49 protein-coding genes and 1 tRNA gene (1 of these 50 running past the window's edge) are annotated in these 57,671 nt (G+C 45.7%); 21 read left to right on the top strand and 29 right to left on the bottom strand.

Annotated elements, in window-relative coordinates; all coding sequences use genetic code 11:
* Positions 1-733: 733 nt before the first annotated feature.
* Genes ACEW9O_RS04340 through ACEW9O_RS04350 form a run of 3 tightly spaced genes read right to left on the bottom strand, consistent with a single transcriptional unit; the run spans position 734 to position 2,613 of the window.
* Positions 734-1,621 (bottom strand): toprim domain-containing protein, encoded by an 888-nt coding sequence (locus tag ACEW9O_RS04340; RefSeq protein ID WP_373548905.1) that lies wholly within the window; start codon positions 1,619-1,621, stop codon positions 734-736.
* 49 nt (positions 1,622-1,670) lie between these two features.
* On the bottom strand, positions 1,671-1,946 hold the full coding sequence (locus tag ACEW9O_RS04345; protein WP_373548906.1) for a hypothetical protein: 276 nt from the start codon (positions 1,944-1,946) through the stop codon (positions 1,671-1,673).
* Position 1,947: 1 nt separating this feature from the next.
* Positions 1,948-2,613, bottom strand: coding sequence for an AAA family ATPase (locus ACEW9O_RS04350; RefSeq protein WP_373548907.1), 666 nt, complete (start codon positions 2,611-2,613; stop codon positions 1,948-1,950).
* Positions 2,614-3,184: 571 nt separating this feature from the next.
* Here ACEW9O_RS04350 and ACEW9O_RS04355 point away from each other — a divergent pair.
* Positions 3,185-4,267, top strand: a complete 1,083-nt coding sequence (locus ACEW9O_RS04355; protein WP_373548908.1) for a replication initiation protein — start codon at positions 3,185-3,187, stop codon at positions 4,265-4,267.
* 1 nt (position 4,268) lies between these two features.
* Here the strand turns inward: ACEW9O_RS04355 and ACEW9O_RS04360 are convergent, their stop codons facing one another.
* The 6 genes from ACEW9O_RS04360 to gmd form a co-directional block, all read right to left on the bottom strand.
* Positions 4,269-4,532, bottom strand: a complete 264-nt coding sequence (locus ACEW9O_RS04360) for a hypothetical protein (RefSeq protein WP_320028819.1) — start codon at positions 4,530-4,532, stop codon at positions 4,269-4,271.
* Entirely contained in the window at positions 4,532-4,822 is a 291-nt protein-coding gene (locus tag ACEW9O_RS04365) for a helix-turn-helix domain-containing protein (RefSeq protein WP_320028818.1), read from the bottom strand. Before ACEW9O_RS04365 ends, ACEW9O_RS04360 begins: the two co-directional genes overlap by 1 nt.
* 234 nt (positions 4,823-5,056) lie before the next feature.
* Positions 5,057-5,131 (bottom strand) — tRNA-Val (locus ACEW9O_RS04370).
* Between the two features lie 169 nt (positions 5,132-5,300).
* A complete protein-coding gene (locus ACEW9O_RS04375; protein ID WP_373548909.1) occupies positions 5,301-5,888 on the bottom strand; it encodes a plasmid pRiA4b ORF-3 family protein in 588 nt (195 codons plus the stop codon).
* Between the two features lie 194 nt (positions 5,889-6,082).
* Positions 6,083-7,015 (bottom strand): GDP-L-fucose synthase family protein, encoded by a 933-nt coding sequence (locus ACEW9O_RS04380; RefSeq protein WP_373548910.1) that lies wholly within the window; start codon positions 7,013-7,015, stop codon positions 6,083-6,085.
* A gap of 124 nt (positions 7,016-7,139) precedes the next feature.
* Positions 7,140-8,255, bottom strand: coding sequence for a GDP-mannose 4,6-dehydratase (gmd, locus tag ACEW9O_RS04385; protein WP_373548911.1), 1,116 nt, complete (start codon positions 8,253-8,255; stop codon positions 7,140-7,142).
* A gap of 652 nt (positions 8,256-8,907) precedes the next feature.
* On the opposite strand from gmd, the gene ACEW9O_RS04390 reads away from it, so the two are divergent.
* From ACEW9O_RS04390 to ACEW9O_RS04400, 3 genes are all read left to right on the top strand, one after another.
* The gene (locus ACEW9O_RS04390; RefSeq protein ID WP_373548912.1) at positions 8,908-10,146 is read left to right on the top strand and encodes a hypothetical protein; all 1,239 of its coding nucleotides are present in this window, start codon (positions 8,908-8,910) and stop codon (positions 10,144-10,146) included.
* A gap of 635 nt (positions 10,147-10,781) precedes the next feature.
* On the top strand, positions 10,782-12,020 hold the full coding sequence (locus ACEW9O_RS04395) for a hypothetical protein (RefSeq protein ID WP_373548913.1): 1,239 nt from the start codon (positions 10,782-10,784) through the stop codon (positions 12,018-12,020).
* Positions 12,021-12,708: 688 nt separating this feature from the next.
* Entirely contained in the window at positions 12,709-13,947 is a 1,239-nt protein-coding gene (locus ACEW9O_RS04400) for a hypothetical protein (RefSeq protein WP_373548914.1), read from the top strand.
* A gap of 91 nt (positions 13,948-14,038) precedes the next feature.
* On the opposite strand, the gene ACEW9O_RS04405 is transcribed toward ACEW9O_RS04400, so the two are convergent.
* The 6 genes from ACEW9O_RS04405 to ACEW9O_RS04430 all read right to left on the bottom strand — a co-directional run bounded on the left by ACEW9O_RS04405 (position 14,039) and on the right by ACEW9O_RS04430 (position 20,536).
* Entirely contained in the window at positions 14,039-14,842 is an 804-nt protein-coding gene (locus ACEW9O_RS04405; RefSeq protein WP_373548915.1) for a glycosyltransferase family 2 protein, read from the bottom strand.
* Between the two features lie 132 nt (positions 14,843-14,974).
* Positions 14,975-15,820 carry a glycosyltransferase family 2 protein gene (locus ACEW9O_RS04410; protein ID WP_373548916.1) on the bottom strand — a complete coding sequence of 282 codons (846 nt, stop codon included), beginning with the start codon at positions 15,818-15,820 and terminating at the stop codon, positions 14,975-14,977.
* Between the two features lie 252 nt (positions 15,821-16,072).
* Positions 16,073-17,386, bottom strand: a complete 1,314-nt coding sequence (locus tag ACEW9O_RS04415; protein WP_373548917.1) for a hypothetical protein — start codon at positions 17,384-17,386, stop codon at positions 16,073-16,075.
* A 27-nt stretch (positions 17,387-17,413) separates the two neighbouring features.
* A complete protein-coding gene (porQ, locus tag ACEW9O_RS04420; RefSeq protein ID WP_373548918.1) occupies positions 17,414-18,472 on the bottom strand; it encodes a type IX secretion system protein PorQ in 1,059 nt (352 codons plus the stop codon).
* 14 nt (positions 18,473-18,486) lie between these two features.
* Complete coding sequence (locus ACEW9O_RS04425) at positions 18,487-19,209, bottom strand: toxin-antitoxin system YwqK family antitoxin (protein WP_373548919.1); 723 nt, start codon at positions 19,207-19,209, stop codon at positions 18,487-18,489.
* A gap of 1 nt (position 19,210) precedes the next feature.
* Positions 19,211-20,536, bottom strand: coding sequence for a UDP-glucose/GDP-mannose dehydrogenase family protein (locus ACEW9O_RS04430; RefSeq protein WP_373548920.1), 1,326 nt, complete (start codon positions 20,534-20,536; stop codon positions 19,211-19,213).
* 225 nt (positions 20,537-20,761) lie between these two features.
* Here ACEW9O_RS04430 and ACEW9O_RS04435 point away from each other — a divergent pair, with 225 nt between their 5' ends.
* The gene (locus tag ACEW9O_RS04435; RefSeq protein WP_373548921.1) at positions 20,762-21,388 is read left to right on the top strand and encodes a thioredoxin family protein; all 627 of its coding nucleotides are present in this window, start codon (positions 20,762-20,764) and stop codon (positions 21,386-21,388) included.
* Between the two features lie 35 nt (positions 21,389-21,423).
* On the opposite strand, the gene ACEW9O_RS04440 is transcribed toward ACEW9O_RS04435, so the two are convergent.
* The 3 genes from ACEW9O_RS04440 to ACEW9O_RS04450 form a co-directional block, all read right to left on the bottom strand.
* Entirely contained in the window at positions 21,424-23,784 is a 2,361-nt protein-coding gene (locus tag ACEW9O_RS04440) for a hypothetical protein (RefSeq protein ID WP_373548922.1), read from the bottom strand.
* A gap of 123 nt (positions 23,785-23,907) precedes the next feature.
* On the bottom strand, positions 23,908-24,519 hold the full coding sequence (gene nadD, locus ACEW9O_RS04445; protein ID WP_373548923.1) for a nicotinate (nicotinamide) nucleotide adenylyltransferase: 612 nt from the start codon (positions 24,517-24,519) through the stop codon (positions 23,908-23,910).
* 51 nt (positions 24,520-24,570) lie between these two features.
* Positions 24,571-25,311, bottom strand: a complete 741-nt coding sequence (locus ACEW9O_RS04450; RefSeq protein WP_373548924.1) for an isoprenyl transferase — start codon at positions 25,309-25,311, stop codon at positions 24,571-24,573.
* 166 nt (positions 25,312-25,477) lie between these two features.
* Here ACEW9O_RS04450 and ACEW9O_RS04455 point away from each other — a divergent pair, with 166 nt between their 5' ends.
* The 5 genes from ACEW9O_RS04455 (at position 25,478) to ACEW9O_RS04475 (ending at position 29,932) form a co-directional block, all read left to right on the top strand.
* Positions 25,478-27,202: a M3 family oligoendopeptidase gene (locus ACEW9O_RS04455; protein ID WP_373548925.1), complete on the top strand. Its 1,725-nt coding sequence runs from the start codon at positions 25,478-25,480 to the stop codon at positions 27,200-27,202.
* A gap of 58 nt (positions 27,203-27,260) precedes the next feature.
* Positions 27,261-28,340: a glycosyltransferase family 4 protein gene (locus ACEW9O_RS04460; protein ID WP_373548926.1), complete on the top strand. Its 1,080-nt coding sequence runs from the start codon at positions 27,261-27,263 to the stop codon at positions 28,338-28,340.
* Complete coding sequence (gene crcB / locus ACEW9O_RS04465; RefSeq protein ID WP_373548927.1) at positions 28,337-28,705, top strand: fluoride efflux transporter CrcB; 369 nt, start codon at positions 28,337-28,339, stop codon at positions 28,703-28,705. The genes ACEW9O_RS04460 and crcB overlap by 4 nt, the downstream gene beginning before the upstream one ends.
* A 13-nt stretch (positions 28,706-28,718) precedes the next feature.
* Positions 28,719-29,654 carry a tryptophan 2,3-dioxygenase family protein gene (locus ACEW9O_RS04470; protein WP_373548928.1) on the top strand — a complete coding sequence of 312 codons (936 nt, stop codon included), beginning with the start codon at positions 28,719-28,721 and terminating at the stop codon, positions 29,652-29,654.
* 104 nt (positions 29,655-29,758) lie between these two features.
* A complete protein-coding gene (locus tag ACEW9O_RS04475) occupies positions 29,759-29,932 on the top strand; it encodes a hypothetical protein (RefSeq protein WP_373548929.1) in 174 nt (57 codons plus the stop codon).
* Positions 29,933-30,061: 129 nt separating this feature from the next.
* Here the strand turns inward: ACEW9O_RS04475 and ACEW9O_RS04480 are convergent, their stop codons facing one another.
* On the bottom strand, positions 30,062-32,038 hold the full coding sequence (locus ACEW9O_RS04480; protein ID WP_373548930.1) for a glycoside hydrolase family 127 protein: 1,977 nt from the start codon (positions 32,036-32,038) through the stop codon (positions 30,062-30,064).
* 140 nt (positions 32,039-32,178) lie between these two features.
* Between ACEW9O_RS04480 and coaD the strand changes: the two genes are divergently transcribed.
* The 3 genes from coaD to ACEW9O_RS04495 all read left to right on the top strand — a co-directional run bounded on the left by coaD (position 32,179) and on the right by ACEW9O_RS04495 (position 34,971).
* The gene (gene coaD / locus ACEW9O_RS04485; protein WP_373548931.1) at positions 32,179-32,637 is read left to right on the top strand and encodes a pantetheine-phosphate adenylyltransferase; all 459 of its coding nucleotides are present in this window, start codon (positions 32,179-32,181) and stop codon (positions 32,635-32,637) included.
* Between the two features lie 19 nt (positions 32,638-32,656).
* The gene (gene pruA / locus ACEW9O_RS04490; protein ID WP_373548932.1) at positions 32,657-34,288 is read left to right on the top strand and encodes an L-glutamate gamma-semialdehyde dehydrogenase; all 1,632 of its coding nucleotides are present in this window, start codon (positions 32,657-32,659) and stop codon (positions 34,286-34,288) included.
* Positions 34,289-34,413: 125 nt separating this feature from the next.
* A complete protein-coding gene (locus ACEW9O_RS04495) occupies positions 34,414-34,971 on the top strand; it encodes a GNAT family N-acetyltransferase (protein WP_373548933.1) in 558 nt (185 codons plus the stop codon).
* 3 nt (positions 34,972-34,974) lie between these two features.
* Here ACEW9O_RS04495 and ACEW9O_RS04500 read toward each other — a convergent pair whose 3' ends face one another.
* Entirely contained in the window at positions 34,975-35,208 is a 234-nt protein-coding gene (locus tag ACEW9O_RS04500) for a hypothetical protein (RefSeq protein WP_373548934.1), read from the bottom strand.
* 67 nt (positions 35,209-35,275) lie between these two features.
* Entirely contained in the window at positions 35,276-38,113 is a 2,838-nt protein-coding gene (gene uvrA, locus ACEW9O_RS04505) for an excinuclease ABC subunit UvrA (protein ID WP_373548935.1), read from the bottom strand.
* 212 nt (positions 38,114-38,325) lie between these two features.
* Here uvrA and ACEW9O_RS04510 point away from each other — a divergent pair, with 212 nt between their 5' ends.
* Positions 38,326-38,961 carry an OmpA family protein gene (locus ACEW9O_RS04510; protein ID WP_373548936.1) on the top strand — a complete coding sequence of 212 codons (636 nt, stop codon included), beginning with the start codon at positions 38,326-38,328 and terminating at the stop codon, positions 38,959-38,961.
* Positions 38,962-38,967: 6 nt separating this feature from the next.
* Here ACEW9O_RS04510 and ACEW9O_RS04515 read toward each other — a convergent pair whose 3' ends face one another.
* The 3 genes from ACEW9O_RS04515 to ACEW9O_RS04525 all read right to left on the bottom strand — a co-directional run bounded on the left by ACEW9O_RS04515 (position 38,968) and on the right by ACEW9O_RS04525 (position 43,564).
* A complete protein-coding gene (locus tag ACEW9O_RS04515) occupies positions 38,968-40,731 on the bottom strand; it encodes a hypothetical protein (RefSeq protein ID WP_373548937.1) in 1,764 nt (587 codons plus the stop codon).
* Between the two features lie 38 nt (positions 40,732-40,769).
* Positions 40,770-42,938, bottom strand: coding sequence for a hypothetical protein (locus ACEW9O_RS04520; protein WP_373548938.1), 2,169 nt, complete (start codon positions 42,936-42,938; stop codon positions 40,770-40,772).
* Between the two features lie 122 nt (positions 42,939-43,060).
* Positions 43,061-43,564: a TlpA family protein disulfide reductase gene (locus ACEW9O_RS04525; RefSeq protein WP_373548939.1), complete on the bottom strand. Its 504-nt coding sequence runs from the start codon at positions 43,562-43,564 to the stop codon at positions 43,061-43,063.
* A gap of 99 nt (positions 43,565-43,663) precedes the next feature.
* Here ACEW9O_RS04525 and ACEW9O_RS04530 point away from each other — a divergent pair, with 99 nt between their 5' ends.
* A complete protein-coding gene (locus ACEW9O_RS04530; RefSeq protein ID WP_373548940.1) occupies positions 43,664-45,361 on the top strand; it encodes a DUF6029 family protein in 1,698 nt (565 codons plus the stop codon).
* A gap of 114 nt (positions 45,362-45,475) precedes the next feature.
* Here the strand turns inward: ACEW9O_RS04530 and ACEW9O_RS04535 are convergent, their stop codons facing one another.
* The 3 genes from ACEW9O_RS04535 to ACEW9O_RS04545 all read right to left on the bottom strand — a co-directional run bounded on the left by ACEW9O_RS04535 (position 45,476) and on the right by ACEW9O_RS04545 (position 47,956).
* On the bottom strand, positions 45,476-45,721 hold the full coding sequence (locus ACEW9O_RS04535) for a twin-arginine translocase TatA/TatE family subunit (RefSeq protein ID WP_373548941.1): 246 nt from the start codon (positions 45,719-45,721) through the stop codon (positions 45,476-45,478).
* 178 nt (positions 45,722-45,899) lie between these two features.
* On the bottom strand, positions 45,900-46,850 hold the full coding sequence (locus ACEW9O_RS04540) for an isopenicillin N synthase family dioxygenase (protein ID WP_373548942.1): 951 nt from the start codon (positions 46,848-46,850) through the stop codon (positions 45,900-45,902).
* A gap of 59 nt (positions 46,851-46,909) precedes the next feature.
* Positions 46,910-47,956, bottom strand: a complete 1,047-nt coding sequence (locus ACEW9O_RS04545) for a hypothetical protein (RefSeq protein WP_373548943.1) — start codon at positions 47,954-47,956, stop codon at positions 46,910-46,912.
* A gap of 152 nt (positions 47,957-48,108) precedes the next feature.
* On the opposite strand from ACEW9O_RS04545, the gene ACEW9O_RS04550 reads away from it, so the two are divergent.
* On the top strand, positions 48,109-48,834 hold the full coding sequence (locus ACEW9O_RS04550) for a porin family protein (protein WP_373548944.1): 726 nt from the start codon (positions 48,109-48,111) through the stop codon (positions 48,832-48,834).
* A 160-nt stretch (positions 48,835-48,994) separates the two neighbouring features.
* Here the strand turns inward: ACEW9O_RS04550 and groL are convergent, their stop codons facing one another.
* The gene (gene groL / locus ACEW9O_RS04555) at positions 48,995-50,632 is read right to left on the bottom strand and encodes a chaperonin GroEL (protein WP_373548945.1); all 1,638 of its coding nucleotides are present in this window, start codon (positions 50,630-50,632) and stop codon (positions 48,995-48,997) included.
* Positions 50,633-50,855: 223 nt separating this feature from the next.
* Here groL and ACEW9O_RS04560 point away from each other — a divergent pair, with 223 nt between their 5' ends.
* Entirely contained in the window at positions 50,856-52,649 is a 1,794-nt protein-coding gene (locus ACEW9O_RS04560) for an ABC transporter ATP-binding protein (protein WP_373548946.1), read from the top strand.
* A 157-nt stretch (positions 52,650-52,806) separates the two neighbouring features.
* Here ACEW9O_RS04560 and ACEW9O_RS04565 read toward each other — a convergent pair whose 3' ends face one another.
* Entirely contained in the window at positions 52,807-53,601 is a 795-nt protein-coding gene (locus ACEW9O_RS04565; protein ID WP_373548947.1) for a TIGR00266 family protein, read from the bottom strand.
* Positions 53,602-53,803: 202 nt separating this feature from the next.
* On the opposite strand from ACEW9O_RS04565, the gene ACEW9O_RS04570 reads away from it, so the two are divergent.
* From ACEW9O_RS04570 to ACEW9O_RS04585, 4 genes are all read left to right on the top strand, one after another.
* The gene (locus ACEW9O_RS04570; protein ID WP_373548948.1) at positions 53,804-54,409 is read left to right on the top strand and encodes an RNA polymerase sigma factor; all 606 of its coding nucleotides are present in this window, start codon (positions 53,804-53,806) and stop codon (positions 54,407-54,409) included.
* An 83-nt stretch (positions 54,410-54,492) separates the two neighbouring features.
* Complete coding sequence (locus ACEW9O_RS04575; protein WP_373548949.1) at positions 54,493-55,047, top strand: hypothetical protein; 555 nt, start codon at positions 54,493-54,495, stop codon at positions 55,045-55,047.
* A gap of 19 nt (positions 55,048-55,066) precedes the next feature.
* Positions 55,067-56,155, top strand: a complete 1,089-nt coding sequence (locus ACEW9O_RS04580) for a hypothetical protein (protein WP_373548950.1) — start codon at positions 55,067-55,069, stop codon at positions 56,153-56,155.
* Between the two features lie 416 nt (positions 56,156-56,571).
* Positions 56,572-57,671 carry the 5' portion of an MBL fold metallo-hydrolase gene (locus ACEW9O_RS04585; protein ID WP_373548951.1) on the top strand. It continues 310 nt past the right edge of the window, so the window shows 1,100 of its 1,410 coding nt (coding positions 1-1,100); its start codon is at positions 56,572-56,574; the stop codon falls past the right edge of the window.

Below are 57,671 nucleotides of genomic sequence, written 5' to 3' on the forward strand. Positions count from 1 at the left end.
AAAGAACTTATAACTTCCCATTGGGAATCAGTGATGTTGGTTGGGTACATATTTGCAAATTTTCTCCAACCAAATTACCGCTGATTCCTTTTTTCTCATTCCTCACATCTGTAAAATCTTAAATTTTTACAGGCTCTTAGTGATTTCGTTTTTATTAGACGTCATTGCACAGTAATTTATGGTTTGAATAAATAATTTGACCTTATTTGTGTGTGCCTGCCAAACCGACCGTTATAAGCCAAAAGCAACGCACTTTCCCATTCACCAAGCAAAGGCCATCTTTACGTGGCCAAGCAGTTGCACTTTCCTTTCCGACTGCCCTGCGAGCGTCACCGATGCCAAACAGGAGCCGAGATTCACCAAAAGCAGCGCCCCATCAAATATTTCTCCTCTTGTTCTTGCACCGAACATTTGCACTACCGCACTTCATCTTTTACTTAGTCACCTCAAGGTGCGTGTATTATTGCTTAAACTGAACCCTAGCTTTACAACAATTTGAGTTGCTTTTTTAGCTTGATACATGGTGAAAATCAGGCTGTAATATAAACACAAACCTTTAATTGTCCAAGTACGTGATGAATTAAATTTGACAAGAATCATTTGGGCTTTTAGTTTCAGGCTTTTTTGGTAGAAGGATTTAAATATTTCAGCAAAAGAGGCTTTCAGGCTTTACGGCTTACTTGATCTAATGTTTACAAGTGTTACTGGTCTTATGATTAACTTTACTACTGATTTACGATTTAATTTTATCATTATAGTCTCTAAAATTTTGATACCGATAATTTTGGGGATTTACCTTTTCGGCAAATTGCTTTTTGAAATTCTCCGTAGCCTTATTCCCGGTTTCGTCATTATCAAAAAAAGTTAGCACTTCCTCATACTGCTCATTTTCAATAAAATCCCTCGCCCGCTGTTGAAAAGAAAGAGAATTCAAAACCAAAATATCCTCCCTCGCCTTCACAACACCCTCCTCCGTCAAATAAGTCAAAAAATCCATAAACCCTTCAAAAACCGAAATGACCTTTGTCCCCTCTTCCCCTCTGATAAGTGTCATATCCTTTTTCCCAATCGACGATTTAAAAAACGGATTACGAATCTCAAACCCTTCTGAAAGGTTTTTGATACCTGCCGCAAAATAGGTTTTGCCAGTATTGCGGTTGATGAATTCAACGTCATTCAAGTATGCTTTGGCAACGGCTTCATTGATGCCCCTGCCCTGCACATACGGCCATGATTTATGTAGTGGTGAAACGTTTTTAAGTTCCAAAACGGGTTTTTCATCCCTTGGCGATTTGCCAAAAATGCTGTTTTGATTGGGATTGACGTGGATAGGTTTGGCTCTCCCCTGGTAGATTTCGTCCAAAAACTGTAGTGCATCATTAACCCGGTAAAACCCTTTGTACCGCAGCACAAAATCTATCACCGTGCCACCTATGTCGCCAAAGTCTTTCCAAATCCATTTGCCACCCAAAAACGAGGTATGAAAGCTGGCGGTCTTTTCGCTCCGGAAAGGCGAAGTATACCAATACTCATTTCCGGCTTTACTGATTTCAGTAGGTTGAAAACCAAGCTTGGCCAATAGATCGGGCAAATTGATGTTTTTGGCCTGGGCGCTGTTCATTTCAGTATCTCCGTAAAGACTGATTTCAGTTTTTCAGTATCTCCGTATTTCATCCAATTACCTTGTTTCCAATTTTATCCAATTTTTCTGTCACGGCTTGTAGGAAAAAGGTTTTGAGGTTTACCGACTCATCAATGATCAATTTTTTCAAAGCCTTGTGCAGACTTTCAGGAGTATCAATCGTCACCCGAACGGTTTTTTCCTGTTTTTTAAGCTGGGGCAAACTGGCCAATAAATGTACTTTTTCAACTGCCGCTTCCACTTGATCATTTTCAGGAGTGGATTGGTTCATCAGGTCTACAATGCTGCGTTTTTCTCTTTTCATATTAGGCTACCTTCATTTTTTTGATCAATTTTTGTTCAATCTCCGCGCAAAATGTTTCTACTTCTTCCCTGGCTTTGGCATCCTCCCACTCCAGGGCAGTAAGTCCGTATTTACTGCTGCGTTTATGGGCTACCCGTTCGCTGATTACGTTTTCCAAAGGGCTTATGCCAAACTCCTCAAACATGGCAATAGCCAGCTTTACTTCTTCCCCCTCACTGGTGCGGCAATAGCGATTGAGCACCAAAAAAGCCGGAATTTCAGGCTTGACCATTTTGGCATCCTCGTAACGTTTCAAAAACCTTTCAAAACTCTTGAGGTCATCAATAGAAGGGGTGATGGGGATGATCAGGAAGTTAGCCAAGAGGATAAGTTTGGTCGTCACTTTCTCCAGTTGCGGAACACCATCAATGATGATGACCCGGTAGCCATTATTCCGGTGGGTTTTAATGTCATTGACCAGACCATCGGTACTCGACATGGGGAAAACATCAACCTTGATTTTTGCATCTGCTTCGCGACGGGTTCGCCAGTCGCAAGTTGTTCTTTGTTCAATGTCAGTATCGATGATGCAGGTTTTTTCACCCTGCATGGCAAAGTAAACGGCGAGGTTGCGGGAAAGGGTAGATTTTCCGACGCCACCTTTCAGATTGGTTACAGCAATGATCATAAAAAAAGGGTTTAGTTACAGCATCAGTATATACTGAAATGCTGATTTACGCGAAGCCTTGTTTCAGTTTTTCAGCAAAGCCTGAAAAGGTTTTTAGAGAAGGTGGCAATCTGGCAACATCTAAAACCTTTACCTCTTTTATTCTTTTCAAAAGCAAAAAAACAAATAGCTGATGAGCGCAGCGAATGCAGTTTAAGGCAATGCCGATCTAGGCATTGGGCGAAGCGAACGATAGTTCGCGGAGGGTAGGGCTTTTATCACAGCAATACTGCTTCTGTGTTCTTTCCTTTGTTCACTTGTTCTGTGTTCGTAAGCGGGAAAGGCTTGGAAATGCTGGATTTTTTGAGCTTTAAATCACCTCTTTGGGATGAACAATCACTTCCTTGGGCGTAACGATCACCTCTTTGGGCTATCAAAATCACTTCTTTGGGAGCAACTATCACTTTATTGGGCTGAACTAAGCTTTCAGTTTAGTGCTAAAAATCACTTTTTGGGGATAGGGTGATAGTTCAGAAAGGATACAATCACAAAATCACTTTACAAGGGGTGATTTTGTGAGATTATAAAAGTCATGAATGAATTCAACTCAAAAATTGCTTTCCCAACGGTGCCGGACGACTTATCTTCGATCGTCAAACCGGAAGAGCTGATTGACATTATTGAGATGACTCCGCTCACCCTGCAAGACAGGCGGATTTACAATCTCCTGATTGGGAATGCCTGGAATGAAATCACCCACAAAAAACGACACGCCATCACCCGGCAGGAACTCACCAAATACATCGATAGCAACAACCAGGACATTAAGGCTTCGTTTAGAAGATTGATGTCGGCCATTGTGGTGATCAAGATTCGGAACAACCAAAATGGCAATCCGGCCACGCGGCAAATCCAACTATTAGGAGCCAATGAGACGGAAGACTATGGTGGGTTCATTGAATACTCCTTCCCGGATGATTTGGTCAAAATCATCAAGGATACCCAGATTTTTGCCCGGCTTCATACCAAAGTGATGTTTGAACTTTCGAGCAAGTATAGTTTGGCTTTATACGAGTTTTTGCAGAAAAGGAAAAATCTGCAATACATCAACCACGAAACCTTGACGGTGGAAGAAACGAGGGGGCTGATAGGAGTGGGTAAGCACAAGCTCAAGTCTTTTGGCCACCTCAATGACAAGGCACTGAAACCCGCGATCAAGGAAGTGTCTTTTCTGACTGAGTTTGAGATCAAGGCCGAACCGATCCGAACGGGCAGGGCAATCACCCACATCAAGTTTTCCTGGCAAAAGAAAACGGACATCGGAGCACAGATTGCCGCAGTGGAGGAATTACAAAGAACCAAAACCGGGCGACAAGAACGAATGGAGGGTAAGGTTGAAAATGTGCTCACGATCACTTCAGCCCAAAAAAGTGATAGTTCACTCGGCACAAGCCACATTGGCAATTTTCTGCCGAACCTGAACCTAGAGCAGCCAAAATTATTGGTTTCTCCTTCTAGCATTGAAGCGGCCAAAAAGGCCATTGCGGATGCTGGGAAACGTTTGGATGTTTACCAGTTGGAGCAGGAGTTCAAGACACATGCTGAAAAGACGGGTTTTAAGCCGGGGAATGTGGATGGGGCTTTTGTGAATTTTGTGAGGAAGAGACTAACCTAATTTACCTATCCATATCCGGTTCATCCTTCTCCGGTTCTTCGATGCTTTTACCCGGCGTTTGAAATCCCGGATTTTTGAACAGAGAAACAATCATATCCTTATGGTTCTTTTCCTCCGTGTATTGCTGGCTACCAGCCAGAAAACCTTCAGAAAAAGTAGTCGTTGAATTTTTGAGACTTTTGGCCAGCAGTTGCGACAAGGCGGGAACATACTTCTCCAGCATGTACCCGGCATTAAAGGCCTTTTGAAAAGTTTTGTCTTCCATCAGAAAGTATCTTTTGAATTTTGCTCCAGGAATTCCATAATTGACTCTCTATCGTACAGTATAATCTTCCTGCTGGGCTGGGTGAATCTGATCATTCCCTCGTCTCGGTATTTCTGCATGGTGGTTTTGGAGCTAACCCGGAGGAGCCTCATGGCCTCTTCATCATCAATCCATTTATCCAGTGGGGCATTGTGCTTGTCTTTGAGTCGTGCAACGACTTCGTCTACCAGGGCATAGAATGCATCGGACTCAAGACAAATGACTTCTAAGCGGGAACCAAATTCAGCCATCAGAATAGGTTTAAACGATAGCCAATATCGCAAAAAATGGAGAATACCTGCGAAAAGAGAGGAGAAAAATGGTAGAAAAAGAGACCTTCAGAAGTTTTTCGACGAACGGAAAGAATTTTTTTGCCTTCAAATAAGACCATTTGATTCCAGATAGAACCTTCGAATGTTTGCAAATTGCTTGCAAATGAAAAGGGGTTACGAAACAATCATTTCGTAACCCCTTGATAATCAGTGTGGGTAATGACGGGTTCGAACCGCCGACCCTCTGCTTGTAAGGCAGATGCTCTAAACCAGCTGAGCTAATCACCCTTGTATTTGATTTTTTGAACCTTTTGCTCAAAAGCGTGCGCAAATATACGTGCTCGTTTCAGTTTGCGCAAGCCTTGGGCGCACTTTTTTTTGAAAAAAATAAAAAAGCCGATGAAAATAGCATGATCCATCGGCATTATAGTGAACAAAAGTATAAGCTTGGAATGATTTATTCGTCCTCTTCGAGGAATAGATCTTGCCGCCAATCATTAAACTCCTGAAGGATCTCATTGGTTTCCTCCAGATCAAAATCTTCGGGATCAAATTCTTCGATCCAGTCGATGATTTCTTCGTGTTGGGGGTGATTGGGGTTTTTGAGGGCATCCAAAAAGTCGGCGTATCCTGGGGCGCCACCACTATCTTCGGGTGGGCAGTTGCGGGCACCTCCCCGGCAAAGCGGGCAATCGGTTTCGTCGTCAACCAGTACTTTTTCCACCGTTAGCAAATGCTTCCAATGGTCGCCAAAATCATAAATATAGCGGAAAGAGTCTCCTTCCTGTAAATTCATGTCGAGCATCATGATCGCCTCACTGTCTTCCAAACTTGCATCAGTGTCCCACATTTCGTCTTCATCTGGCAACAAACCAATTTTCCGATCTTTGATTTGAAACTCAAATAAATGTGCATTCTCCCAGCCCATGACGATTTGCAAGATCTCATGTAGATCAAAAAAAGTTTCGGTTTGATCTATTTGAAAGGTACGCCAGATGGCCGGATTGATGTCCTCCAACTGGACTTTTAGTTGTAAACTACCCACTGTAACAAATTTTGGTTCAATCTACGAGTTATTTGGCAAAGATAGGAATTTAGGAGAGATGAAACATGAAAGATGAGAGATTAGAGATGAAAGATGAGAGATGAAAGATGAAAGATGAGAGATGCTACCGCAGAGACTTAGACAAGGTCATCGTCAAAAACGCTGTGGTAGCATCTTTCATCTCTCATCTCTCATTAATACCATGCTGCGGTGCTGAGGTCCGCATATACCCGCCGGATTCCTTCTTCCAAACCAATTTTGGCTTGCCAGCCTACTGCTTTAAGTTTGCTTACATCCATTAGTTTGCGGGGTGTACCATCGGGTTTGGACAGGTCTTGGACGATGTTGCCACGGTAGCCAACAATGTTGCTAATCAACAATGCCAGGTCTTTGATGCTCAAATCGTGACCCACTCCGATGTTGACCAAACCAGCTTCATTGTAGTTTTGCATCAGGTAGTGACAAGCATCCGCCAGGTCATCTACGTGCAAAAACTCACGCAAAGGAGTGCCCGAGCCCCACAGGACTACTTCGGGCAATTGTTGGCGTTTGGCTTCATGAAATTTACGGATCAAAGCGGGCAATACATGTGATTTTTCCAGGTCGTAATTGTCGTTCGGGCCATAAAGATTGGTAGGCATGGCCGAAATGAAGTTACAATCATATTGTGCACGGTAGGCATCGCACATTTTGATGCCCGCGATTTTGGCAATGGCATAAGGCTCATTGGTGGGTTCCAATAGCCCGGTGAGCAAGTATTCTTCTTTGAGGGGTTGGGGGGCCAGCTTAGGATAAATGCAGGACGAGCCCAGGAACAGTAATTTTTTCACCCCATATTTCCAAGCACAGTGGATGACGTTGTTTTGAATCATCAGGTTTTCGTACAAAAACTCGGCTCGATAAGTATTGTTGGCCATGATGCCCCCTACTTTGGCGGCAGCCAAAAACACATACTCGGGTTGTTCCTGTCTAAAAAAGGCTTCTACTTCGATCGAATTCCGCAAGTCCAATTCCCGGGAACTCCGCACAATCAAGTGTTGAAACCCCTCCTGGACCAGTTTGCGTTGAATGGCCGAACCCACCATGCCCCGATGCCCAGCAATGAATATTTTGGCGTTAGTCTCCATAAATGATTAGTCTGACGCAAAAAATTACTTCCCGATTTGGGTTTTGAATAGGAAGTTCACTTGAAATGAACCGTTCGACTTCCTATTCAAAACCCAAATCGGGAAGTTAATTTTTCTGCGTTGCTTACTCGAATTCACGTTTTATCTCAAAACCACTATTGAGCAGTACCGCATCCCGCTCGAACAAATGCATGTCGGCCTGCACCATTTCCTGTACCAGGGCGGGCAAGTCATAGGTGGGTGTCCAGCCCAGCTTTTCTTTGGCTTTACTGGGATCCCCCACCAGCAAATCCACCTCTGCTGGGCGGAAATACCTGGGATCCACGGCTACTACTTCCTTGCCCAGAAGCAATTGGTAACGCTCGTCTTCACAGGCTGTGACGATGGCACGCTCGCCTATACCTGCACCCTGAAATTCCAGACGCACTCCAATTTCAGCAAAAGCCAGGTGGACAAAATCGCGTACACTGGTGGTTACTCCCGTAGCGACTACATAATCATCTGGTGTAGTTTGTTGGAGCATAAGCCACATGGCTTCGCAATAATCTTTGGCATGGCCCCAATCGCGTTGAGCATCCAGGTTGCCCAACCAGAGTTTGTCCTGCAAACCCAGCCCGATTTTTGCTACTGCGCGGGTGATTTTACGGGTTACAAAGGTTTCGCCCCGCAGTGGTGATTCGTGGTTGAACAAGATGCCATTGCAAGCATACATATCGTACGATTCGCGGTAGTTGACCGTGATCCAGTACCCATATAATTTAGCTACTGCATAGGGTGAGCGTGGGTAAAATGGCGTGGTTTCGGTTTGCGGAATGGCCTGTACCTTGCCGTACAACTCAGAAGTAGAGGCTTGGTAAAAACGCGTTTTGTCTTTTAATCCCAAGAGCCGAATGGCTTCCAGAATCCGCAGAGGTCCAATGGCATCAGAATTTGCGGTATATTCTGGTGCTTCAAAACTTACCTGGACGTGAGACTGGGCCCCAAGGTTATAAATTTCATCGGGTTGTACTTCTTGCAGTAAGCGAATGATGCTGGTGCTATCTGTAAGGTCGCCATAATGCAGGATAAAACGCTGGTCTTCGTCATGCGGATCCTGATACAAATGGTCGATGCGCGCGGTATTAAATAAGGAAGAACGACGTTTGATACCATGTACTTCATACCCTTTCGCGAGGAGTATTTCGGATAAATAGGCGCCGTCTTGCCCGGTCACTCCTGTCAACAATGCACGTTTTTTCATGGAGGGAAGTTTCTTGTTTGAAAGGCAAAAATAGTCATTTTTGATGGTTACATGCATCCGAAAAAAGTTTTTAACTATGTGCAGTACAAAGTTTGAAACGAATAAAAATATTTTCATCTATGTTAATTTTTCATAGAAAATTAAAATAATATTGCATTTGTTAGGAATACCCTTTAGCTTTGGGGCAGAAGTATTTGCATATCAGCGATATCTGTCGCAAAAGACACTAGAATATTTACTTGGGTTAATTGTTGATTATTTGTAAAAATCAACTTACTGACATTCATTTTTTCTATTAAAAAACACTCTATTCAACAGACACGTCACCAATCTCTTACATCTTGATGTCCAATCAAAATGTGCAGCCAATTTTGTTTTGTTCACATCATTGCTTTTATAGTTTGTTATTTAATTTTTTAGAGTACGTATTGGAATGTTAAATTTTGCTGACAATTGCAAAATGGAGCTTCCAGTAATTACTCGGGTCCCCCCCATCCATTTACACTAATTAGGGTAAGGTGTATGCAAGTTGCATCGCCCTAATGAACAACAAATGACTTGTAGTAGAGTAACCACTACTACGAGAACGATAATTATTTGGATGAAAACAAGGATTTAATTTTTTCCAGCAGTCTAATTTAAATATAAAATCATGAACAAACTATTTACAATTTTGCTCTTCATTGGAGCACTTTTCCTTGTCAACGTCTTGCACGCCCAGGATTTAAAAGTGTACGCGCCTCTATTTAAATCGTTCAATAAAAGCGAACGTATACAATTTCTGGCCACCTTAAGAAACCTGACCAGCAAAGTACAGGTAGCAGACCAACTCCAGGAGGACCTATTTAAAGACCTCCGCAATGGTTTGCCTCTGACTAATCCAACGGCTGGCATTGACTCTCTTTTACAAGCTTGGTCAGCAGGTAGAATGGAATTGTCGGCAATCCTGAGCGGGAACCCAAGTGAATTTGATTCTTTAGAAATCGCAGCTATCCTAGGTGGGTACGATCAGGCCAATGCAGCCTGGCTTCAAAACTTGCAGTCAATCCAAACCGGATTCACCGAGTTTAAAGACAGTATGCAAGTTGATCCCGACATCATTTCGGAGGCAGAGGCAACGTATAAGGATGCCACGATCACGATGGAAACTTCTCTTGACCTACAATATCAAGCCTTTACAAACACGTTCTTGAGCACTTCCAACCATTCCAACGAGCGCTCGTGGGACAAGATTGTAGACAATTTACTCAACGATTTTGGCGCCTTGGAAATAGGTGCCGGGTTCCAGTCTTTGTTCGCCCGCTATTATGAAGAAGCTCCCGATAGTACTACTGCTATGTTGGTCCGATTTGGTTCGGCACCCAATTACACCCAACTTTGGGGTGCTGAATGGAGTGTGTGGGCATCTTTTAAAGGGAACAGTACGAATCAGTCCAATGAAAACCTGACCCAACGTACCAATGGGTTTCAATCTCTACTGGCTGGAGGAAACGTATCCTTTCAATTCCGACCTGAGGTGCCTTTTACCAAAGGAGTTATGCGGCTCATTACGGGAGTCGGGGCAAATGTAGGCACATATATGCCCGCGCGCATCAACCCCAATAAACCCGCCTCTTTTGACAATCAAGGCAAAACCACAGGTTTCGGCCCAGAGGTAAGGTTAGGTTTTGCTGTGGATTTGGGCAAATTAAGTTTTTATGGCTACTCCAATCGTAGCAAAGGGTATGTGCTGCGCTGCCCCGACTTTCCTTTCGACAGCTGGCAAGTGGTGAGTGGCATTCAGTGGGAGGCCTTGCATTTGCGCATGCTCCGTGGGTACACCAGCTGGGCCGAGGGTGAAAATCGTAATGCTTATTACAATGAAATATCGATGAGTGTCCGCATTAAATGATTTTTTCAATTTGCTCATATCAAATGTCCGTGATATTTTAAAAGACCGTCGGCGGTCCCCTAAAATATCACGGGCATTCGATTTCAAGTCATGTTAATTTTTTATAGAAAATTAAAATAATATTGCATTTATAAAAAATAGCTATTAGCTTTGTGTTGAAAATATCAGAACGCTATCCATCATTTTTCTCAAGAGGCTATAAGAAGATTTACTTCAATCAATTATTTAGTATTTGTAAACATTAATTTACTGATGTTTAATTTGAACTTCCTACTAATAGAGCACTCCATTCAACATGCATGCCACCAATCAACAACGTCTTGATGTTCAATCAAAATGAGTATCTTATTTTGTTTTGTTTACATCTTTATGTTATAGATTGTTATTCAGTTCTTTAGCGCATTTACTGGAAATGACAAATTTTGCATTAGTATGCAAAAATAGAGTTTCTAGTAGCTGTTCGATACCTCCCGCGTCCATTTAACTTGCTTAGGGTAAGGTGTATGCAAGTTGCATCGCCCTAATGAAAACCAAATGACTTGTAGTAGAGTAATAGCTACTACGATAAGGGCAATTATTTGGATGAAAACAAGGATTCAATTTTTTCCGGTAGTCTAATTTAAATATACAAAATCATGAACAAACTATTTACGACTATGCTCCTCCTGGGAGGAGTTTTCCTAGTTAACGCTTTGCAGGCCCAGGATTTAAAAGTGTACACACCTTTGTTTGAGTCACTAAACAAAAATGAGCGTGTTCAATTTCTGGCCACCTTAAGAAACCTGACCAGCAAAGTAGAAGTAGCGGACCAACTCCAGGAGGACCTATTTAAAGACCTCCGCAATGGTTTGCCTCTGACTAATCCAACGGCGGGTATTGACTCTCTTTTACAAGCTTGGTCAGCGGGCAGAACGGAATTGTCGGCCATCCTCGGAGGTAATCCAAGTGAATTTGATTCCTTAGAAGTTGCGGCTATCCTAGGTGGGTACGATCTGGCCAATTCAGCCTGGCTTCAAAACTTGCAGTCAATCCAAACCGGATTCACGGAGTTTAAAGACAGCATGCAAGTTGATCCCGCCATCATTTCGGAGGCAGAGGCAAAGTATAAAGACGCCTCGACCACGATGGAAATTTCTCTTGACTTACAGTATCAAATCTTTGCAAGCGCTTTCTTGGGCACTTCCAGCCAATCCAACGAGCGCTCCTGGGACAAGATTGTAGACAATTTACTCAATGATTTTGGAGCCTTGGAAATAGGAGCTGGGTTCCAGTCTTTGTTTGCCAGTTACTACGAGGAAGCTCCTGATAGCACTACCGCCATGTTGGTCCGATTTGGTTCGGCACCCAATTACAATAATCTGTGGGGTGCCGAATGGAACGTTTGGGCATCTTTTAAAGGGAATAGTACGAATCAGTCCAATGAAAGCCTGGTTCAAAATACCAATGGTTTTCAATCTTTATTGGCCGGAGGAAACGTGTCCTTTCAATTCCGACCAGAGGTGCCTTTTACCCATGGAGTGATGCGACTCATTACTGGAGTCGGAGCAAATGTGGGCGCTTATATGCCTACCCGGATCAATCCTAATAAGCCCGCCTCTCTTGATAATCAAGGTAAAACCACAGGCTTCGGCCCAGAGGTAAGGCTGGGCTTTGCAGTCGATTTGGACAAATTAAGCTTTTATGGCTACTCTAATCGTAGCAAAGGGTATGTGCTGCGCTGCCCCGACTTTCCTTACGACAGCTGGCAAGTGGTGAGTGGCATTCAGTGGGAGGCCTTGCATTTGCGCTATGCACATGGCAGTACCAGTTGGGCCAAAGGGGAAAATCGGCACGCATTGTACAATGAAGTATCCATTAGCGTGCGCATCAATTGATTTTTTCAATCAACAAACATGATTTGATTTTTACTTGATAAATCAGGGCTGGTTCCATCGCGACAGCCCTGATTTGTCTTTAAAATAGGGGCAAAGGCCATTTATTTTACAAGTAGATGACAACAATGTTAAATTTCATAGAAAAATAAAATAATATTTGCATTTGATGAAAACACTTAGTAGGTTTGCCTTCGATATATCAGGATATTATCAAACATCTTTCGCAAGAGGCTGTTTAAAAAGGTTTCACTTCATGTAATTAATAATCACTTTCCAAAATTAACTTACTGAATATCAATTTAGCTTCCTATTGAAATGCTTATCCATTCATCTACACATGCTCTGCTTTAACAACATATTCATGAATGTGTCATCAAGAGTTATTCTTGTATGATTTAGTTCATCTTTAGGTTGTAGTGTTTCATTACCCTTTCATCACTCGTTTTTTTAGTATGTAAAATGCAATGGCAATTTCGCACGTCGTGCAAGGTTGCACCTACATTTTTATATACTACCTCCCGCGTCTATTTAGCTTGATTAGTGGTAAGGTGTGCGCAAATTGTATTGTTGCACTGCCTTGCGGAATAATTATTTACTTGAGTGGGCTAATCCCTAACTACAAGAAGGATAATTATTTATGTGAACCCAAATTTTCAATTTTCCGGTAGTCTCATTTAAAAGTAAAATCATGAAAAAACTATTGACGACCTTGCTCTCCTTGGGGGCATTTTTCCTGGTTAATTCTTTGCATGCACAAGACCTAAAGACGCATTTACCTTTGTTTAAATCATTAAATAAAGGCGAGCGGGTACAGTTCCTGGCTAATTTAAAGGATTTGACCAACAAAGTTCACTTAGCAGATCAACTGCAGGAAGATGTATTTAAAGATCTCCGAAACGGTTTGCCAGTTACCAATCCAACCGAAGGGATTGATTCAATTTTACAAGCCTGGTCTGTTGGCAGAACTGAGTTGTCGGCAATACTCCTCAGGAATCAGAGTGAGTTTGATTCTTTAGAAATTGCGGCAATCATGGGCGGATATGATCAAGCTAATTCATCCTGGCTTCAGAATTTAAAGGCAATCCAAGGTGGATTTACAGATTTTAAAGACAGCTTGCAAGTTGATCCCAACACACTTGCCGAGGCGGAGGCAACTTATGAAGCTGCTTCCAATACCATGCAAACAAATCTTGATCAACAGTACCAAGATTTTACAAACATTTTTTTGAGCACGTCTAATCAATCAAACGAGCGACCTTGGGATGTAATTGTCAACAAATTGCTCAACGACTTTGGGGCACTGGAAATAGGAGCAGGATTGCAATCGGTATTTGCAACCTATTATGATGAAGCGCCTGACAGCACGACAGCAATGTTGGTTCGATTTGGTTCTGCTCCTGACTACAACCAACTTTGGGGTGCTGAGTGGAATGCATGGGTATCTTTTAAAGGAAGTAGTACGAGCCAGAACAGCGAAAACCTTTCGCAAAATACCGATGGCTTCCAGTCGTTGTTGGCTGGGGGTAATGTATCTTTCCAGTACCGGCCAGAGATTCCCTTCACAAAAGGAGTGATGCGGCTCATTACGGGAGTAGGTGCAAATGTAGGTGCTTATATGCCTGCACGCATCAACCCCGATAAACCAGCTTCTTTTAACAATCAGGGTAAAACTACAGGGTTTGGGCCAGAGGTAAGACTGGGTTTTGCTGTCAATGCGGGTAAAATAAGTTTTTATGGTTACTCCAACCATAGCAAGGGTTATGTACTCCGTTGCCCGGACTACCCCTTTGATAGCTGGCAAGTGGTGAGTGGTATTCAATGGCAGGCGCTGCATTTAAGAATGCTTCATGGCCATACAAATTGGGCTGTAGGGGACAATCGTAGCGCTAACTACAATGAAGTATCGATGAGTGTTCGTATTAAATGACCCGTTTAATTTGCAAAAACACAATCAACAGGATGATTTAATTTTTACTAAACAAACAGGGTGGATTGATTCAATCCACCCTGCTTCTGTTTTAAACATAATGACTTTTTCTTTTTGGCACCTGAGGCTTACTAATTCTTTCTTGTTTAAGTATGAAATACTGCTTAATCTTGCGGAGCGGCTTAAATAGTGCAGTAAAAAAATAAGGACGAAGACCATTCATTTTCCAGGCTTGACGATCTTCCAAATTGGCCTCAATTCGTTTTTTCCAAGAGCTATTGCTCGCTCCTCCTACACGCATGCGCACCAGTAGTTCGGGTAAATAGTGAGTAGATATTTTATGCTTGTATAAAAAGCGCAACATCAACTCATAATCTGCTGATGTGCGAAGTCGGGTATCAAAACAGCCCAAGGATTTATAAACTGTTCGTCTAATAAAAAATGCCGGATGAGGGGGCATCCATCCATACAAAAAATTTCGACGCTGGTAGATCCCCGACACCCAATAGCGAATCACTTTATCTGTATTATCTTTACCAACATACTGTAAATCACCATAAACGGAGTCGACCTTGGTTTGTTGAAAGTGTGATGCAACCTGAGCTATGACCTCCGAATGCACATAAAAATCATCTGAGTTTAAAATAGCTATAATGTCACCTGAAGCTAAATGGACTCCTTTATTCATGGCGTCGTAGGTTCCATTGTCAGGCTCTGATATCCAGTGACTCACGAAGGAAGAATGAGCTCGAATGACATCTAACGTACCATCCGTTGACCCTCCATCAACAATAATGTACTCGATATCTGGGTAGCTTTGGCTAATGACACTACAGATAGCATCACGAATAGTGCTTGCACTATTAAAGCAAACAGTAATAATGGAGACTTTCATTAGCATAGTTTATTTATAGGGTGTTTAATATTTCAATAAGTGATAATGTTTCGTTCTTAACATACAAAAATCTGAGAATCTGACGACTGTACGCGTTCAGACCGATTAAATTTGATGTTTTTGGCGAGTGATCTAGTGCAGGTTCGAATCTTGCAAATGTGCAGATTCTTTTTTTTCCAAAGTGAAATTTTTGGGATGATTTTGAGAATCCGTAATAAAACGTTGATATGGGTGATAATAGAACTGTTGCAATTTACGCAAAGGTTTTAATATAGTAGTATAAAATCTTGGTTTTATGCCATTAATTTTCCAAGCAACCCGATCCTCTTTGTTGGCGCGCAAGCGACTGCGCCAAGTGGCGTTGCTCAAACCTCCTACACGCATGCGCACAAGTACATCAGATACATAGGTTACACTAACCTGATGCTTGTACAAAAAACGCAGCATCAGCTCGTAATCAGCAGAATTTTTAAGGCTTAAATTGAACAGCCCATGCCGTTGATATACAGCTCTTTTTACAAAAAATGCCGGATGCGGAGGCATCCATCCCGCTAAAAAGCTGCGGCGTTGAAAAATTCCTGATTCCCAGTGGCGAATCACCTTCTGTGGATTGTGTTGGTCTACGTATTGAAGGTCACCGTATACCGAATCAGTACCCGACTCTTGAAAAGCAGTAGCAATTTGTTCCAATACGTGGGAGTGAGTATAAAAATCATCGGAGTTGAGAATGGCGACGATGTCTCCACTTGCGGCCCGAATGCCCTTGTTCATTGCGTCGTAGACACCACGATCAGGTTCGGAGATAAATACATCAACAACATCGGCATAATGGGCGACAATTTTTGCGGTAGCGTCATGTGAGCCTCCATCTACAATGATGTACTCAACATTCGGGTAAGTCTGACGGGCCACACTTTCAATAGTGTGTCGAATGGTTTTTGCGCTATTGAACGCAGGGGTAACGATTGAAATCTTCATTCTTCGGTTTTTCGTTCGTGGGATTAAAAGGGCTAAATCCCTTTATTATGTTTGGGAATAAGTAGACTGTTTGGCCGGACTGAAAGATAACGTTACGGGTTTCTCGAAGATTTTGCAGGCACAAAGTTAATTCACAGGGGCTTATAAATACAGAGTTCAGGGTGTTGATTTTGGATATTTTTTGACAAATCCTTTTTGTTTTGAATATCAATGTTTTAAGTATGTTTTATTTTACTCCAATAAACGAATTGATTACTGATTTGCTGAGGAATGTGTGGACAAATATCTGCTCGTTTTATACAAACACCAGCAAAACACTAAGGTGAAAGCGGTTCCCTTGACGGCATGATTCAACATGGTGACCAGGTCATGTTCTTGATCCATGAGCGGATAAAAGATCAGGGGTATCCACAACCAGAGCAGTGGATAATGCCGAAAAGCCAATTGCCGCAATCCATGATAGAGCCAATACAAGAAACGAACCCAAATCAAAACCAACAAAGGGGCCAACCAAGGACCAAAATTGGCGTAAGCTTCACCCGGTATGCCAATGTTCATCGATACATTGGGGCTAAGTAGATTGCCTGTAAATCGGTACCAGATGCCAACACCACCAGCCTGCGGTTTATCCGGCCAAAAAATGCGTGGTACCAATGAAGCTTTGATGGCTAAGACAACGGTTTCTCCTCGGGCATAAGGCTCTTCCGCGGGTACCCAACGATATACTTGTGCCAAATGGTTTCCTTGATTAAAACGATCCAGGGCTTGTTGCCAGCGTTGATTATTCCAGGGGTTTTTAGCCCAATCTACGACGGTGTTGAAAAAAATACGTTCATGTTGCGCGCGCCCTCCTCGTACAACCCGCTCCCGGTAATCATATTTCCAAACTAGAACAAGTGCCAGGAACAGTACGGCAACTCCACCAATGATCAGCAAGGTTTTTTTCGTCCAGCGATGCTGTGTTTGTAAATAAAGCATCATCCACAATGGCCATACAAATAGATCCCCAAAAAAAGTGCTTTGCAAGGCTTTAACAACCATAAAAATGAACACAAACAGAAGAACTCCCACCTTTATCCGCCAAGACCAGCCCGAAAAAAACAAATGGAGCAGCCCAACCCATAACACCAGGCTACTAAAAACACCTACTTGGCGTAAAGTAGTGGGCAAAAATGGGGTACAAAAATACATTACCCCACCATAAGTCAATAGTAAAAAAGGGAGATAGGGCTGTTGTTGTAGGTAGCGCGCTATTGTATGGATTAACTCCTGATCCGCTGGATGTTTTTTCCTACTCCATCGAATAGTACCCAAACCAATGGCCAACAATACGGGTAGAAGATAGGAAAAATACCAGGCGGCGGGTATGGGCATAGGTTGTAATACTTTTTCGGCAGGCAGGGTAGTTTGTAACAGATAGGCTAAACTTGGTGCCAGGCCCAGTGTTAAAACAGCCAAGGCATTGTACAAAAAAAAGATGGAGAGCCGGCGTGGACTCAAGTGTATTCCAGTGTACACGATTGCCAGCAACAAGGCTAAAAAAAAGAATACCGTAAAAAGTGGCATGCTTATTTGGATTCTTTAAAAAAACACTTACTTTTTAAACTCTTTAAAATTAGTAGCTATTCCCAACTGCGTTTGTCCTCCAGCTAAGTGGTAAACGCCCCGGCCAAAATCAATCCGGAAACGATTTACTTTCAGGCCAACACCAAAAGTGAAGCCCGCCAAACTACTATAACCTTGCACCGTCATTTCACGGTGCATGCGGTAATTGTAACCAAAGCGGATGCGAAAATTTTCCCGCGCACCGATTAAAAGCTCACCATTGAAAACCAGGTGGCGAAAAAAATTGTCCAGCCAAAGGTTGAAATCAGAAGGCTCGCTGGGTTCTTCCCCCAAAAAGATCGTTCCTGTTTCCAGGTTCGGATCGTCGTAGAGCAGATTCCAACGGTTGAGTGAGGTATAAATGATGGAAAACCGAAAGGGTAAATACTTGAGTTGTTTGGAAAAACCGAGTTGCAGGTCAAAAGGCAGTGGTTCTTTTCCAATGTTGGGATCGTAAGTAGACAATTGTTGACCAAGGTTGCGAAACACCAGGGTGACAGCAGTCCGTTTGGCCGTATCCCGATAAGTAGCGGCTAAATCAGTAGCTAAACCTGTGGAACTGTATTGGCCAAACTGGGAGCTGATCACACGCAAATTGGCACCCACGTTGAGCCGATCATACACGGGGTGGGCTACACCGGCTACAATGGCGTATTCCGCGGCGTTAAAAGTACCCAGGGTTTGAAAAAACTCGTCGGTGTGCTCAATTTCGCCATAACGGGCATATTGAACACCCGCATGCAACGTGGTGCCTTTCTGACCCAGTCGATGGCCGAAGTTGAAGGCACCATGCTGCATTTGTTTGCCAATAAAACCATGATTAAAAGCCAATTGCTGGTGCATTAAGGGATTGAGCGCAGCTGGATTGCTCCAGGCCAGACTCACATCATCGTCGATTACCGTAATTAGATGTCCGGCTAAACCGGATACTCTTGCTGAGCTTGGGATGTCCAGAAAGGCGTAGGTGCGCTGCCCCCCAGTAATTTGAGCCTGAATAGAGATCAGGCTACCCATGCCCAGCAAAATCAAGTATAGACGCGTCCTCATGCAGGAATTGTTTTTCAACCTTTTGATTTTTTACTTTTTGCTTTACTACCTTTACTTTTTTCTTGCGACCACACCGTCCGACAGATGCCCATGTTGCATTCCATGGTTTTGTAATGCTGCCCTTGTTCGTCATAAAACTTAAGCGGCCCGTGTTCATTGTCGCCCTCTTTGTAACTGCCCTCCACACTCAACTGGCCATTGGGGTGGTATTCTTTGAATGGCCCGTTTTCGGTATTGCCTTCAAAGAGTACTTCTTCTTTGAGCTGTCCAGATTCATAATATTGAAGCCATTTGCCTTCAATATTGTTGCTTTGATAGGTACAAGCAAGTTTAAGTTGCCCACTCGGGTAAAAGGACTTGTACGGCCCATCAAACAAATCTTCCTGGTATGTTTCCACAATCAAAGTATCCCCATCAGGATAAAACAAAACCCGTTGGCCATCAAGTTTACCATTTTTGTAGATGGCTTCTTCCAGTTTCGCTCCTTTGGTAGTCATTTTACTAAAGACCCCCTCTTTCAATCCATCGCTGTCTCGGCGAGTAAATTGGAGCAAATTTCCATCGGGATCAGTCTCTTCTACGGCTTCGAGAGAAAAAGCAGCATTGGATTCTGAGGATTCGGGATTCGGAGCCAATTTTTTCTGATCAGCATTTTGATCGGAATTGTTGTTGGGGCAGCCCAGTATCAACATACCAAGCACTCCAAGCCACAACCCATATTTAGTTGATTTATCCATACTACGCCGGTTTTTTTCCTACGGATTCTCGACCAATGCTGTGGTAATGAAACCCATGATCAACCATAGCTTCCAGGTCGTACAAATTGCGGCCATCAAAAATGACATCGTGTTTCATAATCTCTTTCATCACCTGAAAACTGGGGGTGCGGAATACACTCCACTCAGTAATGATGGCCAGTGCATCAGCGTTGATGAGCACTTCGTATTGGTCTTTACACAGCTCGATGCGGTCACCAAAGTACCGATGAATGTTTTCCATCGCCTCGGGGTCAAAGGCTTTGATGGTCGCTCCAGCCTCTAACAAGGATTCAATGGTATATAAGGCAGGGGCCTCCCGGATGTCATCCGTATTGGGTTTAAACGCCAGACCCCAAATGCCGATGGTACGGCCGCTAAGGTCCTCACCAAAATAAGCTTTGATTTTGTCCGCTAGGGTGTAGCGTTGTCGGTCGTTTACGCCCATTACGGCACTGAGAATCCTGAAATCGTAGGTAAAATCGGTGGCAGTTTTGGCCAACGCTTGTACATCTTTCGGGAAACAACTGCCTCCATAACCCACACCTGGAAACAAAAAACGTTTGCCAATGCGCGAATCACTTCCCATGCCCATGCGTACCATGTCGACATTCGCTCCGACCTTTTCACACAAATTCGCGATTTCATTCATGAAAGAAATGCGGGTAGCCAGGTAGGAGTTGGCGGCATATTTAGTCATTTCAGCCGAACGCTCATCCATAAAATAAATTGGGTTACCCTGCCGCACAAAAGGCTCGTACAGTTGTTTCATTACTTTACGGGCTCTTTCAGCATTGGTGCCAATGACCACCCGATCGGGCTTCATAAAGTCTTCAACAGCGACGCCTTCCCGTAAAAATTCAGGATTAGAAACTACATCGAACAGGGTTTCGCTGGTGTTTTCGGCGATGAGGGCGTGAACTTTTTCAGCTGTACCAACTGGAACTGTACTTTTATCAATGATGATTTTATAATCTTTGATCAAGTGGGACAATTGCTTTGCAACACCCATGATGTAGGACAAATCGGCTGACCCATCTTCGCCCGGAGGGGTTGGCAGGGCCAAAAAGATGATTTGTGCCGCATCAACCGCCTCTTTTAAATCGGTGGTGAATTTTAGACGCCCCTGTTTGGTATTGCGCTCAAACAAAAGCTCTAACCCGGGTTCAAAAATGGTTATTTCACCTTTGCGTAGTTTTTCAACTTTCTTTACATCAATGTCAACACAGATGACATTATTTCCCGTTTCCGCAAAACAGGTGCCCGTAACCAAACCAACATAACCAGTACCAATTACAGCTAAATTCATTTTTTTTAGTTTTATATGCAAAAATACAGCTTATACCGCATCCTTTTTTTCACTAAACTCAAAAAGTCAAAAACGATTGCCTCATATCTGACAAAAACTTTGTTAACAAAATTATCATTGGTTAGGAAAGCTAACCACTCGAAATATTGCGTTACTTTGCGGTAGAACCTGCCCCATCTTGGAATAAAACGAACACCTATTCACCAAATGTAAGCAGAAACACCTATGCAACACGTCGATCACGCTATACTGAAAAAGTCAATTGGCTACCAGGAATACCATGCTTTGATTGAACAACTATTGTCACAAAGTCATTATTTGTCACTCAAAAGTATTGAAAACGATACACATGACACTCGTTTAAACCTCATCAGGATGGAGCGGCTGGACAAAACTGCCCGCATGACCGCCCAAACTCGTTTGCAAATAGCCGTTATCCACACTCCCCAGATTTGGCTTACCTTGACGGAAGTTTGGTGCTGCGATGCAGCTCAAATTGTGCCTACCATTCAAAAAATGGCGGCTTTAAACGACAAAATTGAGCACCGTTTGGTATTTAGAGACCAACATCCCGAGTTGATGGATGCTTTTCTCACGCACGGAACCCGCTCTATCCCACTCACCATTATTCTCGAAAAAAAATCCTTAAAAGTGCTGGGTCATTGGGGGCCACGACCACAAGAATTGCAGGCGTTTGTGCTGGACAACTTGCAAGACTTGAATAAAATCAAAGATGAACAGGAGCATAAAACGCGTACTGCCGAGTTTTTGACCAAAGTTCAACGTTGGTATGCCAAGGACAAAACCTACAGCACACAAAAGGAGTTTCTGGAGGTTTTGAAAAAAGCTTAGCTCTTGTTTTAGAGCATCTCTGAAACAAGCACTGATTAGTTGTCGTGTAAAACAACGATTTTGCCCGTAGCCGTACTTGGTTTTCCAAATCCCGCCTCCCGAGGATTACTGGAGCTAAATACCAGGTAGATGCCCGATTGCACCCTGCGCCCTCGGTAGTCGCGGCCATCCCAGATGGCCTGTCCACCGAGGGCACGGGTTTCGTATACCAAATTTCCGGCTACATCAGTAATCTTCACCGCTGCATCTCGGGCCAAACCCCGAATGGCAATGGGGCCACTGTAGTCAGGTCGTACTGGATTGGGGTATACTTTTAGCTCAACGTTGTGGACTTTTCCACCTTCTACCGCATCGCTTTGAAGCACGATGATGCCACTTTCAGTGCCAATAAACGCTTCACCCGTTTTGGGGTTGATCACTATGTCTAAAATGGCATTGTTCAGCAATGGAGAATTTAGGGTGGTGAAATGGGACAATTGATCGCGCCCGCTGGGGGAAAGTACAAAAACACCATTGCGCGTACCTACCCACTTGCGGTTGGCACCATCTACAGCGATGGTGGTTACCACTTCGGTTTCGAGCAAATATGCCCCTAAGCCATTGATGATTTCTACTACTCGGCGAGTCCCTCGACAGTTTTCATCAAAAGCATTGGAACCACACTCAAAAATAACCACACCTTCACCCGTACCTACCCACACATCGCCGTCCAGGTCTACTGCCAGGCAATTGACTTGGTTGGTTTGTAATTCACTGTTGGCTGTGGTGAATACCCGACAGCGATTATCGGCATCGTCGTCCAGTTTGCCCGAATCAAATACGATCAAACCCGCAGCGTTCGAACTGGAACAAAACCACTTGTACCCATTCTGATCCACCGCCACCTGGTGCAGGGACGTAACCCCGCATGAAGGCCGAAAACTTTTCCATTTTCCATCCTTGCTAAGCACCGAAATAGGGTTGGCTGCCAGGTGATTGGCCACCCAGAGGTTTTCTTCGGCATCAAAAGCCAGGCCACTGATGCGGGTGCGGGCAGCATCACCCACGGTATTGTTGAGGGTAGAATTTTTTTCGTTAAACAAAGTAAATTGATCACCATCCAGCTCTACCAGCCCTTCATAAAAAGATCCCACATACACTTTATTGTTGCTAGGATGAGGGGCAATGGTCATCACATCGGTGAGGTCATCCTGTAAGTCATTGGCATTTTCGCCCCGTAAGTAGGGCGCATTGAAGCGGGTGAATACATCCCATTGACCATCAATATAAGAAGCAAAGCCATCCGAACGGTTGAGGTAACTAAAGGTACGGTTTACGCCCCCCGTTGCGAGCCAAAGCTCCTGGTCACGCACGGCCATCTCCCACACCTTGTCTGAAAAAGGGGAGTTGAACACGTAAGTGCGACAATTGGCATCTTTTAAACTGTTGAGCACCCGAAACTCCATCCATTCATCTCCCATCCAGATGCGGCCAGTTTGATCTTCTACGGCATAATTGGGGATTCCCATACAAGAGCTACTGGCCTCTTGGCGCGTGCCATTGGCATCAAAAGCTACCAGAGCCCCCCGGTCACAATTGCTTTGACAGCGATAACCAACCAGCAAATTTTTACCTTCAGCGCTCAAATATTGGATGGAAAAACCCGCACGGGTGTACAACAATTCCGGGCGGGTAGCATCCATGCGGTACAAACTGCGGTTGATGTCAAAATACAAATTATTGTTGAAGACGGAAATGGCTTTAGACTCATAGGAAGCTGGGAAGCCAGATTCGGGACCCAAAAAATTCCAATTGCTGAAGTTTTGCAAGTTGGGTTCGGACAGTGCTACCCGATAAATCCCTCCCTCGGTGGCAGCATAAATATAGCCTTCAAAAGATACGGCACCATACACATCCAAACCAGTAAAAGTAGAAAAGGAGAACTCCCGCTTGTTGAGGTTGAGCCGAGACAGGCCATAATTGCCACAAACAAATACGTTGTCGGTATTTTCGACATTGATGGCATGTATAATTTTATCCCCAACAAAATTGCTGAAGTTGGTGATTTGATTGAGGGTAAAAACGGGGCCTGTTTCTGGCACCACATCGATCACACTGTTGTCGTAGAGTACCAACAATGATTTACTGCCAGCGACATAAGTCAAAATTTTAGCTTTGGTATTGCTTAGGCCGTGCACCCGACTGATTTCTTGCAGGGAAAAATCGGCCTTGTCGATGGCCAGAATGGATTGTTCGGCGGCGTAATAAACCTTATCACTGCTTTGGGTGACAAAACGCCCTGTACGCAGAGGCAACATCGATCGCCATTGACCAATGGCCAGGGTGCTGGTATCGATTTGGGCACGGAGCCCCAAGAGCGAAAAAAGAAATAAGAAGAGTAAGGTGGTATGGCGCATAATTGTAGTTGAGAGGTTGAGAAGGTTGAGGAGGTTGAGGCTACCGCGAGCGATTTTGACAATGTCCTTGTCTAAGTAACTGCGGTAGCCTCAACCTCCTCAACTTTCTCAACCAACTTTACATTATTCTTTGACCCGATTTTTTTTGTACAGCCCACTACTTTCCAGGTATTTCAGCACGGGTTCAGTCACCAAATATTCAATCGGCAAATCAGCAACGAGGCATTCGCGAATGTAGCTGGCCGAGATTTGCATTTGTGGTACTTTATCAAACACTTTGATTTGAGGATGGTTGGCCAGTTCCCCCAACTCATAACCAGGACGGTAGTAGACGTAGATTTCAAAATCGCGCAAAATCAAGTCGTAATTTTTCCATTTGGGCAAAGTAGGCAAATTGTCACCGCCCATGATGAGCACAAACTGTTTATCCGGGTGCCGTTCGCGCAAATAAGCTAGGGTGTCGATGGTGTAGGAGGGTTGGGGCAGCGAAAACTCGATGTCGCTGGCTCTCAACCGGAGGTTATCGTCGATGGCAAGGCGCACCAGATGCAGGCGATCTTGATCCCGGGCTAGGGATTGTTTGAGCTTGAGTGGGTTCTGGGGTGAAACCACCAGCCACACTTCTTTCAAATCCGTTTGGGTCGCCATATGGTTGGCAATGATCAAATGGCCAACGTGAATGGGATTAAAGGATCCGAAAAAAAGCCCAATTTTTGTAGCATTACGGGTATTCATCGCCTTTTTAGATTCGGGATGGCACAAAATCGTTGCCTCTTTAAACTAGTTTTAACCTACTTGTTCACCAATTTTTCCGAATCTGCGCTCCCGATTTTGAAAATCAATGATGGCTTGAAAAAACTGTTCTTTGTGAAAATCGGGCCACATGGTGGTAGTGAAATAAAACTCGGCATAAGCCAGCTGCCACAGCAAGAAATTACTGAGGCGGTTTTCTCCACTGGTACGAATCAGCAGCTCGGGATCGGGAATGCCTCGGGTGGACAAAGCGTTGGCGAAACTGGTTTCATTGATGTCTTCCAGTTCCATTTTTCCATCCTTGACGAGTGCAGCCATTTGACGGGTCGCTTCAAGGATTTCCCATTTGGCACTGTAGTTCAATGCCAAAACCAAGGTCATGCGGGTGTTGTTGCTCGTATTGGCAATACCATCCAACAAGGCCCGATATGTCCTGCTGGGCAATTTGCTCAGGTCGCCAATGGCTTCCAGGCGGATGTTGTTTTTATTGAGGGTCGCTATTTCTTTGTGTAAGGTATCGACCAGCAAGGTCATTAAGGCATCTACCTCGAACTTGGGGCGACCCCAATTTTCGGTCGAAAAAGCATAGAGTGTCAGATATTTTACACCCAATTCTGCGGCGGCTTCCGTCGTTTCGCGAACTGCTTTTACCCCATTTCGGTGCCCAAAAACCCTCGCTTGTCCATGTTGCTTGGCCCAACGCCCATTTCCATCCATGATGATCGCGATGTGTTGTGGCAAGCGATCAGTATCAATCAGTTGTTTCAAGTCCATCTTGCAAAAGTAAAAAGAAATGCTTGGTTTTTAAATTCATATGATGCCGCATTTCCTTATCTTGCCCAAAAATAAGCTAATTAGAAACCCGCTCCAATTTTTTATCATCAGAGCCGTTTAGTTGCAGAAGTTTTGGAATTAAACGTCGTAATAACCCTGATCAACCATGATTATTGAAAGCGTCGAAACAGAGGTACTAAAATTTGAGGAGTTTGATTACAAACGCCCGGATATGGCTCAATTGTCTGCTGATTTTGAGCGGCTTTTTGCTGCTTTTAACCAGGCAGATTCTTTTGAAGAACAACTAGTTGTTTTCGAAGAAATCAATACACTACGCACTACCTTCAGTACCATGTACAATATTTGCCACATTCGGCATACTATTGATACAAGGGATACTTTCTACGATACTGAGAATACTTTTTTTAACCAAGAAATGCCCACCTTTCAATCTTTTAATACCACTTTACACAATATATTGTTGAATTCGCGCTTTCGCGAGTCATTCGAGCAGCTTTGGGGGGAGCAATTTTTTCGCATTGCTGAACTCAATCGCCGGACTTTCGCGCCTGAAATTTTGACTGATTTGCAGGAGGAGAACCGCCTAACTAGTGAATACGTCCGCACCAAGGCGGGAGCTCAAATTGAATTCCAGGGGGAAACCTACAACTTGTCTGCCCTCTTGCCCTTAGAATTGTCAGAAGATCGCGCTGTGCGCCAAGCTGCTAGTGAAGCCAAATGGTCTTTTTTTGCCGAACACGCTGGACAAATAGAAGGCTTTTATGACCAATTGGTGCAGATTCGACACAATATTGCCCAAAAACTGGGCTATTCGCACTTCACTGATTTGGCATATGACCGCCTTTCTCGCTCCGATTACAACGCTGCAGATCTGGTTGGTTTTCGAGAAGAAATTGTCAAATACATCGTACCCTTGGCTAGTCGCTTGTATGAGCGCCAACAGAAACGCCTCGGACTGGATCAGCTCTATTATTACGACGAAGAATTTCGATTTGCTTCAGGTAATCCCAAACCTCAAGGTGAGCCCTTCTGGATTGTAGAGCAGGCCAAGCAGATGTACAGCGAAATGTCGACAGAGACAGATGAGTTTTTTACCCTCATGCAGGAAGCTCATCTGATGGATCTCGAAAACAAAGCGGGTAAAGCCACGGGGGGGTATTGTACCTTTATTGAAGGATATCGAACACCTTATATTTTTTCCAACTTCAATGGGACTAGCGCCGACGTTGATGTGCTTACACACGAGTGTGGGCACGCTTTTCAGGTGTTCAGTAGTCGAAACATTGGCTTGAGTGAATACAAATGGCCAACTTTCGAAGCCTGCGAAATCCATTCCATGAGCATGGAATTTTTTGCCTGGCCCTGGATGCATTTGTTCTTTGGCCCAGCATCTGACAAATACAAATTCATGCATTTGTCGAATTCCATTTACTTTTTGCCTTACGGCGCAGCAATTGATGAGTTTCAGCACCGGATTTATGCCAATCCTGAGATGAGTCCCGAGGAACGCAATCAAGTGTGGTCAGAAATGGAGCAAAAGTATTTGCCTCACCGCAATTATGGCGACAATACTTTTTTAAAGCACGGCGGATTTTGGCACAAACAAGGGCACGTATTTACCTCCCCATTTTATTACATCGATTACGTATTGGCTCAAATTTGTGCTTTCCAGTATTGGAAATGGGATCAACAAAACCATGTAGCTGCCTGGGAAAGTTACGTGCGTTTGTGCAAAGCAGGTGGCAGCAAGCCCTTTTTAGAATTGGTAGATTTGGCTGGTCTCAAATCCCCTTTTCAGAAAGGTTGTGTACAAGCTGTAGCCGAAGACATTGCCAATTGGCTGGAAAATATTGATGATTCCCGTTTTTGATTTTTGTAGCGTAACCTCCGGTGATAAACCGATTTTTGTATAACTAATATCTAAGCCCATGGAACTGATTTTACAATGCTTTGCTACGGCATTCACATTGACATACCTCTCCATTCCGTCGATTGTTAAAATTGCCTTGGATAAGAACCTGATGGACAACCCGGGCGAAAGAAGTTCACATGAAGTTAGCACCCCTTCATTAGGAGGCATCGCTATTTTTGCAGGGGTAATTTTTGCCATTATCATGTGGGCACCTACCCCAGTTTTTTCTCAAGTACAATACCTGCTTGGCGCTTTTATCATTATCTTTTTGATTGGGGCCAAAGACGATATCGCCCCCGTGTCGCCCACTAAAAAAATGCTGGCCCAGGTAGGTGCCGCGACCATTATTGTATTCTGTTCTAATGTGGAGTTGCATAGTTTTTATGGCTTACTGGGGATACACAATTCCTTACATCCCTGGTTTTATCTCTTTGTTTCCATTTTCACCATTTTGGTTTTGATCAATGCCTTTAACCTGATTGATGGCATTGATGGCCTGGCTGCTTGTATTGGTGCCTTGATTTGTACGGTGCTGGGTTGCTGGTTTTACCTCACAGGTCAAATGGAATTTACCGTGGTTGCCTTTGCAACTGTGGGTGGTATTTTGGCTTTTTTACGCTACAATATCAGTCCAGCGCAGATTTTTATGGGCGATACGGGCTCTTTGCTCATCGGCATGATTTGTGCCATTTTGATCGTTAAATTCTTAGATTCCAACTATAATCTCCCTGTTGGTCACACCTATCGCTTTCAGGGCGGACCTGCGGTTGCCATAGGTGTGATGATTATTCCCATTTTTGACACCTTGCGGGTATTCATCACCCGGATTGTGCGGGGCACTTCGCCATTCAAACCGGATCGCCGTCACATCCACCATTTGTTGGTTGATGCAGGTTTCAGCCATATGGAAGCAACGGCTATTTTGGTTTTTGTCAATAGCTGTTTTATCTTGTTTGTGTTTAGTTTTCATGCCCTGCTCAACATGCATTGGATCATCCTCATCATGGGCTTGGTGGCGGGTGCACTCACGTATTACCTGCACAAGCGGGTACGGGCGCTGAATCAGGCTAAGCTACAATTCAAAGAATTTTTATGACGCAATGGTGGCTGGTTTTTTTAGGGGGAGGTTTAGGTAGTTTGGTACGCTTTGCGATGGCGCGTTGGCTGGCTCAGCCCGGGCCACATTTTCCTTGGGCCACGTTTTGGACCAACTTGATTAGCTGTGCTGTACTTGGGGTGCTGGCGGGTTTGCGCCTCAAAGGAATTTTGCAACCCAATGCCCAATACTTGCTTATGACTGGGTTCTGTGGTGGATTTAGCACCTTTTCTACCTTAAGTTTGGAGGCTTGGAGTTTGTTGGAACAGCAACATTTGACTTTGGCTTTGCTGTACTTGCTGCTGAGTGTTGTTTTAGGCGTTTTGATGATTTTTTGCGGCATTAAAGCCGTAATGATGGTATAAAAATGTGCGGGTTATGCGCTTGACTCACGAAATGTTGGACCGCCTGGACCAACTGGAAGCCAAATATGGCCACTTGGGCCAGGATATGTTGTCGTACCTGGATGGGCTGTTGTACGCGGATTATTTGACCTATTGGGATTACATCCACCTGGATACCTTGTTGAGTTTACAAAAACCACAAACTCAATTCCCGGATGAGAACATCTTCATCATTTACCACCAAATCACCGAGCTGTATTTTAAACTGAGCTTGTTGGCTTTGCAGCAATTGTTGACAGAGGAACAACCTACACCTGCATTCTTCCTGCGCCAAATGCGGCGGGTCAATCGTTATTTTGAACAATTGGTACAGTCCTTCAACATCATGGTGGAAGGTATGGACCGGGATGAATTCCTCAAATTTCGGATGAGCCTTTTGCCTTCCAGTGGCTTCCAATCGGCTCAATTCCGCATGATCGAAATCATGTGTACCGACTTTGTAAACTTGCTCCACCACGAACACCGCGATAAGGTTAGTGCAGCGGCCCACTGCGCCGATTTGTACCCCTACCTGTATTGGCAATCGGGGGCAACGGAATTGGCTACTGGCAAAAAAACGCTTACCCTCCAGCAATTTGAACAGAAATACCGCCAGGATTTGATCCAACTCGGTGAAGATTACCGCTACAAAAATAGCTGGCAACGCTACCAACAACTGCACCTTGATGCTGAAGAAGCTGAACAAATTCGCCAGGAATTGCGCGAGTTTGACCAAAAAGTGAACATAAAATGGCGACTCTCCCACTTCCGCTCCGCCGTACGCTACCTGGACAACAAACCGCAGATCATCGAGGCAACGGGTGGGACGAATTGGCAGAAGTATTTGCCTCCGAGGTTCCAGTTGGTGTCGTTTTTTCCGGGATTGTGGTCGGAAGAGGAGAAGGGGGAATGGGGAAAGAGGGTTGGATAGGATTAATCTAGACCAATAAGCAAGACTAATCTGCAAGTGCCCCTGCATCTCTCCCTAAAAAATTGCAGTTTTGCAGCATCATTCATTCATAAATCATTTGCGTAATGAACGTCAAGCAAATTCTGGTTGGCTTCCTCATCTTAGCCATGCTTGGATTCGGGTTTGTCCAATTTCAATCCGATTTGGCCATTATTTCCAGCAACGCTTTTTCCTTGATTGGCATCATCGTGGTGCTGGGATTGCTGGGGTATGGCGCTTATCGGGTTTTGAGAGACTGAGATAAAGGTTGAGAAAGTTGAGGGAGGTTTAGGCTACCGCAACGATCCGGTCACTGAGCGTAGCCGAAGTGCAAGGATCGCTCGCGGTAGCCTAAACCTTTCTCAACCTCCCTAAACCTTCTCAACCCATCACGGAATTTTCACCTCTTTCACCTTTCTCGGCAACCAAACCAGCATTTGGTTCGACCCCCGATTGCACCAGGAGAAATAAGGTACTGCCGTGATTTTTTGTTTGATGGTTTGTGCGCCAACCCCGTCGGCGGTAGGCACAATGGCCATTCCTGTACCCGTCAGCGTCATCACACCACCTAATAGTTCGGGCCGCCATTCCGGGGTGAATTTCACCTGATCGGGCACAATCAAATTCCAGGCTGAACCTTTGTGGTCTACCCCCTCAACGCAATACACCAATGGTCCACGCTGAAAGGCTACCCGGTTGAGGTTTTCCTTGACTTCATCTCGCGCAATGACTCTGCGGATGGGCATGGCCAGATCGAGTTCTACCACATCGCCAGGTTTCCACGTACGTTCTACAATCAAATAACCTTCCTCCAGGCGCAGGTTTTGGTTTTGGCCATTGACGCGTAGGGTGGCAAAGTTAACGGGTGTCGCATCCAAAAATTTGTAGAGGGAACCTGCTCCAGGGTTGCCTTTGGCCCAGCCCGGCAGGCGAATTTTTAGGGCGAATTGTTGACCCGTAGTTTGGGGATCAACCTGGATTTTGATCAAACCTTTCCAGGGGTACTCCGTTTCTTGTTTAATGTTTACTGCTCCAGTGCTCAGGCCAATTTTGGTGTTGCTGCCCACAAACAAGTTGACATAAATGCTCTGCGCATCGGCAGCGTAGATGTAATCCCCCAGCGAGGCAATCAATCGCGCGATATTGGAGGGGCAACACGCCGTACCAAACCACTCCCGCCGGGAATGGGTGCCGCTGGAAGCCAGTGGATTGCCGTAAAAGAACCGATCGCCACTTAGCGACAAGCCATCGAGCGCCCCATTGTACAGGCTTTTTTCCAACACATCGATGAATTTGCTTTGACCCGTCAAGCGGTTCATCCGCTGGTTCCAAAACACCATACCTACCGAGGCACAGGTTTCACAATAAGCTTTTTCGTTGGGCAAGTCATAATCATTGGAAAAACCTTCATTTGAACCCGAAGAACCAATGCCCCCAGTAATGTACATGTTGCGCTCCACGACGTCGTCCCACACGGTGCTCATGGCCTTTAGGTAAGTTTCATCGCCGGTGTAGGTTGCCACGTCGGCGGCACCAGTATACAGGTACATGGCGCGTACGGCGTGACCTGTGATTTGGGTGGTTTGGCTCACGGGTTTTACATCCTGGGCATAGGCGGTATCCTTCCATTCTGACCAGGTGTAGCCATGTGCGTAACCGTGGCCTCGTTCTTCCAATAACCAATGTGAAAAATCGAGGAAACGTTGGTCTTTGCTAACTTGATACACTTTTACCAAGGCCAATTCCAGTTCCTGATGCCCCGTCACCCAATGGCGTTTGCCGGGACCAAAAAGGCCTATCATGTGCTCCACCATCCGAATGCCTACGTCGAGCAACTTGCGCTTGCCCGTGGAATTGTAATAGGCCACGGCGGCTTCCAACAAATGCCCGGTGTTGTAATCCTCATGCATCGACATATCGGTCCAACGTTTGTCGATGCCAGTCAGGGTATAATAAGTGTTGATGTAGCCGTCCTTTTGTTGGGCGGCGGCAATTTTGTCGATCCATTCATCACATTTGGCTTCGAGCTGAGGATCGGGTTTGTTTTTTAGGGCATAAGCCATGGCTTCCAAGGCCTTGTACACGTCGGAATCGTCGTAAAAAATGCCTTCGAATTTGCCATCACGGGTGCCGGCTACCCGCTCAAAGTTGCGGATGCGTCCGGTTTTCACCTCCGTTTGTTGGATACAAACCGGAACGGTCACACTGGCTATTTTATCAATGCGAGGTTTCCAAAAGGCATCGGTGATTTGTACTTCTGAAAATTTGACTGGACTGAGTTTGGCCAATTTGGTTTGGCCAGCTAGATTCAGGTGGTTAAAAAGGGCGGATAAACTTAACAAACTATAGCAGAGTAGGTTTTTCATACGATCCAGAAATTTGATGTGGTTAATTTGGTCTGACAAATAAACAAAATAAAAAAGAGGCAGCCAGATTGAAATTTTATTTTATTTCCGTTCCATTGCATCATCTATGGTTTATCTTTGACGGGAAATCCCTGCACCTTATGGCTCAGATTGCAGTATTCCCGGGATCATTCGACCCCATCACCGTTGGTCATGTCGATTTGGTGCATCGCGCCCTCCCTCTTTTTGATAAAGTGATAATAGCGGTGGGTGTAAATACCCAAAAGAATTCCCTCTTTACCCTGGATCAACGTCTGGATTGGATCAAGGCTGTTTTTGCCGATGAACCCCGCGTAGAAGTAGACTATTTTGAAAACCTGACGGCGGATTTTTGCCGAAAAATCGGGGCGAAATATTTGCTACGCGGCTTGCGCAATGCTTCTGATTTTGACTACGAAAAAACGATCTCCCAGCTCAACGCCATCATTGGAGATGGTTTGGAGACGATCTTTTTGATCAGCCAACCCGCCTACTCCCACATCAGTTCAACCATCGTGCGGGAAATCATCAAGGGTGGTGGTGATGCTTCACCCTTTATTCCGCCCCAGGTAAAAATCTAGTACAACCAAATTACCAAATATGTCTGACGCTTTTTTTCAACTACCCAAAGCTAAAAACGAACCGGTCTGGAGTTATGCTCCCGGCTCGCCAGAGAAAGCCGCCCTCAAGGCCAAAATGGCTGAAATGAAGGGCCAAGTCGTCGAAATTCCACAAACCCTTGGTGGAAAAAAAATACTGGAGGGAGAAAAAATTGCCATTCGCCCCCCCCATGAGCACAAACACATCCTGGGTTATTACTATAAAGGTGGTACCCAGCACGTGCACATGGCCATTGAGGCGGCAATGGCCGCAAAGCCCAGTTGGGAAGCCATGCCCTGGGAAGAGCGGGCTGCCATTTTCCTCAAAGCTGCCGATTTGTTGGCTGGGCCTTACCGTGCCAAAATGAATGCAGCCACCATGCTGGGCCAGTCCAAAAACGCCTACCAGTCTGAAATTGACGCTGTAGCTGAATTTTGTGACTTCCTTCGCTTCAACGCGGAATACATGGTGCAGATTTACTGTGAGCAACCCCAAAGCCCAGCCTTGACCTGGAACCGCATGGAGTACCGGGCCCTGGAAGGTTTTGTATTTGCCATCACGCCGTTTAATTTCACCTCCATTGCGGGCAACTTACCGGCAGCACCAGCTCTGATGGGCAATACTGTAATTTGGAAACCTGCTGAAACCCAGATTTATTCGGCAGCGGTGATCATGGAGATTTTTGAAGCGGCGGGTCTTCCTCCAGGCGTGATCAATCTCTTGCTCGTAGATGGTCCGATTGCTGGCGATATCATTTTTAGCCATGCGGATTTTGCAGGTTTGCACTTCACGGGTAGCACCAAGGTGTTCCAGGGTATGTGGACTACCATCGGTAAAAACATCACCAAGTACAAATCTTACCCACGGATCGTCGGTGAAACGGGGGGCAAAGACTTCATCCTGGCGCACCCTTCTGCCAATCCTACGGCTCTCGCTGTGGCGATGGTACGCGGCGCTTTTGAATACCAGGGGCAGAAATGTTCGGCGGCTTCACGCGCTTATGTGCCTCGGAGCATCTGGCCAGAAGTGAAAGAAAAGGCGGTAGCCATGGTGAAAGACATGAAATTGGGCTCCCCAGAAGATTTCCGCAATTTCGTCAATGCCGTGATCGACGAGCGGGCTTTTGATAAAATTACCAGTTACATTGTACTAGCTCGCGACGCCAAAGACGCCGAGATCATCGCTGGGGGCAAATACGACAAAAGTAAAGGCTACTTCATTGAGCCCACGCTGGTGGAAGTAAGCGATGCCAAACACCGCCTGATGCAGGAGGAAATTTTTGGGCCTGTCCTGACCATCTTCGTGTATGAAGACGCGGAGTTCGATCAAATGACCGCGATTGTGGACTCCACTTCACCATACGCTTTGACTGGAGCAATTTTTGCCCAAGATCGTGGTGTCATTCACGCGATGTCCAATGCCCTGCGCAACGCTGCAGGTAACTTTTACATCAACGACAAACCAACCGGAGCGGTAGTTGGCCAACAACCATTTGGTGGTGCCCGCGCTTCGGGAACCAACGACAAGGCTGGTTCGGTTTGGAACTTGCTGCGCTGGGTGTCCCCACGCGCAATGAAAGAAAATTTTAATCCTCCTGTGGATTATAAGTACCCGTTTATGGGAGAAGAGTAAGTGAAGAGTGATGAGTGAAGAGTGATGAGTGATGAGTGAAAAGTGAAAAGCAAATTAGGCACTGAAATCCGAATGGTGTACCTGCTTTTCACTTTTCACTCATCACTTTTTACTAAAATAGACACATGAAACCCAATCTTACCGAACACATTCTCGAAACTCCGCGCCTTTACCTGGTGGTCTGCTCCATTTCATTGTATGAAGCGATTTTGCGTCATGACCGCGAATTGGCGAGTTATTTGGAGGTGGAGGTTACGGCTGGCTGGACGGAGTTTGGCGATGAACCCAGTGTGTATTCCATGGAAAGGGTGCGGGTTAATCCAGCAGAAGAAGCCTGGTGGCAATACCTCGCTGTACACAAAACGGACAATCGATTGATCGGAGCTGGAGGCTACAAAGGTGGCCCTACTCGTTTTGGTGTGGTGGAAATAGGTTATGAAATCCGCCCGGAATACCGCAATCAAGGCTATGCCACGGAATTTGCACAGGGTTTAGTCGATCGTGCTTTTCAACACGAAGCAGTCAAAACGGTACAAGCGCATACTTTGGCGGAGCCGAATGCCTCTACGCATGTATTGAAAAAATGTGGGATGAGTTTTGTGGAGGAGATGTTTGATGCAGAGGATGGGACGATTTGGCAGTGGAAGGTGGAGAAAGGGAGTGATTCAGACCTCAAATTCTAATCTTCAACATTCATTCAAAAACTCGGTTAGTGTTTGCAATTTTCGATTTTCTTTTCGGGCTTGATGCACCTCAATTAGCGCTTCTTTGATGCCTCCTAGTATTTCGAGCTTCCGCTTGATCTCCTGATATTCTTGTTGAAAAAGCAACCAATCATCCATTGAAATTTGGACGGCAATTTGCTTTCCCGCGGCATCAGTAATATAATTCAAATTTAGCATAGCATCAGTTGTTGGCATACAACAAAAATAAGGTTTTTTTAAGGTAAAAACAAATGCCCATAATTCAAAGTTTCATAGAGATGGACTACAGCTCCAACTTCAAAAACCGCCCCGTGTGACTCTCCTTATGCTTCGCAATCTTCTCCGGTGTACCCGTACAAACGATGTCCCCACCCCTTTGACCGCCTTCCAGTCCCATATCGATGACGTAATCGGCCACTTTAATCACGTCCATGTTATGCTCGATGACGAGTACACTATTGCCCCGCTCTACTAGTTTGTTCAAGACCTCCAAGAGATGGCGAATGTCTTCAAAATGTAGTCCGGTGGTGGGTTCATCCAGAATGTAAATGGTGCGGCCCGTATCCCGTTTGGACAATTCTTCGGCCAGTTTTACCCGTTGGGCTTCACCACCAGAAAGGGTTGTGGCCTGCTGACCCAGGGTGATGTAGCCCAAACCCACCTCTTCCAGGGTTTTGAGCTTGCGGTAAATTTTGGGGATGTTTTTGAAAAACTCCACCCCATCACTCACGGGCATGTCCAGCACATCGTTGATGGATTTGCCTTTGTACAATACTTCCAGGGTCTCACGATTGTAACGACGGCCAAGGCAATTTTCGCAGTGTACGTATACATCCGGTAAAAAATTCATTTCAATCACCCGCATACCCGAACCTTCACACACATCGCAGCGCCCTCCTTTGACATTGAAGGAAAAACGGCCTGGTTTGTAGCCCCGAATTTTGGCTTCGGGCAATTCTGCAAAAATGTTGCGGATATCAGTAAACACTCCAGTATAGGTAGCCGGATTGGAACGAGGTGTACGCCCGATCGGAGACTGGTCAATTTCAATGACCTTGTCCAAGTGCTCCAAACCCCGAATTTCGGTGTAAGGCATCGGTGGTTTTAGGCTTTTATAAAAAAACTGGCGCAAAATGGGGTACAAAGTCTCGTTGATGAGGGTGGATTTGCCACTACCGGAAACCCCTGTCACGCAGCAAAAAGTGGCCAATGGAATCGAAATCGAGACATTTTTGAGGTTGTTGCCTTTGGCCCCGATCAGTTCCAATACTTGCCCATTGCCCTTGCGCCTTACTTTGGGCACTTCGATCTTGCGGCGGGCACTCAGGTATTCAGAAGTGATGGTATGTTTTTCCAAAAAAGTATGTGGAACCCCCTCAGCCACCAATTCACCGCCGTGTTTGCCCGCTCCGGGGCCCAGGTCGATGAGGTAGTCGGAGGCCATCATGATGTCTTTGTCGTGCTCGACAACCAGGACAGTATTGCCAATGTAGCTCAATTGGCGCAGGGCTTCGATGAGTTTTTGGTTGTCGCGCTGGTGCAGGCCGATGCTGGGTTCATCCAGAATATAGGTAATGCCAGTGAGCTGCGAACCAATTTGAGTAGCCAAACGGATGCGTTGAGACTCGCCGCCCGATAGGGTGCGCGAAGGCCGATGCAAGGTCAGGTATTCCAATCCCACGTGCATCAGGAACCCCAAACGCAGGCGAATTTCCTTGAGCACGTCTTTGGCAATGAGTTGTTGGCGATCGTTGAGGAAAATGTGCAGATTTTCCATCCATTCCACCAATTCCGAAATGTCCATGTTCGACAACTCGCCGATGTGCCGATCGTGTACACGGTAGTGCAAGGATTCCTGGCGCAAACGAAATCCATGGCATTCCGGGCATTCGGTGATGGTCATAAACTCCTCGGCCCAAATGCGGATTTTTTCAGAGGTCGTTTCTTCGTACCAACGCTCCAGCATTTTTAACAAACCTTCCTGCGCCATATTGTAGATGGCATCTTCCGCTCCATCGTATTTGATGGCCAATTTTTGTGCTCCACCGCGCAGGATCATTTCCATGGCTTCGGCTGGAATGTCTTTGATCGGGGTAGTGAGCGAAAACTTGTATTCTTTGGCAATGACCTTGAGTTGTTTAAAGGCCATGTTTTCGCGCAATTCACCCAAGGGTGCAAAACCACCTTCGCTGATGTTTTTGTTGGGGTCAGGAATGACCTTGGCCAGGTCCACCTGGTTGACGAAACCCAAGCCATTACAAGTAGGACAAGCCCCGTAGGGCGAGTTGAAGGAAAAAGTATTGGGAGAAGGCTCTTCGTAGGAAATGCCCGAATCAAAATCAAAGAGGTGTTTGCTGTAAGTTGTGATTTGCTGGTTGTCCATGTTCAGGATCATCACCACTCCGTTGCCAATTTTGAGCGCGGAAGCCAGGGATTCAAACAAACGCCCAGGGTTGTCTGGATTGATGGTCAGGCGATCCACGACCACTTCAATGTCGTGCACTTTGTAGCGGTCTACCTGCATGTCGGGCACCACATCCAGCACTTCGTTGTCGACCCGAATTTTGGTGAAACCTTGTTTGCGCACCTGCTCAAACAGTTCGCGATAATGCCCCTTGCGGCCACGAACCATTGGCGCGAGCAAGGAGATTTTTTTACCCTTCAAATCCAGCAATAACCTTTCCCGCATCTGCTCCTCACTGAAACGTTCCATTTTTTTGCCCGTGGCATAGGAATACGCTTCACCAACGCGGGCATAAAGCAGGCGCAAAAAGTCGTAGATTTCGGTAATGGTGCCTACCGTAGAGCGAGGGTTGCGGCCCGTAGTTTTTTGCTCAATCGAAATAACCGGGCTCAAACCATTGATGCGCTCTACATCCGGGCGTTCCATTTCCCCAATGAACTGACGGGCGTAAGCAGAAAAGGTCTCCATGTAACGCCGTTGACCTTCGGCATAGATGGTGTCAAAAGCCAATGAAGACTTACCACTGCCACTGAGGCCCGTGATGACCACCAACTTGTTGCGGGGAATCCGCACGCTGATGTCCTTGAGGTTGTGCTCGCGGGCTCCGATTACTTCGATAAAATCCAGACTATCGGTTCCTTTGGGTTGGCTTGACATGGTTTGATTGTTTGGGTTGGGCAACCTGCGAGAGGCAACCACGTAGGGTTGCCCCTACGGAATCGTAAAAATAAAACTTAAATCAATTTTTTTCAAAAAGAAAAAACTTAAATAGATATTTTTGAAGAAAATTTGTGCAAAAACAAGCGGAAAAACGTTTGAAATTTGTACTGTATTGGGAACACGTTTTCACCCCTTCAAGTTTTGAACACATGAGACCACATCATCGACTGTTTTTTACCAGACTTTGTTTCTTTGTCCTGCTCTTTATCAGTATTGCCTGTAAAAATCAAGTAGAAAAAGAGCCCGTTTCCGCTGAGGAGGACCCTATTGGTGCCATTGAAGACATGCTTGATGAAACCAAAGCCCTTGCAAAAGAAGAAGCCGCGGAGGTAGATGAAGAAACCCTTAAAACCCTGGAAAGTTTACGACAGGAGCATTTTGCTGAGGGCACCGCGGGCCAAAAATTGTATCAAGCCATTGATGCGGGTAAAGACTTGTCCATTGAAGTTTTTTTGTTCAAAACCTTGAATTTCGATGTGGATAAGGCTGAGGTATTGCCCAGTATGCAGCCAGAATTACAACAAGTCGCGAAAATTTTAAAAGCCTTTCCGAAATTCAAAATTGAAATAGGGGCCCATACCGAAGGGGTAGGTGATCTGATTTTGAACCTCACCCTTTCACAAGACCGCGCCAGCGCTGTGGTAGAGACATTGAGCAAAATGGGCATTGCCAAATCGCGCATGAGAGCCACTGGCTACGGCGATGAATACCCGGTAGCCGATGTGGAGATGATGGAGGGCCGGATGGCGAATGAACGAGTGGAGTTGACGTTTTTGAAAAAATAAGCCCAATTAAAAGCCCTGCCGCAGACTTATCTGTACATTCCGCAACTGTGGATCCGACCAATAAGGCCCTTCCACTCCCGGCAGCATCAAACCCGTCTCAAATTGTTCATTTTGCCCCCCTTTGCCCAGTACATTGATGCACTGTAAACTTAGACTGAAACGATTGTTCCAGCGCCGCTTACTCCAAAGGTACTTAAACCGTTGGGTATAGGTGACATCAAATCGCTGATAAGTTGAAGACTGTGCGGGTGTAGGAAAACTACTCAAATCGACCAGGTTTTGTGGGCTACGCACTAGGTAGTGCGCATTGAGCTGGGCCAGGCCACGCTTCCATTGTAAACGGAACTGGGCGGCGTGTTTCGCTTGCCAGGGTGTGTTAAGGTCCGGTGACCATTGTTCCCAGCGGTACATTATTTGGGTTTCTATTTTTCTAGCCGGATCGATTGTTCTATTCACTAGGGCTTCAAGGGCGTCGCGCCGCAGCTCGGGTGTAAAACTCCGGAAAACCAACTGACGCTTTGTACGATCTAGCTGTGTAATGATTTTGTCCTGAAACCAGGTACGATCCAACACCAATTTGAGCAATCCACCGTATTGAAAGGCTAGTCCAATTTTGTGGGCTACCTCGTAGGGCTTTGCTTCCCAACGCACGGCATAGCCATCTCGCAGACGATCCAGGTGGAAATTTAGCGGTTTATTCAAGCGTTGGCCGGAATTGCCAAAGGCGCTGAGCAAGTATTGTCGCTGGAAGCCAAAACTCCAGTTGACCTGTGCAGCGGGCCGCCAGGCCAGATTTTGCTGAGGTCGCTGTTCCACATTCAGGTGCCCCTTGGCGTTCAGACGGCTGTTGATGCCAATGCGCCATTCACTTGATACGCGCCAGTATTGATCCCGGAGCCGCAATTGTAAGGAATCGAGGGTTTCGGTGGCATGGTCTTTTACGTATTGCCAACTGAGTCTAAAATCAGCCTTTTTCAATTTTTGGGCATAGGTAAAAATATAGAGCTGTTGATTTTCTCGACCTTGATAGCGGTATCTTTGCCAATCCAGGTTTTGAGTATGTTGAGTTAGGGAGACGTTGAAACTCAATTGATAAGATTCCTGGTAATCAGGATACTTTATGCCGAAGCTACCCTGCCAATGCCGGGCATCCCGAATATGGCCAGGGATGAGGCTTGCATCCTGATTTTGATTGGGATCGATTGAACTGGAGCCGCCCCAATCTTTTGCGTTTAGGTAAAAACTATTGATACTAAACACAAGCTGATCAAAGTTTTTACTTAGTGCGTTAGAAGCCGTGAAACGCTGGCCAGGAGCATAATCCAGGAGTTGATTGTTGTTCGAGTCTGATTTTCTTCGGATTTGTTGATCAAATTGATGGACAGAGTGAAACCAACGATAACTAGGCGTATAAGTACTAAAAAAACTCCCTTCAACATTGCCAAATTGATCACTCATTAATGTAGCTTTAGATGGCTTTGTACTCTCCCCAGTGTAGGGAGAATGGATATCGATTGCCCCAAAAGCATCAACAAAAGCACTACTAGGCAAACTGTAGCGGGTAAAGGAATGCTGTGCCCAGGCTTGAGGGTATTGTTCCAACAGCACTTTTTTTCCAATGCCATCGTAAGGCAACTGAAACAAACTAATTTTATGGTCTTCCAAGCCTTGACCCAAATAGCTCAGCATGGGTGCCCGAAAAATGTGCTGTGCTTGACTGATCGTTACAGCCCAAAAGATCAAACAACAAATGGAAGCGTATTTTTTCATGTCCCGATGAATTGGCGAATGAGAATTGTTGTTCAATGCTACTTTTTGTGCACCGTGAATATGGCTTCTGATCGTGCAATCTCCCCCTGGTTACCAATGCCTTCAAGGATAACCCGGTAAGTGCCGTTGCTAGTTGGATGACGGAAATTGACGCTGCCCAGGCCGTTTTTTAAAACTACTTTGGGTGCCCAATAAATGGTTTTGTTGCGCAGTACTTCGTAATCTGGATCAGGTGTTGGCGACAAATCGGCAAATAAGCGGGTATAGAACATTTGTTTTTGATTGTCTACCTCCAGCATTGATTCCTCTACTTCCAATTCGAGTTGAAAATGAAGATATCGGTAATTTAAATTGCCCCCAATGTACAAGTCATCCCCCCACTCCCAGGCCCTGGGTAAATTCCGTTCTGGGAAACTGGTCAAAAAACCTGGACTGTATCTGTAGATGGAAACTCCACGTATTGGAAGAAGGTTTGCCAAGCGGGATCTTGGCTCGTACAATGATTTTGGAACCTTTCTTGCTCTGTACCCCAATTCGGCTACACTGGAAATGGGCCTAATAAAGGGCTGGGTAAAGTTGGTCAATCTGGCCGTATCATTGTGAACAACTGAAGGCCAAGGCCACTGTGTTTGGGGCAGCAGCAGCGGAGCACTGGGGTATACTCTTTTCATGTTCCGTAGTATTGCCACGATGGAAGGCGGGCTATTGATCAGCGTGTCAGGCAATACAAATTTGAAATACCCCAGTGAATCGGGTCGAATGATTTTTTTTTGCCCCTCCAGCCTAATTTTGGTTTGGGCAAGCAGTTTGGGTGGATACACATTTATCCGCCCTCGAATTTCCAGGAGCTTGGGAAAAGGAACCAAGTGTCCACTTTTTTGAGGATCAATATTGAGTATTTCCTTCCAACTAAACTTACGCCAGCCGTGCGTGAGCATCACCAAATCCAGTGCTGCGGGCGCTTTGGGCTCATCGGGGTTAAAATAAAAGGCTGGGGCTTCAATTTTTCCTTTCAACTCCGCACTCAGCAATAATCGAGACAGGATATTGTCGGCCTGATGATCGGTCATCGCCCAATATTCGTCATTCACTACCGCCAGGGAAAATAGTCCATCCAATGGAGCCCCGTTGTCATCGCTGGCTTTGATGTCAATTTTTACCTCGTCTTGTGATACATACGTTTGCTGGGTTTTGAGCTGCACCCTCGCCTGGCGCGCTTGATGCAAAAAGACCAAACGTTCAGCAAAAGGCCGCCCAGCTTCATCCAGTAAAAGCACCTGAGCAATACCCACTGGTAATTGGGAAATGGGTGTGCTCAGTTTGGTTTCGCCAGCAGGGATCATCCATTTTTGTTGCCAGACGATGCTGTCTTTGCAGCGCAAAAGTACCTGGGCCGTACCGGGATGGCGTTTCCAAACCACGACTGGAAGGGAATCCGAAGTAGGTAACTCAAGCCGCATTGCCAGCTCATCGTTACGGGCAATGGGTAGAAAAAAAGTATCCGGGAATCCTTCCACTTGAATGGCATAAGGTTCTCCCTTTTGAGGGGTAAAACTGAAGGAGCCCATCCCTCGATGGAAACTTTCAAAAGTCAATAAAGGCTGCTGCTGGCTGTTGAATAAAGTGCCCCTCCCAGCCAGGGATTTGCCCTGGCTGTCGCTTATTTTGAAGGCCACTTTTTGCTTAAAATCTGCAACCAGATCACCTCCTTCCGGGAAAAACTGCACCTGGATTTTTGATGGTGGCAGAGGAATGCTGTACTTATTAGATTCGGCAACATCGTTTGGTTTTTGAACCCATATTTTTTGCTCAAAAAACGCATCCTGCCCAAAATTGAAGAGCCAGGGGGTAGCGGCGCGCAAGGTGTAAATGCCTTCTTCCGCATCGTTAGGAATAAGGGCACAATTAGCCAGTTCATCCGGCAATACATTGAGATTCAATTCAAGCAGGATTTCGCCCTGTGGGTCGAGTAGCTGAACGCGAAGTTTGTTTTCGAGCCCATACTTGGGGCGATTGTGATCATCTGTTACATATGCCCTGAACCAAATCATATCCCCTGGCTCATATACTCGCTGGTCGGTGTGCAGGTACACTTTTTCAAAAGGCAAAATTTGACGGTAATGGTGTAACAAATTTACCCCTGATTCTTGAGCGATGCTTGAAACGGGGAGTAGGCAATAGAGTAAAATGGGCAGGAGTAGCTTCATAAACCAGTGTTTGGAAAACAGGATATAGCCAAGATATAAAATGCACAAATGGGCTGCAAGTTTTTTCACTCACAACCCATTTGTATCATAAAGTATCAGTAAGTCAGTAAATTCACAATAAATTACTTCTTCGCCAAAGCCTTGATCTTCTCCTCCAAATCCAACTCGTCGCCCGGATTGTAGCCAGTGTGCTCATACACAATGTTCCCTTTTTGATCGATCAAATAAGTCTGCGGTATGGTTTGGAAATTGAGCGCAGTTTTGAGTTGGTTGGCTGCATCACTCAGGAAGATGTAGGGCCAGCCTTTGGTGGTCACCATGGGTTTAACTTTGGGCAAATCACGTTGGGTATCGATGGTGACTGCCAAAAACTGCACGTCGTAATCCTCCTTCCAATCGCCGTATACCTCGGTGATCGCGTCCATTTCGCGCTTGCAAGGTGCGCACCAGGTGGCCCAAAAACTCAGGATGGTGATCTTACCGTTGCCTACATAACTTTTGATCTGCACACTCTTTCCATCCAGGGTTTTGACCGAGGCATCGGGCAATGTTTTGCTGCTTTGAGCCGAGAGCACAATCGTCAAAAGCGTCGCGGCGGCGAACATCCCGTATTTCATCATTTTCATCATCGCTGATTTTGTTAAGTTTGATGCATAAAAATAGCGGCTTTTAATTCAATACTGCACGCTACATCCCTGATTAAGTCACCACTAAGACAATTCCAAATGAACCGCTTAAGTATTCCGTTCGCTGTACTATTGCTGTTTCTCGCGTTTTTGCCCCTACAAATCGTGGCGCAAGATAATCCTTCCTCCAATGGCGGACAAATTTCCGGAAGCCTACAGACCAATGCCAATTTTTTCATCCGCGATTCCCTGATTGGTGCCGCCAATACGCCCCAGTACGACCGCCAACTCTACGGTGCCGAAGCTTGGCTCAACCTGAACTACAACAACTGGGGCTTCGATTTTGGTCTACGCTTCGATGCTTTTAACAACTCGAACCTACTCAATCCGACCGATTCTTACTCCGGCCAGGGCATTGGAATGTGGTTCATCAAAAAACAGGTCGACAAACTGGGTATTACTGCGGGTTACATCTACGACCAGATTGGCAGTGGCATCATTTTCAGAGCTTTTGAAGAACGCCCCTTGTTGATCGACAATGCCCTGATCGGCCTGCGTTTGGACTACAGCCTGGGTGAAAACTGGAAAATCAAGGGCTTTACCGGCAAACAACGCCAGCAATTCGACAGTTACCGCTCCATCATCAAGGGCGTGAACCTGGAAGGTTTTGTCAGTTCAAACGGTGAAAATGCCTGGACTTTAGCACCCGGATTCGGTATTGTCAACCGCACTCTGGACGATCAATCCATAAACTCCCTGGTGTCGGTATTGAATACCTATGGCGCAGACTACGTCTTTGTGCCCAAATACAATACCTATGCTTTCAGCGGCTACAATACCTTGAGCAAAGGCGCTTTCTCCTGGTATTTTGAAGGGGCCTATAAAACCCCTGACGCCCAAAACGACCCTTTTGCTGAAACCATCATCAGGCAGGACACCATCACAGGCGATCGTTTTATCCAAAAAGCGGGAACGGTTTTTTACTCCAATGTGAGTTATGCGGGTGAAAAATTTGGCCTTAGCCTGGAGGGCAAACGTACACAAAACTTCTCCTGGCGCACCCGCCCGCAGGAGCAGGCAAACCGGGGTACGCTGAATTTTATCCCTCCGATGGCACGTTCGAACACTTATCGCCTCACCTCACGGTACAATGCGGCTACGCAGGAATTGGGGGAGTTGTCTTTTCAGGCAGATTTGCGTTATGCGCCCAGCAAAAAACTGAGCTTTAATGTGAATGTGTCCAATATCCAAAATCTGGATGACGAGTTGCTGTATCGGGAAATTTATGCAGAAATGACACTGAAGATCAAACGCAACACCACCATCATCGCCGGGGTGCAACGCCAGGAATACAACCAGGAAGTTTTTGAAGTAAAACCCAATGTGCCGTTGGTGAGAACCATCACGCCGTTTTTTGAATACCAATATAAATTTACACCGCGTAAACTGCTGCGGATTGAGGCACAGTACCTGTTTATGAAAGAAGATCCGAGTGTGGAATTGGGTGCCGATTTTGGCTCCTGGGCCTGGATACAAGCGGAATATACCTTAGCCCCGCATTGGACTTTTGCAGCCGCCAATATGTTCAATGCCATGCCAGGTGTGGCAAGTCCGGTGGAGAATGGCAAACGTAAAGCCCTCTACTACCCGCGCTTCGACGTGTTTTACACCATCAAGTCAAACCGTTTTTCACTGAGTTACATCAAACAAGTGGAAGGAGTAGTATGTACAGGTGGGATATGCCGTTTGGAGCCGGCATTTAGTGGGTTTCGTTTTGCGGTGACCAGCACCTTTTGAAAAATGGTTGAGAAGTTGAGAAAGTTTAGGCTACCGCAGTGGCCTGAACGAGGACTTTGTCTAAGTCGCTGCGGTAGCCTAAACCTCCCTAAACCTTCTCAACCTCCTAAACGCTTAAGACCTTGGTCCGTCGATATTTGAAGCAGGCTGTTGCTGCTGAGCTTTGTTGTCAGCTTCACGTATTCCTTCCTTCAATTCAGACTCAATAGTAGATTTGGCAGCGTTGAATTCCCGGATCCCTTTGCCGATACCACGCATCAGTTCTGGAATTTTTCTACCACCAAATAAAAGCAGGATCGCGAAGAAAATCAATAGGACTTCCGATCCACCAAGTGCAAACAATAACATCATTGTTGTCATGACGATCTTTTTTTTTGAATGATCTATGGATTCTCTTTCGAAAATCCTTGATAAGCACCCACAAGGGATGCTCTAATGTTAGACAGCCCGCAATGTACGAAGGTTTAAGCAGTGCCGCCAGAAAAAATACGCTGAAACGGGCAGAACTTTGACGTAAAGCGGGCATTTTTTCAAGTACTTACTTTTTCAAGCCGATTTCACGCAATCTTTCATCCAGGTATTCACCTGCCGTAATTGGCTCGTAATGAAGCGGATTGTCGGCGGTTACACAGGAGGACAAACAGCTCAAATCCATGTCACTGACCGGATGTAGGAAGAAAGGAATCGACAAACGGGGCAAGTGCCACTCTTCTCGGGGAGGATTCACTACCCGGTGCGTAGTTGACTTCAGGTAATTGTTGGTCAAACGTTGCAACATGTCACCTACGTTGATCACAATTTCGTCTTCCTCGGGCACGATGGCCATCCATTTTTCCTCCTTGCTCAGTAGCTCCAAACCGCCTGCGGAAGCCCCAACCAGCAGTGTAATCAGGTTGATGTCTTCGTGTTGTTCGGCGCGGATGGCGGATGCTGGCTCATGAGCAATGGGCGGATAAAAAATGGAGCGTAGGATGCTATTGCCGTAGGTGATCTGGGAATCAAAATAGCCTTCGCCCAGATTCAGATGAATGGCGATGGCTTTCAACAATTGTGCCCCCGTGCTTTCAAAAGCGCGGTACAGTTGAAAACCCAAAGAAGCAAAAGCAGGCTCTTCCGTGGTTTGTACGTTATCAGGATATTTCGCTTTGGCCGGATGACCCGCGGGCACTTCCTGGCCAATTTGGAAAAACTCTTTCAAGTCGGCTACTTGCGACTGTTTGGCGTGTTCTTTACCAAAAGAAGTATACCCGCGTTGTCCGGCCATACCGGGCACTTCGTACTTTTTTTTGGTCTCTTCTGGTAAGGCAAAAAATCGTTTGGAAGCGGCATAAAAATCGTCAATCAAACTTTTGGGGATACCGTGATTGACAACGCCCACAAAGCCAATGTTGTGAAAGGCATCGCCCAGCTCTTGTACAAAAGCCGTACGTTCTGCCGCAGAACCATTGACAAACACGGAAAGGTCAACTAATGGAATTGCGCGTTTCATGTTGGTTTTTATTAGACTTGCAGTGAAGGGAGCGCATGAGCTCTTTTACCGAAAGTCTGTTATAATTTGGGCTTGTAACGAGCCCGTTTAAGAATCGTTTGGCTATCGGTCAGGCGGAATAGTTCTTTCAAAGGGGTGTCGGGGTTTTGCTCCATGTAGGCTTTGATGATCTGCCAACCCAACCAATCGCCGGTACGACCAGGCGCTTCGGCGGGCATCCCCGGTGAATTGGGGCTATACTCCACAAATTTGCGAATCTTTTGCCATTCAGTGTTGTAAAGCAGGTTTTGTTGTAAAAAATAAGCCCAAATGTTGTTCTCGTTTTCGTTCAGCCATTTCCACTGACTGGTCGAAACTTCCATTTTGGCCGTATCGGCGGCGTAAGGCAACAAAAGATCGAGCAGGTACATTTTTTTGCCATTGTGGATCATGTGATCGAGCAGCGTTTCACCCGCCGGGGCATCGCCCACAATGTCCGTAACCAGTGGCCAGAGGGTTTTGACCGCAATGTGTTCTTGGTTAAAAGTACGGGTCAGGTACTGCGAAAAATTGGGATTGTCGGGGTTGTAATCCAGATAAGGGTATTTTTCGCCCAAAAAGAAATCGAGACCAATGGCCAGGTCGTCGTTGGCATACACAAAATTACCGATGGAATACTCAGAGATAAAAGTGGTCAGGGTCGGGACCTTTCGCTCGGGGAAATAGTACTTGTAGTAGCGGAATGCTTCCTCCAGTTGCTGGATGCTTTCCTTTGGCAACTCGGGATAAAGCACCTGACAGGTGTCGTACAGGTGGTGTACAGCGGGGTGAGTGATAAAGCCTTTGATGAAAGCCACTTCGCCCTCAGGTGCCACGTCTTTCGAGGTAGACCCTAAAATGTTGTCAAAATAGATTTTGGCAAACGCGCCATATTTTGACTTCAAAAAAGGCAACTCTTCTGCCAGTTTATTCGTATCCAGTTTGAATAAGTCCTGCTCAAAGCGGCGAACTTTCAATTTTACAGGCGAAATGCCGGATACATCAGGTAAATCATCACGTTTGTCAGACTTACAGCCTGCAAAAAACGTTAATACACAGAATAAAACCAAAACGTTCTGCCAACTCATACCGGATTAGACTTTTTTTTTATTGCTTAGAACCTAAATTTGTTGTCGAGAGGTTTAGAAGTTGAGGATTTGAGTTAATCGCTGCGTCTAAGTCGCTCGCGATAGCATCAATTGCTTAACTCCTCAACTAACCAACACAAAACAATCAAAATATGAAAAAAATTATTGCAGTAGCAGCATTTTTATGCATCGCGCTAACGCAGTTGTCTGCCCAGTTTGAAGATGTAAGGTTTGGATTTCAACTAAGCCCCGCTTTCACCGGTATGAACACTGACAACAAAAACATCAACCGAAATGGTACAAATCTGGGCCTCAAACTGGGGATGATGACAGAATTGTACTTTCGGCAAAACTACGCTATTTCTACCGGAATTGGCTTTGCGTTCAATCATGGTGGATCGCTGACTTATGAATACGGCGGGAAATATTGGGTGCAGTCGGATTTGGGCCCAGGTTTAGATACCCTGCCCGCTGGTGTAAAACTCAAACACAGCTTACAGTTTATCGAAATTCCCATGTTGGTGAAAATGCGGACGCGGGAATTTGGTCGGATGCGGTACTTCCTCGAACCCGGGGTGTTCCTCAACTTTAAATCCAAATCGACCGGCAGCATCGAAGGGCGTGGCGTCGGCGCCGACGCCGAAAAAATCAACATCAAAAAGGACATCAATGGCATCAGTATGCTTTGGGGAATGAATGGTGGGATTGAATACAGCCTGGCTGAAACTACATCTCTGGTGGCAGGCATCGGCTTTCAATCGGGGTTTACCGACTTAACCGAAGACAAAGGCACCATTTTTGACCCCACAGGCAACAAACGAGACAATTCCAAGGCAACGGGGAGCGCGATTGTGCTGAAGTTGGGGATTATTTTTTAGGAAAATTAGGAAGCTCGAGGGATGAGGCATCCTTTGAATCTCGATAAATGTTGAAGGGTTGAAATGAAATTTGAATGTTTATAAGTAGACGAGACAAATGGTCTTTTATACCAACTAACTTTCAGACTGCATTTCAACCCTTCAATATTTCAACTATGAATTACATTCCATAATCATCGTGGTGATGGTGGTGTCCGCCACCGCCTCCGCTCTGCTTCGCTGGTTTGTCGCTGATCGCAGCTTCGGTAGTCAACACCATACCGGAGATCGAAGCGGCATTTTCCAGGGCTACGCGGGTAACCTTGGCGGGGTCAATTACCCCAGCGCCCATCAGGTCTTCGTATACGTTGGTGCGGGCATTGTAGCCGTAGCCACTTTTGCCATTGAGTACTTTTTGGAGTACGACGGAGCCTTCTACACCCGCGTTTTCAGCGATGTTGCGCAGGGGCGATTCCAGGGCTTTGCGCACGATGTCGATGCCGATGTTTTCGTCTTCGTTTACGCCTCTCAGGTCGGTCAGCGCTTTGATGGCGCGTACCAGTGCTACTCCTCCACCTGCTACAATGCCTTCCTCGATGGCGGCACGGGTAGCATGCAAGGCGTCGTCAGCCCGGTCTTTTTTCTCCTTCATTTCCATCTCGGTAGCCGCACCGATGTTCAGTACTGCTACACCACCCGCCAATTTAGCCAGGCGCTCCTGTAGTTTTTCACGATCGTAGTCGGAAGTAGTGATTTCAATTTGGGAGCGGATTTGACCAACGCGGCCTTTCACTGCATCCTCCTCTCCCTTTCCGTTTACAATGGTGGTGTTGTCTTTATCTACTGTGACCCTTTCGGCCTGGCCGAGCATGGTGATGTCGGTATTTTCGAGGGTGTAACCTTGCTCCTCGCTGATCACGGTACCCCCGGTCAGAATGGCGATGTCTTCCAGCATGGCCTTGCGGCGGTCGCCAAAGCCCGGGGCTTTTACGGCTACCACATTCAGAACCGAGCGCAGGCGGTTAACCACTAGAGTACTCAGGGCTGAACCATCCACATCTTCGGCGATGATCACCAATGGGCGGCTCATTTGAGAGGTTTTTTCCAAAATCGGCAGGATGTCCTTGACGTTGGAAATCTTTTTATCGTGAATCAGGATGAAAGGATTGTCGTATTCGGCCACCATGTGCTCGGTATCGGTCACGAAGTAGGCCGAGAGGTAGCCGCGGTCGAATTGCATTCCGCTTACTTCTTTCACAAAGGTTTCGGTGCCTTTGGCCTCTTCAATGGTGATGACGCCGTCTTTGCTTACGCGCTTCATGGCGTCGGCAATCAGTTCACCAATTTCTTCGTCGTTATTGGCTGAAATGGTGGCTACTTGTTTGATTTTACTGTAGTCGTCGCCTACTTGTTCGGCTTGCTCCTTGAGGTGGGCAACTGCGGCCTTGACGGCTTTGTCGATGCCCCGTTTGAGGTCCATGGGGTTGGCACCGGAGGTCACACATTTAAAACCTGCATTGATCAGGGCTTGTGCCAAAACAGTGGCAGTAGTGGTCCCATCACCTGCCGCATTGGCCGTTTTGGAAGCTACTTCTTTGATGATCTGGGCACCCATGTTTTCGAGTGCGTCTTCCAGCTCTATTTCTTTGGCTACGGTTACCCCATCTTTAGTGACTTGGGGTGCACCGAATTTTTTTTCAATCACCACGTTGCGGCCTTTGGGCCCGAGGGTTACTTTAACTGCATTAGCCAGTTTATCTATGCCTCTTTTGAGCTTTTCCTGAGCGGCATTGCTGAGGGTAATTTCCTTTGCTGCCATAATGGTTTTGATTTTATTTTTCTGGAAGAAATAAGCGAATTGAAGCGCTGTAATGCTACAGCGGCTCACCTGCTGTTGTCAAAGGTTGTGCCAAGCGCGGAATAATCGACTGCTTTGCCATTTTGGCAGGTAGAATGTCAGTTGAAAGGAAACTTTTTCCAAAAAATGAGGGTTCATTCGGGCGAAAGCTACCTATTTTTGCCGCCTCCAAATCACACCTGCTATGTTCAAGTCCATTGCCCGCAATCCCTATATTTCCCTTTTGACTACAGCCTGGAAATATGCCCGCGAAGAACGTTGGCGTTATTTGGTTGTGTATGGCATGTTTATGGCCAACAATTTAATTGAGGCCTGTTTGCCCATTGCTTGGGGCTGGTTCATCAATGAAATACAGCAAAAAGGCGTCGACGTGTTCAAATCCCTTTGGTTGTACGTTGGGGCTTATCTGGTCTTGCATTTCAGTGGCTGGGTCTTTCATTTTTTTGCCCGGATTATGGAGCGAAGCATTGCTTTTAATTTGAGTCGAAATTTCCTGCAAGAAATGTACCACAAAGTGCTGCACTTAACCGTAAAATGGCATCAGGATAACCACAGCGGGATTACGATTAACCGAGTTCGCAAAGCTTATGAAGCGCTCAAAGAGTTTTTCCAAAACGGCTTCATGTACATTCACGCTTTCACCAAATTCATTTTTTCATTTGCAGCAATGCTCTATTTCTCGCCCTTGTTTGGGTCAATTGCCATCGTGTTAGGGGTGATAGCCATTTATATCATTTTCAAATTCGACAAACCTTTGATTAAATACCAGCGTGAAACAAACGAGCGAGAGCATGTCGTTTCTGCAAACCTTTTTGATAGCCTTTCTAATATTGTTACGGTTATCACCTTGCGGCTGGAAAAACGGATGGAAAGTGGTTTGATGCAAAGGGTTGCTGAGATTTTCCCTCCATTCCGGCGCAAAATTATGATCAACGAGCTAAAATGGTTTACCGTTGACGGGATTGTAGCCATTATTTATTGTACCATCATCGTGGGGTACATCTATCAAACTTATGTTCCGGGCGAACTCTTACTCATTGGCGGCATCGTCACCTTGATGAGTTATGTTCAGCGTTTCACTAGTGTTTTTCACGATATTGCCTGGCAGTATAATCAGGTTGTCAATCAGCACACTGATGTACAAACTGCACAAAATATCTTTGACGCTTACGAAAAGCAACACCTGCCCGAATCCGCAGCACCCTTGCCCCAACGCTGGCAAAAAATTCAAATTAAGCAGCTCAACTACATTCATGAACTGGACGGCATACCCGTCGAAGGCCAGTATCGCCCCGGGCTGCACGATCTAAACATCGAAATTGCGCGCGGCAAACGGATCGCGCTAATTGGTGAAAGTGGCAGTGGTAAAAGTACCTTGCTGGCGCTGATGCGGGGTTTGTATCCACCTAAACCAGGTTTGCATTTGATGGCAGATGGCAACAATTACGATAAGCTAGACGTGCTTTCCGACTACATCACCCTCTTCCCGCAAGAGCCCGAAATTTTTGAAAACACCATCGAATACAACATCACCTTAGGCTTACCCTTTAGCAAAGAGGAAGTAATGAGGGTGTGTGAAACGGCGCATTTTTTGGAGGTCGTAGAGCAGTTGCCTTCGGGCCTGGAGTCCAACATCCGCGAAAAAGGGGTAAACCTTTCCGGTGGGCAAAAACAGCGCCTAGCGCTGGCGCGTGGAGTGCTGGCGGCCAGAGACAGCGACATCATTTTGTTGGACGAGCCCACGAGCAGCGTAGATCCCAAAACCGAATTGCTGATTTACGAGCGCATGTTCCAGGACTTTTCAGACAAAGCAATTGTATCGGCGCTGCACCGCTTGCACTTGTTGGTGCACTTCGACTACGTTTATGTGATGGAGAATGGCCGAGTAGTGGATGAAGGTACCTTTGAGTATTTGCGGGAGCATAGCGCGGTATTTCAGGAGATGTGGAAGCATCAGGAGCAGGCGGGGGTGCTTTAGGTATACCGTTGAGTGCCATTCTAAGGTGCTACTTAAGTGTCTAAGGTTTCTTAGGTGGTGAAATATGCTTCTCTGAGCTCTTTTTTTTACCACCTAAGAAACCTTAGACACCTAAGAGGCACCTCAGTTGTGTTTGCACCAGATTAGAAAATCTTGCTTAATTCCCATCCAGCAAATTCCCCAAAGTTCCCAAAATACTGCCTTCATCCTTGCCACCTTTGCCATAATGCCGCGAAGCTTGCAGCACCCGATCGGCTAAGCGACTGAAGGGCAAAGACTGAATCCAAACCGTACCCGGGCCTTCCAGACGGGCGAAGAAAATGCCCTCTCCGCCAAAGATCATGTTGCGCACGCCGCGCACCATCTCGATGTCGTAATCCACGTCGCGGGTGAAGGCCACCAAGCAGCCTGTATCAATTTTGAGCACTTCGCCCAGTTCTAGCTTTTTTTCAATGATGCTGCCTCCAGCGTGCACAAAGGCCATGCCATCACCTTCCAGTTTTTGCATGATGAAGCCTTCGCCACCAAAAAAGCCTCGGCCCAGTTTTTGGGAAAACTCAATGCCGACCGAAACACCCTTGGCCGCGCAAAGAAAAGCGTCCTTTTGGCAAATGATTTTTCCATCCAGTTGGCTCAAATCGAGTGGAATGATTTTGCCGGGGTAAGGTGCCGCAAAAGAAGCCCGTTTTTTGCCATCTCCAGCATGGGTATAAGCCGTCATAAAGAGGCTTTCGCCAGTTATGAGCCTTTTTCCTGCTGAAAGTAATTTTCCGAAAAGGCCTGAGCCCTCCGATTGGCTGCCATCGCCGAAAATGGTGGCCATTTCAATCCCATCGTCCATCATCATGAAGCTACCCGCTTCGGCAATGACGGTTTCCATAGGGTCGAGTTCAATTTCCACAAACTGCATTTCTTCGCCGTGGATGTGGTAATCGATGTCGTGTGCGCTCATAATAATTGATGGTATTTTTGGTGAATTTGTGTTTTATTACGCTAAAATAGAAGTATTGCCGACAGCCGGCAGCAAGTTTTAGACTTTGAGCTGTTATAGATAGACGGGCAGTGAATTTTTTTTTATTTTACATGCAACCCTTTTTAACACTCCTTGTCTTTCCCGTTATAACAAGTGGAAATAGGCGTGGAAGCCAAAAGAGATGAGAGGAAACCTAGCTCTTGAAACCCATAAGATCGTAAAATTGGATTACGTTAACACACACCGCGACCTGGTAGAAAAGTGTAAACGAGGCGACCGACAATCGCAGTTCGAGCTGTATCGACTGTATTCCAAGTCGATGTACAACGTTTGTTTGCGGATGGTGAAAGACGAATTTGAAGCAGAAGACGTTTTGCAAAACGCATTTTTGGACGTGTTTACCAAATTGAATACCTTCAAATTTGAGTCAGCAATCGGGGCCTGGATCAAACGCATCGTAATCAACAACTGCATTAATGCCCTAAAAAAGAGGCGTTTGCAGTTTAGCGAACTGGAAGATAAACATGGCAACATCCAGGATGATAGCCACCCAGATACAGCGGCAGAAGGATTAAGTGTAGAAGCAGTAAAACGAGCTCTTTTTGAATTGCCCGATGGCTACCGGGTGGTTTTTTCCCTCTACATGTTGGAGGGCTACGACCATCAGGAAATTGGAGAAGTCCTCGGCATCAGCGAGGCGACCTCCAAATCGCAGTACAGCCGGGCAAAACAAAGACTGAGAGACATTTTGAACCAGCAGAGTCTGGGATTGTATAAACGTTCTTAACAGGGAGCTGTCAGCAATCAGCTGTCAGCAATCAGTAGTTAGGCTTTGACTAATTATTGGAATCTCTGAAATCTTTTTTTGTTATGCAACGAGATGAATTAGAAAACTTTGTTTTGGACAAGCGCGAAGCTTTTGATGACGCGATTCCCAGTTTAAAGGTGTGGGCAGACATTGACCGGGCACTTAACAAGCCCTCCGTTAGTCAACCCCTCACTTTCCAGCGCTTTTTTAAAGTAGCTGCCGCAGTGGCAGCCATTCTGGTAGTTGGTGGTTTTGGTGGTAACGTTTTAACCCGCTGGCAACAAGCGGATTCGGCAGCCATCATTGAAAAAGTCAACCCCGAATACCTGGAAATGGAGCAATACTACCGCCAGCAAATCAACACCAAAGTCCAGCAATTGGCTCGTTATGAGCCCAATGGCACTTTCATGTCCGACATGAAAAAAATGGACAAGGTGATGGATGAGCTGAAGGAAGAACTCTGTGTAGCCCCCAAAGGGCAAGAGGAGGAAATTATTGCCACCATGATCCAGACCTATCAAATCAAAGTCGCTATTCTGGAGCGCGTTCTTGAGCAGATGCGGACGTCCAAACCGCAACCCAAAAAAACCACAAGCAATGAGGAAGTCAGCTTATGATTTGAAAAAACCTCTTTCAATGTTGTTGGTATGTACGATGATTGCCTGTTCACTTTGTGGCTTTACCACTTTCGGGGAATTTACCAAAACCATCAAGAGAGAGTTTGACATTTCGGCCAATGGCACCACTTACTTGAGCAACAAGTATGGAAAAATTGAAGTCAAAACCTGGGACAAAAATCGAGTTAAAATTGCCGTCACCATCGTGGTGAAGGAAGGCTCGGAAGAAGATGCCCAAAAAGTCTTTAATGCCATCACCGTTAATTTTTCCAACGGTGCCGATTATGTAAAAGCCGAAACTGCTATCGAGCAAATTCGTCGTTCCTGGCTTTGGGACGATGGCAAAGCCGATTACAAGATCAATTACGAAGTGTATGTTCCTGCGACCATCAACCTCCAGGTAGACCAACGTTATGGCGATGTATACCTCGCTTCGGTGAGTGGCAAAGCAAAACTATCGGTCAAGTACGGTAATTTCAAAACCGAATCGGTGGGTGATGGCTCCAATTTTGAGTTGGCTTATGGCAATGGCACCATCGCTCAGGCGCAGAATGCTTACGTTGGCCTAAGTTATTCAAAACTCACCGTCACGGAAGCCAATGACCTAACGGTGAACAGTGCCTACTCCGGCCTGAACGCGCCCAAGCTCAATTCATTGACCACTACCGCGAAATACGACAATTACAGCTTGGGCACCATAAAAAGCCTGAAGGCCACGGGGATGTACAGCAAGTTTGCCGCCACCAATGCGGGCAGCGTCAACATCAGCGGTCAGTACAATTCCGTGTCGATGGGTGAGATTTCCAAAAGTTTGGACCTCGATCTCAACTACGGCAGTTGCAATGTATCCTTTTCCAAGGGCCTCACCAATGCTTCCGTCAGAGCCAATTACACCGACGTAACCATGAAGGTGCTGCCTGATCTCTGCTGCTACCAGCTCGATGCCGCCGCCAATTATGCTGGCGTGCGTTACCCTCAAGCCATGAATGTCACCTATGAGGTACAAAAGCCCACTTCCCACGTCGTCAAAGGCCACGTTGGCAATAGCGACGCCCCGATGATCAAGGCTAGTGTGAATTATGGGGGGATCAAGGTGCTGGGCAACTAAAGTGAAAAGTGAAAAGTGAAAAGTGAAAAGTGAAAAGTGAAAAGTGAAAAGTGAAAAAAATGCACTTCCCTTTTCATTCCAAATTTTTAAGCAAAAAATCGTATAAAGCAGTTGAAAGGCTGCTGGTGTACCTGCTTTTCACTTTTCACTCTTCACTTTTCACTTAATTCGTTTCCAATTTTACTGATCTATATTTCCACATCCGCCATTTTAGCGAACGTAAGTTCCGCTGGAATGGCATTTTTATTTTACATTAGACCTGGAAAACGAACAATAATAGTGGGGCAAAAATAAATGTTCATTTTTCCTGAGCCAAAGGATTAGATAAGACACTTTAAATGAAACGTTTGCTCATCTAATCCTTTGGCAAAATGAACAATTTATTTTTTATCGCCCCAAACACGAAATCAGGTCAAATGAAGATAAAATTCTGCGGCGCGGCCCGGGAAGTCACCGGAAGTTGCCATTTAATTACCCTAGAGGATGGATTCAAAATTTTGTTGGACTGTGGCTTGTATCAGGGTGCCGACAAAAATCTGGAGGACTTTAATGCCCAATGGTTGTTTGATCCAGCAGACATTGATTGCCTGGTACTCTCCCACGCCCACATCGATCACGCCGGGCGCATCCCCAAGTTGATCAAGGATGGGTTCCGGGGCACCATTCACTCCACACACGCTACCCGCAGCCTGTGTAGTTTGATGCTGCTGGACAGTGCCATGATCCAGGAGCGCGAGGTAGAGTACAAACGCAAGCGCCAAAGCAAAAACCACAATTTTGACGACATCGCTTACGAAGAACCCATTTATACCCGCGAGGATGTGCACACTACGATGGAGCTGTTTACCTCCTATGCTTACGAAAAATGGTTTCAGGTGCATCCCAAGGTGGAGGTACTATTTCGGGATGCAGGGCATATTTTAGGCAGCGCCAGTATAAGTCTGAAGATTGAAGAAAAGGGGAAAGTGATCCATTTTGGATTCACTGGAGACGTTGGGCGCCCCAATCGACCTATCTTACGTGATCCACTCCCCATGCCAGAGATGGACTATATCATCTGCGAATCCACTTATGGCGACCGGGTACACGAGGCCTTACCAGCTGAAACCACTCATTTACTCAACATCATTCGGCATACTTGTGTAGAAAAAGGGGGGAAATTGCTCATTCCTGCGTTCAGTGTTGGGCGCACCCAGGAAATTGTTTACCTCCTGGATCAAATGGCCAATCAAGACCTTTTGCCCCGGATTCCGGTCTACGTGGATAGCCCTTTGGCGGTGAATGCCACCACCATTTTTGGTTCTCATCCTGAGTGTTTTGACAAAGAATTGTCGGAATACTTGACCATCGATGAAAACCCTTTTGGCTTTAACGGTTTGCACTACGTCCGCAAAACTGAAGACTCCAAAAAGCTTAATTATTCTACCGAAGCCAGCATTGTCATTGCTTCATCGGGCATGGCCAACGCCGGGCGCATCAAACACCATTTGTTTCACGGGATCGATGACCCCAAAAA

The organism is Haliscomenobacter sp., from assembly GCF_041740695.1.
Classification (GTDB): Bacteria; Bacteroidota; Bacteroidia; order Chitinophagales; family Saprospiraceae; genus Haliscomenobacter.

Excerpts from the sequence above, each read along its gene's own strand:
- ACEW9O_RS04340 (WP_373548905.1), bottom strand. The coding sequence starts at position 1,621 with ATGAACAGCGCCCAGGCCAAAAACATCAATTTGCCCGATCTATTGGCC.
- ACEW9O_RS04345 (WP_373548906.1), bottom strand. The coding sequence starts at position 1,946 with ATGAAAAGAGAAAAACGCAGCATTGTAGACCTGATGAACCAATCCACT.
- ACEW9O_RS04350 (WP_373548907.1), bottom strand. The coding sequence starts at position 2,613 with ATGATCATTGCTGTAACCAATCTGAAAGGTGGCGTCGGAAAATCTACC.
- ACEW9O_RS04355 (WP_373548908.1), top strand. The coding sequence starts at position 3,185 with ATGAATGAATTCAACTCAAAAATTGCTTTCCCAACGGTGCCGGACGAC.
- ACEW9O_RS04360 (WP_320028819.1), bottom strand. The coding sequence starts at position 4,532 with ATGGAAGACAAAACTTTTCAAAAGGCCTTTAATGCCGGGTACATGCTG.
- ACEW9O_RS04365 (WP_320028818.1), bottom strand. The coding sequence starts at position 4,822 with ATGGCTGAATTTGGTTCCCGCTTAGAAGTCATTTGTCTTGAGTCCGAT.
- ACEW9O_RS04380 (WP_373548910.1), bottom strand. The coding sequence starts at position 7,015 with ATGGAGACTAACGCCAAAATATTCATTGCTGGGCATCGGGGCATGGTG.
- gmd (WP_373548911.1), bottom strand. The coding sequence starts at position 8,255 with ATGAAAAAACGTGCATTGTTGACAGGAGTGACCGGGCAAGACGGCGCC.
- ACEW9O_RS04390 (WP_373548912.1), top strand. The coding sequence starts at position 8,908 with ATGAACAAACTATTTACAATTTTGCTCTTCATTGGAGCACTTTTCCTT.
- ACEW9O_RS04395 (WP_373548913.1), top strand. The coding sequence starts at position 10,782 with ATGAACAAACTATTTACGACTATGCTCCTCCTGGGAGGAGTTTTCCTA.
- ACEW9O_RS04400 (WP_373548914.1), top strand. The coding sequence starts at position 12,709 with ATGAAAAAACTATTGACGACCTTGCTCTCCTTGGGGGCATTTTTCCTG.
- ACEW9O_RS04405 (WP_373548915.1), bottom strand. The coding sequence starts at position 14,842 with ATGAAAGTCTCCATTATTACTGTTTGCTTTAATAGTGCAAGCACTATT.
- ACEW9O_RS04410 (WP_373548916.1), bottom strand. The coding sequence starts at position 15,820 with ATGAAGATTTCAATCGTTACCCCTGCGTTCAATAGCGCAAAAACCATT.
- ACEW9O_RS04415 (WP_373548917.1), bottom strand. The coding sequence starts at position 17,386 with ATGCCACTTTTTACGGTATTCTTTTTTTTAGCCTTGTTGCTGGCAATC.
- porQ (WP_373548918.1), bottom strand. The coding sequence starts at position 18,472 with ATGAGGACGCGTCTATACTTGATTTTGCTGGGCATGGGTAGCCTGATC.
- ACEW9O_RS04425 (WP_373548919.1), bottom strand. The coding sequence starts at position 19,209 with ATGGATAAATCAACTAAATATGGGTTGTGGCTTGGAGTGCTTGGTATG.
- ACEW9O_RS04430 (WP_373548920.1), bottom strand. The coding sequence starts at position 20,536 with ATGAATTTAGCTGTAATTGGTACTGGTTATGTTGGTTTGGTTACGGGC.
- ACEW9O_RS04435 (WP_373548921.1), top strand. The coding sequence starts at position 20,762 with ATGCAACACGTCGATCACGCTATACTGAAAAAGTCAATTGGCTACCAG.
- ACEW9O_RS04440 (WP_373548922.1), bottom strand. The coding sequence starts at position 23,784 with ATGCGCCATACCACCTTACTCTTCTTATTTCTTTTTTCGCTCTTGGGG.
- nadD (WP_373548923.1), bottom strand. The coding sequence starts at position 24,519 with ATGAATACCCGTAATGCTACAAAAATTGGGCTTTTTTTCGGATCCTTT.
- ACEW9O_RS04450 (WP_373548924.1), bottom strand. The coding sequence starts at position 25,311 with ATGGACTTGAAACAACTGATTGATACTGATCGCTTGCCACAACACATC.
- ACEW9O_RS04455 (WP_373548925.1), top strand. The coding sequence starts at position 25,478 with ATGATTATTGAAAGCGTCGAAACAGAGGTACTAAAATTTGAGGAGTTT.
- ACEW9O_RS04460 (WP_373548926.1), top strand. The coding sequence starts at position 27,261 with ATGGAACTGATTTTACAATGCTTTGCTACGGCATTCACATTGACATAC.
- crcB (WP_373548927.1), top strand. The coding sequence starts at position 28,337 with ATGACGCAATGGTGGCTGGTTTTTTTAGGGGGAGGTTTAGGTAGTTTG.
- ACEW9O_RS04470 (WP_373548928.1), top strand. The coding sequence starts at position 28,719 with ATGCGCTTGACTCACGAAATGTTGGACCGCCTGGACCAACTGGAAGCC.
- ACEW9O_RS04475 (WP_373548929.1), top strand. The coding sequence starts at position 29,759 with ATGAACGTCAAGCAAATTCTGGTTGGCTTCCTCATCTTAGCCATGCTT.
- ACEW9O_RS04480 (WP_373548930.1), bottom strand. The coding sequence starts at position 32,038 with ATGAAAAACCTACTCTGCTATAGTTTGTTAAGTTTATCCGCCCTTTTT.
- coaD (WP_373548931.1), top strand. The coding sequence starts at position 32,179 with ATGGCTCAGATTGCAGTATTCCCGGGATCATTCGACCCCATCACCGTT.
- pruA (WP_373548932.1), top strand. The coding sequence starts at position 32,657 with ATGTCTGACGCTTTTTTTCAACTACCCAAAGCTAAAAACGAACCGGTC.
- ACEW9O_RS04495 (WP_373548933.1), top strand. The coding sequence starts at position 34,414 with ATGAAACCCAATCTTACCGAACACATTCTCGAAACTCCGCGCCTTTAC.
- ACEW9O_RS04500 (WP_373548934.1), bottom strand. The coding sequence starts at position 35,208 with ATGCCAACAACTGATGCTATGCTAAATTTGAATTATATTACTGATGCC.
- uvrA (WP_373548935.1), bottom strand. The coding sequence starts at position 38,113 with ATGTCAAGCCAACCCAAAGGAACCGATAGTCTGGATTTTATCGAAGTA.
- ACEW9O_RS04510 (WP_373548936.1), top strand. The coding sequence starts at position 38,326 with ATGAGACCACATCATCGACTGTTTTTTACCAGACTTTGTTTCTTTGTC.
- ACEW9O_RS04515 (WP_373548937.1), bottom strand. The coding sequence starts at position 40,731 with ATGAAAAAATACGCTTCCATTTGTTGTTTGATCTTTTGGGCTGTAACG.
- ACEW9O_RS04520 (WP_373548938.1), bottom strand. The coding sequence starts at position 42,938 with ATGAAGCTACTCCTGCCCATTTTACTCTATTGCCTACTCCCCGTTTCA.
- ACEW9O_RS04525 (WP_373548939.1), bottom strand. The coding sequence starts at position 43,564 with ATGAAAATGATGAAATACGGGATGTTCGCCGCCGCGACGCTTTTGACG.
- ACEW9O_RS04530 (WP_373548940.1), top strand. The coding sequence starts at position 43,664 with ATGAACCGCTTAAGTATTCCGTTCGCTGTACTATTGCTGTTTCTCGCG.
- ACEW9O_RS04535 (WP_373548941.1), bottom strand. The coding sequence starts at position 45,721 with ATGACAACAATGATGTTATTGTTTGCACTTGGTGGATCGGAAGTCCTA.
- ACEW9O_RS04540 (WP_373548942.1), bottom strand. The coding sequence starts at position 46,850 with ATGAAACGCGCAATTCCATTAGTTGACCTTTCCGTGTTTGTCAATGGT.
- ACEW9O_RS04545 (WP_373548943.1), bottom strand. The coding sequence starts at position 47,956 with ATGAGTTGGCAGAACGTTTTGGTTTTATTCTGTGTATTAACGTTTTTT.
- ACEW9O_RS04550 (WP_373548944.1), top strand. The coding sequence starts at position 48,109 with ATGAAAAAAATTATTGCAGTAGCAGCATTTTTATGCATCGCGCTAACG.
- groL (WP_373548945.1), bottom strand. The coding sequence starts at position 50,632 with ATGGCAGCAAAGGAAATTACCCTCAGCAATGCCGCTCAGGAAAAGCTC.
- ACEW9O_RS04560 (WP_373548946.1), top strand. The coding sequence starts at position 50,856 with ATGTTCAAGTCCATTGCCCGCAATCCCTATATTTCCCTTTTGACTACA.
- ACEW9O_RS04565 (WP_373548947.1), bottom strand. The coding sequence starts at position 53,601 with ATGAGCGCACACGACATCGATTACCACATCCACGGCGAAGAAATGCAG.
- ACEW9O_RS04570 (WP_373548948.1), top strand. The coding sequence starts at position 53,804 with ATGAGAGGAAACCTAGCTCTTGAAACCCATAAGATCGTAAAATTGGAT.
- ACEW9O_RS04575 (WP_373548949.1), top strand. The coding sequence starts at position 54,493 with ATGCAACGAGATGAATTAGAAAACTTTGTTTTGGACAAGCGCGAAGCT.
- ACEW9O_RS04580 (WP_373548950.1), top strand. The coding sequence starts at position 55,067 with ATGTTGTTGGTATGTACGATGATTGCCTGTTCACTTTGTGGCTTTACC.